Below are 57,023 nucleotides of genomic sequence, written 5' to 3'. Positions count from 1 at the left end.
GGCGATGGCGGTGCCGAAGTAGCGGCCTGATTGCGCGGCCGCTGCGCCCAGGGTGCCGGCTGCGGCGTTCGCGGCCGGCATCACCATGACGACACCCGCCGCCGCCACGGCGGCGACAGCGCTGGCGACCACTGCTTTGACCTTGAGAGATCTCGTCTGCCGGGTTCCGCCACGATGGACGAGAGGACTTGTCGTCACCATGGCCTCCTTTCCTGGCCTAAGCCCGAGCCGTCCCGGTGGACGACCGGGCGGCGTTCGACTCATTCATCAACGTCGATGCTGCCGGGCGGCTTGGCCGTGGGCAATAAGTTTCGAGAAATTTCCGATACAAGCTTGTCCAAATAGCACGCAAATGTACGCATTAGTTCCGCGCGGGCGCCGATCTTCACGATGGTGCGGCGCTCTGTTCGATGGAGTGAGCTACGAACGATCCCGAAAGTTCCGGGGCGTCTACCTGCCATTGGACGCTCTCAAGCCCGGATCAGCGGCCCGAAATTCGCGGGGCACTCGACGACTCGGCGCTCGCCAACAATTTCGCGAACGTAACCCGTGCAGCGGCCGCGGCAACCCCGCCCGGCTGCAACGCCGGCGCTTCCGGACCCTGCCCGGTCCGTACACTCGCTGCCATGTTGGACAGCCCCCGGCCCCGGCGCCGCCGGCGCGTCGGCGACCTGCCCGTGGCGGCGATCGCCGAGCTCGCGGGAGTCTCGCCGCCGACGGTGTCGAAGGTTCTCAACGGCCGGGCCGGCGTCGGCGACGAGACCCGCCGGCGAGTGGAGGCGCTGCTGCGCGACCACGGCTACCGCCGGTCCGCCCCGGCCCAGGCGGCCCGGCATCTCGAGGCCGTGTTCTCCGGCATGCTCAGCTCCATCGCGATGGAGATAATGCGTGGCGCCGAGGCGGTCGCCGGCACCCACGACATGACGTTCGGCTTCCTCGACGTGGGTCGGCGGCCCAAGACAAGTCCACTCTGGATGGATACGTTGCTACGCCGCCGGCCCGCCGCGGTGATCGCCGTCTCCTCCGCCATCACCCCCGAGCACCGCGAGACGCTGGAGGCCGGGGGAGTCGCGCTGGTCGCCCTGGACCCGACCCGCGACCTGGGCAGCACGCCCGCCATCGGCTCGACCAACTGGAGCGGCGCGCTCGACGCCACGCGGCACCTGCTCGACCTGGGCCATCGGCGCATCGCCGTGGTCGCCGGGCCGGCCAAGGACCTGTCGTCGCGGGCCCGGCTGGACGGCCTCCGGGCCGCCATGGACGCCGCGGGCGTGCCGTTCGACCGGCGCCTGTTGCGCTCCGGGGCGTTCCGCTTCGAACAGGGCCGTGACCTCGGGCTCGAGCTGCTGCGGCTGCCCGATCCGCCCACCGCGATCGTCTGCGGCGACGACCTGCAGGCGCTCGGCGTCTACGAGGCGGCCCGGATCGCCGGCCGGCGCATCCCCGACGACCTCAGCGTCGTCGGCTTCGACGACATCGAGCAAGCCGCCTGGTGTGCACCGTCGCTGACCACGGTGCGTCAGCCGTTCGCGGAGATGGGCGCCGCCGCCGCGAAGGTCGCCATCGCGCTCGCGGCCGGTGAGACACCGCGACGGACCCGCGTCGAGCTGGCCACGACGCTCGTCGTACGGGGCAGCACCGCGCCCCCGGCATGACGACCTCCGCAGCGGCACCATGAGATCGGGTCAGCCGCGAAGGCTCCACTGCTGGTTGGAGCCGCCGGTGCAGGACCAGAGCTGGACCTTGGTGCCGTTGGCGGTGCCGGCACCGTTGGCGTCGAGGCACAGTCCGGACTGCACACCGGTGAGGGAACCGTTGGCGTTGAGCGCCCACTGCTGGTTGGCCTGACCGTTGCAGTCCCAGATGACGACGGCGGTGCCGGGGCCGGTGCCCTGACCGCTGGCGTCCAGGCACTTGTTGCCGTACACCGTCAGCTGGCGGCCGGAGGTGTAGGTGAAGCGCTGGTTGGTGCCGCCGTGGCAGTCCCACAGCTGCACCTGCGTGCCGTTCGCCGTGGTGGAGTTGGGCACGTCGATGCAACGGCTCGAACCCGCGCCCACGATCATGACGTTCGTCTGGCCGGCCGGCGGGCTGCTCGGCGGTGTGCTCGGGGGCGTGCTCGGGGGCGTGCTCGGCGGCGTCGTGCCGGCGAAGGAAGAGATGAACTGCCACGCCTCTCCCTTGGTCCAGGTCCGGGCGCCGTCGTCGCAGCCGGAGCACCCGTCCACCGGGCCGGGCCCGTGGCCACCGTCGAAGGCGGCCCACTGCACCGGATATCCGGCCCGGCAGGAGTACGCGGTCGTGATGTGCCGACCGCTGCCCGGCGCCGGCTCCGGCGGGTTCTGCGGAGTGCAGCCGTTGTTGCGTACGTACGTGTCGCGCAGCGCCCGGCCCTGCGAGATGTTGAGGACGTTGTCGGAGACGCCGTGGATGCCGAAGTACCCGATCGGCTGGGTACCACCGCTGCAACCGGACAACTGTGCACCGGAGTAGACCACGACCGCCCGGAAGACGGTGGCCCGGGCGCACGCGATGGCGTAGCTCATCCCGCCGCCGTAACTGAACCCCATGGCGAACAACTGCGTGGTGTCGACGCAGAGATCATTCTCGATCATCCGGACCATGTCGTCGGTGAACGTGAGGTCCTGGCCGTTGCTGTTGGCCCAGCCGTTCCCGATCCCCTGCGGCGCGACGAGGATCGCGGTGTTGTTGGACTGCTGTTGCATGCCGTAGTAGGCCCACCCGGCTCCGCTGGTCCCGCCCGAGGCAACGTCGTTCATCGTGCCGCCCCGCCAGTGGTATCCGAAGATCAGACGGTACGGGTGCGTGTTGCTGTAGCCGTCGGGAATTCGCAGGATGAAGCTGCGGCTCTGGCCACCGCTCTGGATCGTGTAGGAGCCGCTGTGCAGCGTCGGGCCTTGGCCGCAACCCGCCGTCGTCGCCGCGGACGCGAAACGAGCGGTCGCCGTCATGACGGCGAGCGACCCCGCGGCGACCACGACGACGGCGCCGAGCACCGCGACCCAGCGCGGAAGGAAGCGTCGTCCTTGGACAGTTCTCACGGCTCTGACTCCTCGTTGGGGAAGCGAATGGACTCCTCGTTGGGGAAGCGAATGCCTGTCCGATGCGCGCACGCCGAAACATAAGTCGTATGACGTATGGCGTCAATAGATTTAGGAATTTCGATGTCTGGACATGCCGGCAGCGGCGGCACCTCGGTCCACGTATCGACATCGATCGCTTGACAGCCCGGCGTCGGCGCGGCTACATTCGGAAAACGATTTCCTATCACGAAGTCCGAGGTGAGGTGCTGCTTCGGGCCTATAGCGTGCACGAGGTTTCCGCCGGGCGCGCCACCGTCGCCAGGAAGAGAAGAATCTAGTGAACGGAGCGGGAGCAGAATGATCCGAGCCATCCGAACAGCCCGGCCCGGCCGAGCCCGCCGTTCCGCAGCAGCGGCAGTCGCTCTCGGCCTGCTCTGCCTGGGAATCGCGCCGGCACCGGCATCCGCGGCGGCGGCGTCGGCCACCCTCGTGGTGAACGCGAACCAGGCCTTACGACCGGTGACCCATGTCGCGACCGGCAGCCTGTACGGCCTGGCCAACGCGACCCAGCCGACCGTCGCGCTGGCCCAGGCGATCAAACCGAACACCTTCGTGCAGATGCCCGCGGGCGGCAGGCAACAGCCGACCGGCGACATCTCCGTGGTGGCGCCGACCGCGGTCAGCGTCGGCGCGAAGCTGGTCAACCGGCTGTCGGACTACTACGCGGGCTGGCCCTACCAGTTCAGCTGGAGCACCTGGACGCCGTTCATCACGTCGCAGATCAACACGATGAAGTCCTCGTCCTACTACAACAGCATTTCCGGGTACGAGCTGTGGAACGAGTCGGACAACACCTGGAACTCGGCCAACGGCACCTACGAAGCGTTCTGGACCACGACCTTCCGCCAAGTACGCTCGCTCGACGCCGCCAAACCCATTCAGGGCCCGAGCTTCTCGGACAACATCGGCGACATGGAGAACTTCCTCCGCAACGCGGTCGCGACCAACACCGTGCCCGACGTCCTCGCCTGGCACGAACTTTCGAGCTCCTCGAAGATCGCCGGTGACGTGGCCAAGGTCCAGGCCCTCGAGGATCAGCTCGGCATCAGCCGGCGACCGGTAGCGATCGAGGAATACGCGTCGCCCAGCGAGGTCGGCCTGCCCGGCCCGCTCGTCGGGTACATCTCGAAATTCGAGCGCCTCGGTATCCGCGATGCCGAGCTGGCCTTCTGGAACCAGTCCGGTGCGCTGGGCGATCTGCTGACCGCCCGAGGCGGCAGCCCCAACGCCGCCTACTGGCTCTACACCTGGTACGCGGCGATGAGCGGCACCATGGTGGTGACCACCCCGCCCGCGCAGACCGGCATCGACGGGTTCGCCTCGGTGCCGTCGGGCAACAACCAGGTGAGCATCGTCGTCGGCAACTGCAGCGGATCGTGTGCCGTCACGGTCAACGGGCTCAACCTCGGCAGCACCGTCAGTGTCAAGATCGAACAGACCGTGTCCCAGGGGCGCACCGTCGCGTCCGCCGGTCCCAGCACCATCTCGACCACGACCTACACCCCGTCCAACGGCACCATCAGCGTTCCGATCACGATGGCCACCAACAACGCGTACCGCATCACCATCACACCCGGCTCGACCGGCTCCAGCCTGGCCGGCACGTACCGAATCGCGAACGTCAACAGCGGCCTGCGCCTCGCCACTCTCAACGGGGGTACGGCCTGGGGCACGTCCGCGGTCCAGGAGACAGCCAGTAACAGCTCCTCCCAGATCTGGACCCTCACCGCGGACGGCGCCGGGCACTACAAGATCGTCAGCCAGGCCGCCAACGTCGTCCTCGGCATCCAGAACGCCTCCGCCAGCCAAGGCGCGCCCGCCCTGGTGTGGGGCGACACCGGAACGTCCGATCACCTGTGGACAGTGACGTCGGCCGGCAACGGTCAATACAAGATCTGGAACGTCAACAGCAACCTGTTGCTCGGTGTCACGAACATGGCCACCACCTCGGGCGCTCAGGTGCTCCAATGGGGCGATAACGGCACCGCCGACCATCTCTGGACGCTGACCAAGATCGGGTAGGACTCTCCCGAGGTGCCGTCCCGGTCGGCCGGGACGGCACCTCATGCGCTCCGGATCGGGGCCGGGTCAGCGGGCCGGTGCCGGCCCGGTGCTGTCCCGCAGCGAGATGGGCGGCGTGAGCAGCAGGTGACGCGGTGGCGTGGTGGGTGCCGCGATGCGTTCGAGCAGCAGTTCGACGGCGTGTGCGCCCATCTCCGGGGTGGGCACGTCGGCCGCGGTGAGCTGGGGACGGAAACCCTCGGCCCAGTGCCGGGCCGCCACCCCGGCGATCGACAGGTCGCGCGGGACCGAGATCTTTGCCCGCTCGATGCCGAGCTGGATGCCGGGCAGCGCGGCCTCATTGATCGTGGTGATCGCGGTGACCTCCGGGTGCCGCTCGCGGAGCTGCTCGAAGCATTCCTCACCGGCGCCGGGGTCGTCGGCGCACGGCACCTCGACGCCGCTCAGGCCGCGCTGGTGGACCGCCTCGGCGAAACCCGCCTGGGCGCGGTGCGCCGGGCCGTAACCCGAGGCGATCAGCTCGGCCGAGCGATTGATCAGCGCGATCGAACGATGCCCCAGGTCGGCAAGGTGGTGCACACAGCGCGCCATGAGCGTGGCGTAGTCGAGGTCCACCCAGCACGTGCCGTGCGGATGAGCGGTGTGACCGATCGTGACGAACGGCAGCCCGGCCTGCTGCAGGCGGGTGACGCGCTCGTCCTCGAGCCGGATCTCCATGAGGATGACGCCGTCGGCGCGGCTGCCGGAGATCAGGCGTTCGAAGGAGCGGTCGTGGTCGCCGCCGGACGGGGAAAGTAGCACGTCGAGGTCGGCGCGGGCGGCGGCCTCGACGACGCTGGCCACGAAACCGAGCTGCATGTCGGTCAGGCGTTGGCTGGCGGGCGGAATGACCAGTCCAAGGGTGCGGGTTCGCCCCTCCTTCAGGGCCCGGGCAGCGGCGTTGGGCCGGTAGCCGATCTCGTCGATGACCGCCTGGATCCGCTGCTTGGTCTCCGGGGTGACCGGTCGACGTCCGCTCAGCGCGTACGAGACGGTGCTGCGCGACACCCCGGCGCGCCGGGCGATCTCGCCGATGTTCATGGGTCTCTCCTGAGCTACGTCGGCCGATCGTCGAACCGGTTCGGCGTCGAGCCTGGCCATGACGGCGCTTGGTGTCAACCGACGACCCTACGTTGACCTCGCCCCGCCCGAGGCCTATGGTTCGGCGGACCGACTCGTCGAATCGATTCGCTATCTTGAGTCAAGGCCGATGACGAAAGGTACCCGTCTCCGTGGTCACCACTTTCTCGGTCCAGGATGTTCCGTTCAGCCACCCTGGGGCCTGGTTCGGCATTTCGCCGGTCGTCGCGGAGAAGACCTACGCCGATGATCTGCATCTGGTGTCCCATCAGACCGGAATGCACGCGGTCCTGCGCTTCGTCCCGACCCGGGGCGGCGGCCGCGTCGACGCGCGGGTCACGGCGACGCCGGCCCGGCTGGAGTGGGCGCACGGGGCCGGCGCCGTCGAGGTGGTTTTCGAGAACGCCGACACGGTCCGGCTGCGTGGCCGTGGCCTCGGCATGCGGGTCGCGGCGGCCGCGGCGGCGTTGACGCCGTTCTCCGGGGCATACCTTTACGGTGATCCGCGGGACGGCTCGTACGTGTTCACGTCGTACGAGACCGGCCGTCGGTACCGGGTCACGGTGCTGCCCGGGAGCCGCGGCACGGCGGCGGGCGCCGAGTTGCTGGGTTCCGGCGACCGGCATCTGGACCTGCCGGACGACTGTCCGTGGGAGGTGGCGATCGAGGAGTATGCGACCGGCCGGGACCCGTACCGGCCCGACGCGACCTTCGATCAGCTGGCTGACGCGGCGCGCAGCGGGTTTGACCGCTACCTCGACGCTGTCGCGCCGTGGCGCAGCACCCGGACGCCGGCCGCCGAACTGGCCGTCTATGTGCTCTGGTCGGCCACCGTGGCGCCGGCCGGCTTCCTCACCCGCCCTGCCGTGCTGATGTCGAAACACTGGATGGACAAGGTCTGGAGCTGGGACCACTGTTTCAACGCCCTGGCGCTGGCCGCCGGCGACCCGGACCTGGCCTGGCATCAGTTCCACGTGCCCTTCGACCACCAGGACCCGACCGGCGCTCTGCCCGACTCGGTGGCCCACTCCGAGGTGCTCTACAACTTCGTCAAGCCGCCCCTCCACGGCTGGGCCTTCGCGCGGCTGCGCCGGCTGCTGCCCGCCCCGCCGGCCCAGGATCGGCTCGCCGAGGTCTATCAGCGGCTGGGCCGATGGACCGAGTTCTGGCTCACCCAACGCCGCGCGCCCGGGCACGTCCTGGCCCACTACCACCACGGCAACGACAGCGGCTGGGACAACGCCACCACGTTCGACGCCGGAGGGGTGCTCGAGACGGCCGATCTCGCCACCGCGCTGATCATGCAGCTGCGTGAGCTCGGTCGGCTCGCCGCCGAGCTGGGCCACACCGCCGCGGCCGTACGCTGGACCGACACCGCCGAGCAGATGCAGGCCACACTCCTGTCGACGCTGTGGGACGGCAGCCGCTTCCGGGCCCGCAACACTCACACGGGGCAGCTGACCGACAGCACCAGTCTGCTTGCCCTCATGCCGATCGCGCTCGGATCCGAGCTGCCGGACGAGGTCCGGATCGCGCTGACCGCGAATCTCAAGGCCCACCTCACGCCACACGGACTGGCCACCGAACCGCCCGGCTCGCCGCACTACCTGGCCGACGGCTACTGGCGCGGTCCGATCTGGGCGCCGCCCACCCTGCTCGTGGAGGACCGCCTGCGGCGAGCCGGCCAGCGCCGGCTTGCCGACGACATCAGCGACCGTTTCCGCCGGCTCTGCGAGACCTCCGGCTTCGCCGAGAACTTCAACGCGGAAACCGGGGAGGGGCTGCGCGACCGCGCCTACACCTGGACAGCCGCCGGTTACCTCATCCTGGCGGCGGCCCATGAAGCGCGCACCAGTACATCGATGAACATCGCTTGACATCCATCATACGTATCACCTATGTTGCAGGCAAATGGCGGCGAGATACGTCCCGGACGCTCCTGCCGAGCCTCCGGCAGACGTCTGAGCAGACCCGCGCCGCCGGACCAGCCGTCCGGGCTCCCCACCGACGACTCCACCGCTCTCGAGGAGTCCCGATGCCCCTGCTCTCGTGTGCCCGGCGCCGACCACTGATCGCCGGGATCAGCCTGTCGGCCGCGGCCGCGGCGACCGTTGTCCTGGTCAGCGCGTCACCCGCGGCCGCGGCAACCACCACGCTCTACGCCGCCCCGGCCGGCAGCGGCGCCGCCTGCTCGAGCGCTCAGCCGTGCTCCCTGTCCGGGGCTCAGGCGGCGGTGCGGTCGGCGGCCGGCGGCATGACCGGCGACATCGTCGTCCAGTTGGCCGACGGGGCGTACCGGCTGTCCGCGCCGCTGCGCTTCACCGCGGCCGACTCGGGCACCAACGGCCACACGGTCGTCTGGCAGGCCGCGCCGTCCGCCCACCCGGTCATCACCGGCGCGCGACAGGTCACCGGCTGGCGGCAGACCGACGCCGGGCGAAACATCTGGCAGGCGAGCATCGGCAGCGGGCTCGACACCCGGCAGCTCTACGTCAACGGCAGCCCGGCCACTCGAGCCCGCACCCAGGTGAACCGCTCCGATTTCACCGCGAACGGCACCGGTCTGCGATTCACCAATTCGGCACTGAGCTACCTCAACTCGATCGCGAACCAGAGCCGGGTCGAGGTGGAGGCGATCAACTCCTTCACCGACCGCTACGCACCGGTGCAGAGCATCAGCAACAACCTGCTGACCATGCAACAGCCGGCGTGGAACAACAACGCCCTCGGGTACGACACGTTCACCAGCCCCTTCCGGGCCGGCCCGATGTACCTGGAGAACGCGTACGAATTCCTCGACGCGCCGGGGGAGTGGTACCTCGACCCGGCCACCGGCACGCTGTCCTACATTCCCCGTTCCGGGGAGTCGATGACCAATGCCGACGTGGAACTGCCCACCCTTGCCTCCTTGGTGGACGTGGGCGGCACGTACGACTCGCCGGCGCACGACCTGACCTTCTCCGGCATCGAGTTCACCGGCACCAGCTGGCTCGGTCCCAGCAGCAACCAGGGCTACGCCGACCAGCAGACCGGCGCCTACCTCGCCGGAACCCGGTCGTGGCCCGGCTTCGGCTCCTGCACGTCCGGCTGCACCCAGTTCGAGGCCACCCGTCCGGCGTGGAGTCAGATGCCCGCCGCGGTGCAGGTGTCCGCCGCCAGCACGATCACCTTCACCGGCGACCGGTTCGTCAACCTCGGGCAGACGGCCGTCGGCATCGGCAACGACGCCAACGCCCACGCGAGCGGTGTCGGTCTGGGGACCAGCTCGATCACCGTCACCGGGTCGGTGTTCACCGGGGTCGCGGCGGGCGGGATCGTCGCCGGCGGAGTCCAGGCCGACGCGCACCACCCCAGCGACAGCCGCATGGTCAACCGGAACCTCACGATCAGCAACAACCTCGTGCACGACCTCGGCGTGGACTACCGCGGCATCGTCTCCTTCCTCAGCACGTACGTCACGAACGCCGTCATCACGCACAACGAGGTCTACAACATGCCGTACTCCGGCATCGCTGTCGGCTACGGCTGGGGCGCGAACGATGCCGGTGGCAGCAACGACTACGCCAACCGCGGCCTCTACAACTACCAGCCCCGGTATTCCACCGCGACGACCGCGACCGGGAACCAGGTCACCGGCAACTACGTGCACGACGTCATGCAGCAGATGAACGACGGTGGCTGCATCTACACGCTCTCCGCCAACTCGGGCGGACTCGTGAACGGCAATTACTGCCTGCACACCCACGGGTATTTCGGCCTCTACTTCGACGAGGGCTCCCGATACTGGACCGCTAACGGCAACGTGTTCTCCGACGTCGGGGTCTGGTCGACCGCCAACGCCAATGCGAACAACAACACCGGCAACCTCACCGTGACCGGCAACTGGACCACCAACGGCACCACGTACATCGGCAACGGCGACCGTGGCAACAACGTGTCCGGCAACACGACGGTCACCGGCGGCAACTGGCCGGCCGGCGCCCAGGCGGTGATGTCGTCGGCGGGCATCGCCTCGGGCAACCCGCCGGCCCGGCAGAACGTGGAGATCGTCGGCGACGGCTCCGGCCGGTGCGTCGACGTACCGAACTCGAGCACGACCAACGGCATCCAGGTCCAGTTGTACGACTGCTCCGGCAACGCCAACCAGCGCTGGACGTACACCTCCGGCAAACAGCTGCAGGTGTATGGGAACAAGTGCCTGGACGCCTCCAACCAGGGCACCGCCAACGGCACCAACGTGATCATCTGGGACTGCAACGGCCAGGCCAACCAGCAGTGGAACATCACCACCACCGGCACCATCACCGGGGTCCAGTCCGGGCTGTGCCTGGACGCCAACGGCGCAGCCACCGCCAACGGCACGAAGGTGATCCTCTGGTCCTGCAACGGCGGATCCAATCAGCGATGGAGCACGCGCAACTGATCCCGCGACACCCGGGTCACCCGGCCGGCTCGATCGACCAGCAGGTCGAGCCGACCGGGCACAATCCCGCCTCCGGTGGCCGATGTGCCGGCCACCGGAGGCGTGTGTCCTTCTCAGGTGAGTCGTCCTTCCGAGGTCAGCGGGCCGACCATTGCTGGTTCGCACCGCCGTTGCAGGACCAGAGAATGATTTTTGTGCCGTTGGCGGTGGCCGCGCCGTTGGCGTCCAGGCACAGCCCGGACTGGACCCCGGTGATGGTGCCGGTGGTGGTGATGTTCCACTGCTGGTTGGCCTGGCCGTTGCAGTCCCAGATGATCACGTTGGTGCCGTTGGCGGTGCCCTGGTTGGAGGCGTCCAGGCACTTGTTCCCGTACACCTGCAGCTGTTTGCCGGAGGTGTACGTCCAGCGCTGGTTGGCGTTGCCGGAGCAGTCCCACAGTTGCGCCTGGGCGCCGTTGGCGGTGCTCTGGCCGGTGACGTCGAGGCATCGTCCGGACTGGCCGCCGACGAGCTCGGCGTTGTTCGGGCCGCTGCCGCCGCCGCTGCCGAAGGAGTACCCGGCCGCGGCGATGCTGGCCTGCACCGCGTTCTCGGTCGCGTCCGACGGGTAGCCGGAGATGACCGCGCCCTCGAAGAAGTAGCCGACGCCGGAGACGCTGTTGTCCCCGCCGGTGCCCAGCAGCAGGGAGCTGTCGGTCTTCATCGGGGAGTAGCCGTTGGGCAGCGGCCCCGAGAAGGTGGTGGTCAGCCCGCCGGTGGTGGCGTTGCCGTACTTGAGGGTGAAGTTGCTGGTGCCGTTGTTCTTCTCCCAGGCGCTGACGAAGGGGAAGTGCACGCCGGAGTTGTTCGGGTCTTTGTTGGAGCCGGTGTTGGTGTGGTACATCCCGTTCTCCAGGTCGGCCTCGACCCACGGGCCGGAGCCGACGCATCCGCCGAACCAGCAGGCGGTGCCCCATTCGATCGCGTTCATGGTGGCGTTGCCGGTGTCGGTGTGGGAGTTCTCGCCGCTGCCGTAGTCGAAGCAGCACCACTGGTTCACGTAGTTGGACGACGTCACCATGTAGACGCCCTCGGGATGCGGGCCGGTGGGGGCGTTGCGGGCGTTGTCGACCCGGTACCCGACGCCCTGAGTGACCTTGATGCCGTACGCCGGGTGACCGCCGACGGTCAGCGGCAGCGCCTTAGCGTCGGCGCCGACGTCGGCGCCGTTGGGGCCGGGACCTTTCCAGTAGCCGCCCCAGGAGATCGGCATGTCGTTGTGGTTGCTGGTCTGGTCGTAGATCTTGGTGATCGTGCACGAGGTGCCGGCGCAGAAGGCGTCCTGGGTCCCGGCGTTGGCGTAGCCGCCGGCCGCGAGCAGACCGACGTCGGAGTACGCCTTGTCGGACGACCGCTGGACCTGGTAGAGCGGGCCGTTGTAGGACCCGAACAGGGCGCGCGTGGTGCTGTGCGCGCCGATGCACGGCGTGCCGCCGGCGGCGTAGATGTCACACACCGCGGAGGTGGCGGCGACCGCGGGCGGTGACACGGCGACCATCGCCGCGGCGGCCGCCAGCACGGTGGCGAAGATGCCGGCCGCCACGCGAAGGCGGTTCCTTCTCGTTGTCATGACAGGGTCCTCCCGTTCAGACTTGGGACCAGCGCTGGTTCGCCGCCGCGGTGCAGGTCCACAGCAGCACGGCGGTGCCGTTCGCGGTCCGGTTGTGGTCGACGTCCAGGCACAACCCGGACGGCACGCCGCGGACGGTGCCGTCGGCGTTGTGGGTCCATTGCTGGTTGGCGCCGCCGTTGCAGTCCCACAGTTGGGCCTTTACGCCCGGGGTTGCGCCGGTCGGTGCGTCGAGGCATTTGCCGAGCGTCTGGATGGTCTGGCCGGTGAACGTCCATTGCTGGTTGGCGCCGCCGTTGCAGTCCCAGATGATCGGCTGGGTGCCGTTGGTGGTGTTGCCGCCCGGCACGTCGAGGCATCGCCCCGAGGCGGCGCTGACCAGGCTTCCGCCGGTTCCGCCGCCAGGGTCACCGATCGAGCCGGGCACCGAGCGCAGGGCCGCGTACCAGGTGGCGGCCATCTTGTCGTACCCGGTGGCGGTGGGATGGATGCCGTCGATGAGGTCCGCACTGGTCAACGCGGCGTGCATGTCGACCAGGTGGACGTGCTTGCCCGCGGCCACCTTGCTCTGCACGATGCCGGGAACGGCGGCGTTGAAGGTGCGTGCGGCGGCCTCCTGACCGGCCGACGCCAGCGGAATGATGGTCGCCACGAACACGTCCGCGGCGGGCGCGGCCGCGGTGATGTGGTCGATCAAGGTGGAGAGCCGCCCGGGCGCGCCGGCGAGGTTGTAGTTCTGCAGGACGTCGTTGGTGCCGATGTGCAGCAGAACGGTCCGGGCGCCGGCGGTGGCGAGCCACCCGGAGATGTTCGCGTCGATCTGGTCGATCCGCCACCCCGGGTGGCCCTCGTGGTCGTGATCGCCGAGGGTGGCCGGCCCGTTCGACTGGGTGCCCACGAAGTCGACGCGGTAGCCCGCTGTCGCCATCCGCTGCCAGAGGCCGATGCGGTACCCACCCGGCACCTGGGTGCCCTCGGTGATGGAGTCGCCGAGCGGCATGACGCGCACGCCACCGTTCGATTCGGCCGCCGCTGCGCCCGGCCGGGTCAATGGTGCGGTCAGGGCGAGCGCGGCCGCGAGCGCGACGGCGACGGCGCGATTGATTCGTAACCGGACGGCATGCCTCATGGGTTCTCCCGGCGATCAGGGCGGACGGGGTGGTGTCAACGCGACCTGTGACGCAGAGCGGCGATGCCGGGGAGGAGCCGCGCCGCCGGGATGAGAACGTTAACACCTCATTTCAGGAGGCTGCCAGAATGTTGCAGTACATTCAAGTACAAGAATTTGTACGAGGTGGACCCGGGGTCGTACTAGCAGCTCACCAGGGGTTTTTGTCGCTTCCCGAGCCGTCGGTGACCTTCGGACGGGTCCGGCATAACAGGTTTTCAGCCACGGCCTCGAAATTTTGCAGGGTCAATTCCAAAAAGAGCCTGCGGGCGCATTTCCGTGCGTATTACGCCGGCGCGGACGCATTGCGGATCGGCACCCGATCCGCTTTTCCCCCCGCTCTTGGTGACGATGGCCCAGGTGTGGCGCTGCCTTGATCCAGCCGTCCTCTCCGCCGCGTCCGGGCGCTCCAGAAGTCATACGTATGCCCTTATGGTTGGCGGCGATGACCGCTCCGTCAACACGGTGTCTTCGCAGAGCCCGCAACTTCCACCGCCGCGCAGCGCTGACGGCATCGTCGGTCGAATCGATTCGCCCAGGCCGCAGTGGCGACGTGCCGGGGCCGATCGGGAGTCGCCCGTGTGAACGGCGAGGTGGCGCGGTGTGCAGATCTCACCGGCAGCCGCCTTCGGGTGCGGGAACCAGCCAGAGATCCCAGGTAGGTGAGCGTTTGGCGATTGACTTGGCGGGGCACCAGACATCGGCGTCCATCGCTTGACATTCATCACCGTGCGACCTATGTTGCAGGCGCATTACGGGCAGCGTCGCCGTCGAATCGGTTCTCCAGCGCCGCCCGCGCACCGCTTCCCCGGTGCCTCACGAAGGCTCTCGTGGCCGCCGCCACCCGCGGCCCCAGCTCTCATCTGGAGGCATTCATGGTCAGAACGCACTCCGGCCTACGGCGTGCATTCGCGGCGACGATCGGTGTCGTCTTGGCGTTGCTGGGCGTGCCCCGCGCGGCGGAAGCCGCCACCGCGACGGTCGTCCCGGGCACCATGTGGACCGACACGGCCGGCAACCGGTTGCAGGCACACGGCGCCGGCATCTTCACCGTGGGTTCTACCTACTACATGGTCGGCGAGGACAAGGTGGCCGGTTCCACCTTCACGGCGGTGGCCTGCTATTCATCCACCGATCTCGGGCACTGGACCAGACAGGCCAACGCGCTCTCCAGGCAAGCCGGGGGCGACCTCGGGCCCGGCCGGATCGTGGAGCGGCCCAAGGTGATCTACAACAGCACCACCGGCAAGTACGTGTTGTGGATGCACATCGACAACACCGCGTACAACGACCAGCGCGCCGGTGTGGCGATCAGCGACACGCCCTGCGGGCCGTACACCTATCTGGGCGCGACTCGGCCGCTCGGCCACCCGAGCCGGGATCTTGGGTTGTTCAAGGACGACGACGGCACCGCGTACATGATCCACGAGGATCCGGCCGCCGGCATGCGTATCGAACGCCTTTCCGCCGACTACACCAGCGCGCAAAGCACCGTCGCCACCTTTCCTTCGCTGGAGGCTCCGACAATGGCGAAGGTGGGTGGTCGTTACTTCCTGCTCACATCGCATCTGACCGGTTGGGGCACCAACGACAACGTGTACGCCACGGCCACCTCGCCGGCGGGGCCGTGGAGCGCGTTCGCCAACTTCGCGCCGTCCGGCACCCGCACCTACGACTCGCAGACGTCGTTCCTGCTGCCGATCAGCGGTAGCGCCGGAACCAACTACGTCTTCGTCGGCGACCGCTGGAACTCCGGGGATCTGTACTCGTCGTTGCCGGTCTGGCTGCCCATTACGCTGACCAGCGGCGGCACCGCGGCCATGAGCTGGTTCCCGTCGTGGGGGCTGGACACCGCGACCGGTGCGTTCACGCTGCCGGCCTATTCCCGGCTCACCGGCAACCAGTCCGGTCGATGCCTGGACATCACCGGAGGCGTCTCGACGAACGGCACCCCCGCGGAGATCTGGGACTGCAACGGCAACGCGTGGCAGCGTTTCGCGCCGAGCCCGGCGAGCGAGCTCCGCGTCTTCGGCAACAAGTGCTTGCAGCCACGTGGCCAAGCAACGACGGCCGGCACCGTCGTGGAGATCGGGGATTGCACCGGGAGCGCCCACCAGAAGTGGATGTTGTCCTCCGACGGCGCCATCGTCGGCGTTGCCTCCGGCCTCTGCCTCGACGTCAACGGCAATGCCACCGCGAACGGCACCAAGGTCCAGCTCTGGACCTGCAACGGAGGCGCGAACCAGAAGTGGTCTCGACAATGACCGCTCTCCCGCCGACCCTCGACTCGCCACTGGAGACATCGATGCAGCAACGAAGAAAGCTCGGCCGACCTGTCGCAAGAGCCTCGATGGCGATCGGCATGGTCCTGGCGGCCGCCGTCCCGCTCACCGTGCCGGCCGAAAGCCAGGCGGCCGCCAATGCGGCACTGAGCGTCGACCTGGCCTCCGGCCGGGGGACGTCCACGCTGGTCGGTGCGGGTGTCCTGTACGGGATCAACCAGGACGCCACGCTGCCGGCCGACCAGTTCATCCAGCCTTTGAAGATCAACGCTTTCCGGGGTGGTGGATGGTTCTCCGGCGGCTGGATCAAGGACAACTACCAGTTCGGCTCCGCCACCCAGGCCGATATCACCTCGATCATCGCCCAGGGCCGGCGGTTGAACCAGGTCGGCGATCATCCGCAGTACCAGGTGCTGCTGAGCGACCTGTACGGGCTCAACGGCGGCCAACCGTCGAACACCGTGTACCCGTGCGACAACGGCAACTGCTCCAACTGGGCGACGTTCATCGATTCCACCGTCACCGCCCTGCAGGCCAGCGGTGTGGCATTCGCGTACGACATCGACAACGAGCCGGACATCTCGATCTTCTGGAAGGCCGGCGTGAACAGCACCCAGTACTTCCAGATGTGGGACACCGCCTACCAGGAGATCCGCAAGGTCGCTCCGAGCGCGAAGATCGTCGGCCCGTCGTTCGCGTACACCCCGCAAAGCAGGCCGGCGCAGTGGAGCACGTTCCTGAACCACGTCCGGTCTGCGGGAACCGTACCGGACTGGATCACCAACCACGACGAGGGCGACGTCGACGACCCGGTCACGGTGGCGCAGGCACTCAACAGCCAGCTGTCGTCCGCGGGCATCGCAGCCCGGCCGCTGTCGGCCAACGAATACCAGCCGGCCGATCGGCAGACGGCCGGCGTCACTGCCTGGTATCTGGCCCGGTTCGCGCAGTCCGGCTACGCCAACGCGATGCGGGGCAACTGGGTGTGCTGCATGACGCCCAACCTGACCGGAATCCTGACCCAGAGCAACGGCAGCTGGACCACCAGCGGCAACTGGTGGGCGATGCGGTCCTACGCCGACATGACCGGCACCCTGGTCAACACCTCCGGACAGGTCGGCAGCACCGCGATCTCCGCATCGATCGACAGCGCTAACCGCCGGGCGGTGGCCATCATCGGCGACAGCAACGGATTCACCGGCACCGCGTCGGTCACGTTCAACGGTGTCTCGTCCAGCAGCTGGCTGGCCGGCAACGGCAGCGTCAACGTCGTGGTCGACCGCATCCCGGACCAGGCAACGCTCGGCGCACCGCAGGTGGTCCTCAGCCAGACGATGACCGTCTCCGGCGGCGCCGTCACCGTGCCGGTCACGTTCCAGGCATCGCACGACGCCTTCGCCATCTACCTGACGCCCGCCACCTCCGGCGGTCAGCAGGGTGTGGAGCTGGTCGGCGGCCAGTCCGGACGATGCGTCGATGTGCCCAACGGCGCAACCACCAACGGTACGCAGACCCAGCTGTACGACTGCTCGGGCGGCACGTCGCAGCGGTGGACGTACACCTCGAGCAAGCAACTGCAGGTGTACGGCACCAAGTGCCTCGACGCCAACGGCAAGGGCACCACCAACGGCACCGCGGTGATCATCTGGGACTGCAACGGGCAGACCAACCAGCAGTGGAACCTCAACTCCAACGGCACGATCACCGGCGTGCAGTCGAGCCTGTGCCTCGACGCCAATGGCGCCGCGACGGCAAACGGCACCAAACTGATCCTCTGGACCTGCAACGGCGGTTCCAACCAGCAGTGGAGCACGCGGACCTGAGACGACGGGCCGGCCGCACGTTTCGTGCGACCGGCCCGCGGATCACTCAGCTACGGGTCCACTTCTGGTTGTTTCCTCCGTTGCAGGCCCACAGATCGATGAGCGTGCCGTTGGCTGTTCCGTTGCCGGTCGCGTCGAGGCACAGGTGGGACTGCACGCCGGTGACGGTGCCGTCGGAGTTGACGGTCCACTGCTGGTTGGCCTGGCCGTTGCAGTCCCAGATGACGACGGCCGTGCCGTTGGTGGTGCCCTGCCCGGAGGCGTCCAGGCACTTGGTGCCGTACACCTGCAGCTGGTTGGCCGAGGTCAGCGTCCATTGCTGGTGGGATCCGCCGTTGCAGTCCCACAGTTCCGTCCGGGTGCCGTTGGTCTGCGAGGCGTTCGGCACGTCCAGACACCGGCCGGCGTTGACGTTGCGCAGGGCCGACGCCGACCCGCCGGGGCCGCCGTTGCCGCTCAGGCCGATCGTCGCGCTGCCCAGTGCCCGGCTGGTCACGGCCGCGGTCCCGGTGACCTGGGCGAAGGGCAGTGACGCGGTCGGCGCCGACGGCTTTTGCACCAGGTACGACCGGCCGGCGGTCACCGGCACGCCGAGCGTCGAGGCGGTGGTCGGGGAGACCACCACGGCGCCGGTCGAGCCGTCGACCACCTCGGCCTGCTGGCCCGGCCACGGGTTGCGTACGGTCATCGTCTGGGTGGTGCCGGCCTCGATCGCCGCGGTGGCAAGGGTTCCGCCCTCCACCTGCACGTCGACCTTCGAGCCGCCCTGGATGTACACCGTGCCGGAGGCGTCCCAGGCTGACGGCCAGGCGGGAGCGAAGCGGAGCGTGCCGTCGTAGTCGGTCGCCAAGGCCTCGTTCAGCGTGGCGGCGACGTTGGAGACCTGTTCGATGTACGGCTCGTCCAGTGAGCCGGGGTTCCACGCGGCCAGGCCGGAGGGGTACAGCTGGTAGGTCTTCGTGCTGGCCACCAGATCGTTGGCGACCTCGGAGGGCAGGTCGAGGCGGGCCGCCTGGATCGAGTCGTACGTCCAGTCCGGGGTGTTGATGTATTGCCGGTGGGTGTACGTGCGTTGTGCGAGGGCGGTGAGGTTGTCCCCGTTGACCACGGTGTTGTCACCGATCACGCCGAACGGCCAGACCGGCTCGAGCCCGAGGTTCTCGGTGTTGTGGATCGCCGCCGTCGGTTGGTACGAGTTGCCGATCACGTCGGTGCCGGACGCGTCCGCGGACGGGCCGAGCAGTTGGGTGTGCGTCTGCTGGTCGGTGCGGGCGTACGGCCGGATCTGCCCGAGTGCGGTGTGCAGCCGGGAGGCCAGCGAGGAGTCGGTGCCGAGTTGCGTCGCCGCAGCCGCTGCGGCCGAGAACAGCGCCTGGTCAGCGGCGATGTCGGTGGTGGGATCCGGCACCGCCCACTGTGTCTCGTGCGCGTTGTCCACCGAGTGCAGGTAGCCGTCGGAGCCGACCGATTGCCACGCGAGCAGGAACGTCGCCGTCTGCTGCAGTACGGGGTAGTACTTCTGCAGGAAGGCGAGGCTGCCGGTGTCCTGGTACTGCTGCCAGATCCACAGAGCGATCTCGGCGCCGCTGGTGATGGTCTCGGCGTTGAAGCTCGGGCTGGAGGCCACGGCGCACGACGCGTTCGAGCTGATGCCCCCGCCGTTGTAGTAGCCGTTGCCGTTGAACCGCATGGTCTCCGGCACGCAGGCGCCTGCCTTGCCGTTCATGTTGGCGCCGGTCCACGATTCGATCGCGGGCAGGTCGTTGAGGTACATGTCGAAGATCGGCAGGTTCAGCGCGAAGTTGCCGGAGGCCAGGTTCGCCGAGATCTGCCCGCGGAGGTTCCACAGCCAGTATCCGGCCGGGTACCACGCCTGGTGGTCCTGGTTGAAGTTGTACAGGTCGGCGAGGCCCGCCTGGCTGCCCGGATACTGGCCGGTGTGCATGAGGCCGGCCTCGAAGTACAGGTAGAGGGTATTCAGGTTCTCCATGTACTGGGCGGTCCCGTCCGCGGAACTTGCCTCGATGAGGCCGCTTCTGGCCCAGTACTGGTTCCACCATGCGGACTGGGTCGCCAGCAGGGTGGACGTCGCGGAGGTGGCGTCACTGCCGATCACGGTCGAGGCGGTGGACGTCGCGTTACCACCGGTCCACGCGGGTGAGGCGACGACGATCCGGTACGAGCCGTCGCTGTTCGGGTTGACGCCGACCTGTACCTGCGTGGAGTTCACCACCGAGGCGGTGACGTTCTGCCCGCCCGCGGTGATCGCCGCCATCGCGCCGAAGGTCTGGTTCGAGTGACCCGACTGCGAGTTGTCGGACCAGGACTGGGCCAGCGCGCCGAGCGCACCCGAGGCCGAGGCGGTGGGGGAGCGGCCGCTCCACAGGGTCAGGCTCGCGACCACCCGGTTGCCGGGATTTGCCCCGGTCACGTCCACGACCAGTTCGTCCTTGCCGGCCGGTACCCAGGCCTGCAAGGTCATGCCGCCGCCGGACTCGTGCAGAACGCCGTTGTACAGGTCCAGGTAGCCGGCGAAGTTCGAGGCCGAGGTCATCGCCGTCAGGCCGCCGATGGTCACCCGTCCCGGCGACAGCCGGTCCGGCATGGTGTCGCTGCGATTGAGCTGCGCGGTGAAACCGTTCGCCGCCCACGTGGCCACCCCGAGCGAGCCGTTGCCCAACGGCAGGAACTGGGTGGCGGAGCTGTTGGGCCGGCCGAGCACCACATTGGAGCGGGAGACGATGCCGCCGACATTCCTCGAGAACGCCCCGCTCTGCCAGGCGGTCGTCACGGTGGCCGCATTCGCCGGTGTGCCCGGCCCGACGGCGACCGCGAGTACGGGGGCGACAGCGGCTGCGGCGGCACTGAACCGCCGCAAACTCGAACGACAGGACACGGTTCCTCCCTGAATGCGCACCGGATTGACGGAGATGTCACTCCGATCTCGGGCCCGGGGGAGCGGATCGACCGCCGGCGGGGCCAGGCCGCCACCATGGCCTGGCCCCTGGTCATCATCGACGGATATCGATTAATAGAACATCACACGTCCTACGGGAAGGCAAGATGAGATGGGATGACCGCTTCCATTCTTGCCGAGCGCACCCGCCAGAAAAGCCCATAAAACGCCCACAGCGTGGACAGTGGCGAGGGCGAGGCATATAAATACATCCCATGTAACGCCTGCGCGTCACTTGCGTTTCCGAACCTGGAACATCGCCCGTCCGTCTGGCAGCCCAGTAGGAGAGAGCAGCGATGAAACACATAACCGTCGTGCGGACCGTCGCCACCGTCGCGTCCGTGCTGATCCTGGTCAGCGCCTGTGACCGGGCTTCCGATACCGCCACGGCGGGCGGTAAGCCGGTGGTGGGTGTCGACTATCCGCGGTCGGACACCGACTTCTGGAACTCGTTCATCAAGTACACGCCTCAGTTCGGCGACCAGCTCGGGCTGACGCTGAAGACCACCAACTCGCAGAACGACGTGGCCAAGCTGACCGCCAACGTGCAGACGTTCATGAGTCAGGGGGTCAAGGGAGTGGTGATGGCGCCGCAGGACACCGCGGCGATCGCGCCGGCCCTCGACCAGCTCGCCGCGAAGAAGATCCCGGTCGTCACCGTGGACACCCGTCCCGACTCGGGCAGTGTCGCCATGGTGGTGCGCGCGGACAACCGGGCCTACGGCACCAAGGCGTGTCAGTTCCTCGGCGCCAAGCTCGGCGGCAAGGGCAAGGTCGTGATGCTCGAGGGCGGTCTCGACTCGATCAATGGCCGGGACCGGACCGAGGCGTTCAACGAGTGCATGAAGTCGAACTTCCCGCAGATCAAGGTCTTCGGGGAGGCATGCAACTGGGACGGCGCCGTCGCGGCGCAGAAGTTGCAGACCGACCTGACCGCCAACCCGGACATCAAGGGCGTCTACATGGAGTCCAGCTTCGCGTTGGCCGGCACGCTGCAACTGCTGAAGCAGAAGGGATTGCTGGTCGCTCCCGACGATCCGAAGCACGTCTTCGTGGTCTCCAACGACGGTATCCCGGAGGAGCTCAAGGACATCGCCGCGGGTCAGATCGACGCCACCGTGTCGCAGCCGGCCGACCTGTATGCCAAGTACGCCCTGTCCTACCTGAAGGCCGCGATCGACGGGCAGACCTTCAAGCCCGGCCCGACCGACCACGACAGCACGATCATTCAGGTCCGCGACGGGGTTCTCGAGGATCAGCTGTCGGCGCCCCTGGTCACGAAGGACGGCGCGTCGTACGGCGGCGTAACCAGTGTCAAGAGCGACGACACCTCGCTGTGGGGCAACAACCTGAAGTGAGGGTGGACGGGATGACCGACTCCATGGTGGAGCCGCCCGTCGTCGAGGTGACGGGCGTTACGAAGCGGTACGGGCCGACCGTCGCGCTGGACGGGGTGGACCTGGTGGTCGCGCCGGGTCAGACACACGCCCTGGTCGGCCGTAACGGGGCGGGCAAGTCGACGCTGGTGTCGATCCTGACCGGACTGCAAGCGCCGGACGCGGGCCGGGTGACCTTCGGGGGTCGGCCCGCGCCCCGCCTCGCCGACCGGGACGCCTGGCGGCAGCTTGTGGCCTGCGTCTACCAGAAGTCCACGATCAGCCCGGCCCTGACGGTCGCGGAGAACCTCTTCCTCAACCGGTACGACCGCGGGCGCACCGGGCTGATCAATTGGTCCGCGACCCGCCGCCGCGCGGGCGAGCTCCTGGCGGCGTGGTCGGTCGACGTCGACCCGCGGGCCCTCGCCGGGGACCTGTCCGTCGAGCAGCGGCAGTTCGTGGAGATCGCCCGTGCGCTCTCGTTCGGGGCCCGGTTCATCATTCTCGATGAGCCGACGGCGCAGCTGGACGGCGCCGCGATCAACCGGTTGTTCGAGCGCATCCGCCACCTGCAGAAGCAAGGCGTCACCTTCCTGTTCATCAGCCACCACCTGCAGGAGATCTACGAGATCTGCGACGTGGTGACGGTCTTCCGGGATGCCCGGCGCATCGTGACCGCGCCGGTGGCGGAACTGCCCCGCACGGATCTGGTCGCCGCGATGACCGGCGACGCCGCGTTCACCGAGCGCCAGGAGGACCTTCGCACCGTGGACGCCGCCGCGCCGGCGGCGTTGAGCGTGCGCGACCTGACCGGCGCCGACGGCGTCTACCGGGCGGTGAGCTTCCGCATCGCCGCGGGAGAGATCGTCGGTCTCGCGGGTGCCGCGGGCAGCGGGCGGACCGAGGTCGCGGAGACGGTCGTCGGATGGCGATCGGCCGTGGCGGGCCAGGTCGAGATCGTCGGTCGCCGCCCCCGGCCGGGCAGCGTTCCGGCCGCGTTGGCCGCCGGTGCGGGGTTCGTACCCCAGGACCGCCACCGCCAAGGATTCGTCCCCGGCATGTCGGTCGCCGACAACGGCACCCTGTCCGTGCCGGCTCGGCTGGGCCGGTTCGGCTTCATCAACACCGGACGCCGGGACGCGATCGCCTCCGGCCTGATCAAAAATTTGGCGATCAAGACGCCGAGTCCGCGCCTGGCCGTGTCCGGCCTGTCGGGCGGCAACCAGCAGAAGGTCGTGATGGCGCGGGCGCTGGCCGACGATCCCCGGCTGCTGGTGCTGATCAATCCAACGGCGGGCGTGGACGTGCGGTCCAAGGAATTTCTCCTCGACAAGGTGCAGCAGACCGCGGGGTCCGGGGCCGGCGTGCTCATCGCCTCCGACGAGCTCGACGACCTACGCGTCTGCGATCGCGTCCTGGTGATGTTCCGGGGCCGGGTGACCACCGAGTTCGGCCGCGGCTGGCACGACCACGAACTCGTGGCGGCCATGGAAGGAATGGACCTCGATGCCTGACACCGCCCTCGCGGGCACCTCCGCCTCGGACGAGACGGCCCCGGCCGGCCGGCGGCCCGGCCTGATCGGCGGCCGGGTCCCGATCGCCCGGCTACGCGACCTCGCACTGATCCCGGCGATCCTGATCATCGCCGTCGTCGGGCAGATCGTCAGCCCGGTGTTCCTGCAGCCGGACAACCTGCTCAACGTCCTGCAGACGATGTCCGAGATCGCCCTGCTGGTGCTGGCCGAGACGATGATCCTGATCGTCAAGAAGATGGACCTGTCGCTGGAGTCCACCATGGGCCTGGCCCCCGGGGTCGCGGCCTGGCTCGTGGTGCCGGTCGGGGCCGGACACGGGCTGGGCCTGCTGAGCGGGGGATGGGCGATCCCGATCACCCTGGCGGTGGGCGCGCTCGTCGGCGCGATCAACGCGGTTCTCATCATCCGCTTCGGGTTGAACGGGTTCATCGTCACCCTCGGCATGCTCATCGTCCTGCGCGGCGCGCTGACCGGCATCTCCGGCGGCCAGACCTTCTTCCACCTGCCACCGTCGATGCTCTATCTCGGCACGGCCGAATGGTTCGGTGTGCCGGCTTCGATCTGGATCTGCCTGACGCTGTTCGCGGTAGCCATCGTCGTGCTCGGCTGGACCAGCTTCGGCCGGTCGCTCTACGCGATCGGCGGCAATGTCGACGCCGCCAAGGCGGCCGGCATCCGCACCGACCGCGTGCTCTGGATCGTCATCGTCACCGGCAGCGTGCTCGCCGCCTTGGCCGGGCTCCTGCTGTCGGGAAGGCTCGCGTCGGTGGCCTCGGCGCAGGGCAGCGGCTACATCTTCACCGTCTTCGCGGCGGCCGTCATCGGCGGCATCAGCCTCAACGGTGGCAAGGGCACCGTTTTCGGCGCGTTCACCGGCATCCTGCTTCTGTTCATGATCCAGAACGTGCTCACCCTGGCCGGCGTGCCCGCACAGTGGATCGGTGCCCTCAACGGGCTGATCATCCTCGCCGCCCTGATCGTCTCGCGCATCACCAGCGGCAAGGTCCAGGACTGAAAAGACGTGGTCGCGTCGCACCTCACGGGAGTTCTCACCATGCCTGATTCCTCGCGCATCATCGCGCTGGACGTTCACGACGTGCGGTTCCCGACCTCCGAGCACCTCGACGGTTCGGACGCGATGAACCCGGAGCCGGACTACTCGGCCGCGTACGTGGTGCTCCGCACGGACGCGCCGGACGGTCTCGAAGGTCACGCCCTGGCATTCACGACCGGCCGCGGCAACGACGTGCAAGCCAACGCCATCGCCGCGCTCACCCCGTACGTGGTCGGGCGCGCGGTGGCGGAGGTGTGCGCCGATCTGGGCGGCTTCGCCCGATCGCTGGTTCACGATCCGCAACTGCGCTGGCTCGGCCCGGAGAAGGGGGTCATCCACATGGCTACCGGCGCGGTCGTCAACGCCGCGTGGGATCTGGCCGCCAAACGGGCCGGCAAACCGGTCTGGCGGTTCCTCGGCGAGATGTCGCCCGAGGAACTGGTCGGCCAGGTCGACTTCCGTTGGCTGAGCGACGCGCTCAGCGCCGACGATGCCCTCGACATCCTGCGCCGCGCGCAACCCGGGCGGCAGGAACGGATCGAGCTGCTGCTGGCGCGCGGCTACCCGGCCTACACGACGTCGCCGGGCTGGCTCGGCTACTCGGACGAGAAACTCACCCGGCTGGCGCGGGTAGCCGTCGCCGAGGGCTTCACGCAGATCAAACTGAAGGTCGGGGCGGCCCTGGAGGACGACGTGCGGCGAATGAAGACCGCCCGGGCCGCGGTCGGTGATGACGTCCGCATCGCCGTCGACGCCAATCAGCGCTGGGACGTGCAACCGGCCATCGACTGGATGCGGCAGCTGGCCTCGTACCACCCGTACTGGATCGAGGAACCGACCTCACCCGATGACATCATGGGGCACGCCGCCATCCGCCGTGCCGTACAGCCGATCAAGGTTGCCACCGGCGAGCACGTCGCCAACCGGGTGGTGTTCAAGCAGTTGCTGCAGACCCACGCGGTGGACATAGTCCAGATCGACGCGGCGCGGGTCGGCGGCATCAACGAGAACATCGCGATCCTGCTGCTCGCCGCGAAGTTCGGGGTGCCGGTCTGCCCGCACGCGGGCGGTGTCGGCCTGTGCGAGATGGTCCAGCACCTCGCGATGTTCGACTACGTCGCCGTCTCCGCCACGCTCCAGGACCGCGTCATCGAGTACGTCGACCACCTCCACGAACACTTCGTTGATCCGGTACGCATCCGCGACGGCCGGTACGCCGCACCCACCCTCCCCGGGCTGAGCGCACAGATGCGTCCGGCCTCCCTCGCCGAGTACGCCTATCCCGATGGACCGGCCTGGGCCGCACGGGGCTGATATCGTGGCTGGTCCGCGCGGTGCGGGCGGGCCGGAGGGGGTGCGTCATGTCGTTGACCGACCGGGCCATCGCCCGCATCCGGGAGCTCATCCAGTCCGGTGACCTGGCTCCCGGCTCCAAACTTCCGCCCGAGCAGCAGTTGGCCACCCAGCTCGGCCTGTCCCGCAACCTCATGCGCGAGGCCGTCAAGGTCCTCGTGGTGGCACGCGTCCTCGAGATCCGCCGCGGCGACGGCACCTACGTCACCAGCCTCCAGCCCGACCTGCTGCTCGGCGGCCTCACCGGCGCGGTCGAGCTGTTACAGGGTGACACCGGGGCGCTGTTCGACCTGATGGAGGTGCGGCGCCTGTTCGAGCCGGTGGCGGCGGCGCTGGCCGCCACTCGGATCGCCGAGTCCGGCCTGGCCGACGTCAAACGGCATCTCGACGCGATGACCGAGGCCCGCGACGACGTCGAGTTGCTCAACCAGCACGACGCCGCGTTCCACCGTGCCGTCATCGCGGCCACCGGCAACGACACCCTGGTCACTCTGCTGGACGGGATCTCCGGCCGGACCCTGCGCGCCCGCATCTGGCGCGGGCTCATCGACACCGACGCCGCCGGGCGCACCCTCGCCGAGCACGAGGCGATCTACCAGGCACTGGTCGCCCGCGACGGCCCGCTCGCCCAGGCGGCGGCACTTCTGCACGTCAGCAACACCGAGGGCTGGCTACGGGCACACCTGGGAGCCAACGGATCCGCGTCACCCGCCGACCCGCTCGGGCCTCGCGCGGAGGGCTGAGAGCGCTACCGTGGGCTAAGGGTTGTCTCCCGGTCAGCCATCCGTCAGCACGGCGGCGGATCGCCGGCCACGGCGTACAAGGCGTTCTCGTACGCGCCCCCGAAGTCGATCCTGGTGATCTTCCGTAGTCGCCACTTCGTGGGTCGAGGATCCCAGGTCGCCTGCGGGCTTACCTCCCGGATTCCGATGGCGCGCTTGCGAATGCCGACGAGACGGCCGATGAAACACGCATCCGGGGTGGACCTCTCCAGGTGCAGGGTAATCAACGAGAAGTGCTCGGCCACCGACGCGACGAGCTTTCGAATCTCAGTCAGATCCACGTTTGGTGGCGCGGTGGGTGGCCAGGTGCCTTGTAGGGCAAGCGCCTTGCCGACGAAGCCGCCCGTCGGACGCGACTTGACGGCAACGACGTCGGCGGACCGCAGCGCCGCGAAGCCGTTGAGCCGGATCCCGTCGTCCACGACGGCCATCAACAGCCACGAGTCAGCGAGCATCACGACATACCCATCGAGCGTGTCCGCCCGAGCGATCCCGCGCCGCAGTCGTACCAGCCGGCGCTCGCGCAGGGCCCGATCGAGCCGAAAATCCACCAGTGCTCTTGCCCGTACCTTCGATCTGCCCATCGTTCCATCGTTACTGACGCGACATCACGACGCTGACAATTTCCCGGCGAAGGAACGATCATGGGCCACTGACCTGCGCTTACGCCCGCGCTGAGCTCACCGGCGAGGCCGGCCCACGGGGCGGGGGACGGGCCAGTTCGCGATCATGACGGTGTCTGATCAGCAGCCTGTGTCGAGTCGAGTGCCGCGTCGACGCCGGCGGTCAGCTCGGCCGAGGTGAACGGCTTGGGCACCACTTGATCACCGTCGCGCAGGACCTCGGCCGCGGCGGCAGCGGGTAGCGAACCGGACGCGAGTACCACGGGAATGTCGGCGGTGTCGGGATCGTCGTGCAGCGCCTTTGTCGCTTCGAGCCCGGTCATGACCGGCATCTCGTTGTCGGTGACCACGGCATCGGGGTGGTGAGCGCAAGCCTCCTCGACCAGGGCCGCGCCGTCGTCATGCGTCGAGACATCGTGACCCGCCCTCGCGAGCACTCGTTTCACGAGTTCTTGAATCTCGACGTCGTCGTCAGCCGCTGCGATCTTGGCCATGGCCAGCCTCCGCATATCTTTCATTTCGACGATAACGGATATAATGTGCTATGGCAATAATTGTCGTTAGTCTGGCGACATGCCGGCTGAGCATCAGTGCGAGTCAGCGGACTGGGGCGACCGCGACGGAGCCGCCGGAACCCGTTCTCGTCTTGCGCGCTGGTAGGCATCCGCGCTCTGCGTTCCCGCGTAGCCCGCGAGCACGATCACGTGGAAGACGTACAGCCACAGGGCGACCGCCACCACGGCGCCGATGCCGGTGAACCCGCCGAACGGTACGCCGAGGTCCAGCGGCAGCGCGCAGAACAGGACGAAACCGTGCAGGAATCCGGAGAGGTTCGCCGCGGTGAACGAGCCCACCAGCACGGTCGGGAGCCACCGCGGCCGATCGGGCCCGATGCCGCGGTATACCCAGATCACCACGGGAGTCAGCACGAGCCAGGCGGCGAGGAAGGACAACGTCACCCCGGCTACGGCATACCAGCCACCGCGCGACCACAGCCCGCTCGTCACCGGTAGGGCCAGCAACATGGCCAGCAGCAGGGCCGGGGTCGCGGCCAGCAGCGGCAGCCAGAGCAGGCGGCCGCGCCAGCCGACCAGCGGCTCGCCGGGTTTCCGCAGCGAGACGAACGCGCGGCGCAGGCCCTCGCCGTAGAGCGTGGCGGGCAGCAGACTGGCCAAGGCCAGCATCGGGGTCAGATGAAGGCCCGCGTCAACCAGCGCGGAGAGCGCCCGCGGCGCCCCGATCTCGTCGGGCAGCGCCGCGACCGTGTGCCCGATGAGCCGCCGAACCCGGTCGGCACCCACCGCGAGACCGGTCAGCCAGATCGCGAGCAACGCGACCGGCACGACCGCGATGCCGCCGTAGAAAGTCACGGCGGCGGCGTGCAAGGCCAGGTCCCGGCCGTGAAGCGGTCCGGCCACGAACCGGCGTAGGGCCGTCGCCCGGTAGCGCATGCGTTCCCTCTACCCAGCCGTCACCATGCCATGCCGGGAGGGCCGGGGACGCCCCGACCACGACTTCCTGCACCGCGGCGCCGGTTGCGAGTGATCAAGGCGTTTGAGCAGCGGCCCGGAGCGTGGTGGCCGGCTGTCGGTGGCTTGCCGGGGATTGCGGCGCCCTGGATCGGGTATCGCGATGGTGTTGGCTGGCGATGAAGTGGAGGCCGTGATGGCGTTCGACGACAAGGTTGACAACAAGGCCGAGGAAGTGGGCGGCAAGGTCAAGGAGGGCGTCGGCAAGGCCACCGACGACGAGCGGCTGGAGGCTGAGGGCAAAGCCGATCAGAGCAGCTCGAAGCTCAAGCAGGCCGGGGAGAACGTCAAGGACGCGTTCAAGTCCTGACCGTCGGGTTCGGCTCGCTGTTGCAAGGGCGAGTGAACGCTTGCTTCGCGCAAAGCGATGCGGATGAGCATGGGAAGGGCTGAGACGACGATGTGGTCTCAGCCCTTCTGATGCGGGACGAAGTTGTCGGCCCGTCCAGGACGGCGAGCGGTGACCTGTCTATCTCGCTGGAGGAAATCATGTCGACCGACGCCATTGTCATCCTCAAGGACGATCACAAGAAGATCAAGAAACTGTTTCGTGAGTTCCAGAGCGCCGGTGAGAACGCCCAGGCGGCGAAGGGACGGGTGGTCAAGGAGATCATCGAGGAATTGACGGTGCACACGTACCTGGAGAACGAGGTCATGTATCCCGAGGTCCGGCGACTGCTGCCCGATCTCGAGGACGATGTGCTGGAGTCGTACGAAGAGCACCACGTCGCCGACGTCCTGTGCGCGGAGCTGGCCGCGATGGACGCGGGGGACGAGCGGTTCGACGCCAAGACGACCGTGCTCATCGAGAACGTCTCGCACCACATCGAGGAGGAGGAGCAGGACTGGTTTCCCCGGGTGCGCGACGGTCTGGGCCGCAAGCAGCTACAGGAGCTCGGCGGGCGGATGCAGCAGATGCGGGAGAAGGCGCCGCGCAGCCCGTCGCAACCGTCGGCGCTGAAAAAGGCCGTCGACGCGGTCATCGCCTAGCAGTCTGGGCGGCCGCGGAGCCGGAACGACGACCACGGCGTCGTGAGCGCGTGCCGCAGCAGCGCCCGGTAGACCCGTACCGAATCGGTGATGCCGGAGAAGTTCGACGCGGCGTTGCCGTCCAGGTAGCGGGTCGGGATCTCCACCTGGTCGATGCGCAGCCCGGTACGGGCGGCCTCGAGCAGCACGTTCATCTCGTAGTCGAAGTGCGCGCCCGGCACGGCGCCGAGCCGGCCGAGCAGCGGGCCGGGAAACACCCGCAGGCCGGTCTGGGTGTCGGCGACCCGGCGACCGGTGACGGCCCGGAACAGCACGCGGGTGACGGTGTTGCCCACGCGGCTGCGTAACGGCATCCGGTCAACGCGGCGCACGCCGAGCACCATCTGCCCGGGTGCGCCGCGGGTGACCACCCGGCGGATGTCCTCGGCCCGGTGCTGGCCGTCCGCGTCCGCGCAGACGACGGCGCGGCCGGGATAGGCCGACGCGGCATGACGCAGCCCGGTCTTGAGGGCGCTGCCCTTGCCCAGATTGCGGCGGTGGTGCAGCACCGTGCATCCGGCGGCGCGGACTCGCGCCAGGTGCGCGGCGGCTTCCGCGCCGCCGCCGTCGTCCACGACCACGATCCCGGCCCAGCCGTCGCTCAGCAGGTCGCCGACCAGGGCGGGCAGTTGCGGTCCCGGCCGGTACACCGGAAGCAGGACGACCGTCTCGGACAGGGCGTTGCGCACGTCACTCCTCGGTGGAATCGTCGGCGCTGCGGCGGGTGATCCGCCGGGCCAGCCGCAGCGCGGTGATCACGCGGCGTTCTCGGCGCAGCAGCACCTCGCCGCGGCGCGTACCGAGACAGCCCAGCCGGGCGGCCAGCAGCGCGATCCGGTCGTCGTGCCGCTCGCCTCCGTGTGCCGGCACATCGAGCAGCGCCGGTCCGCGCAGACCCAGGATCCGGCCGGCCAGCAGCCGTACCCGCGGCGCGTGCCACGGGTGGGTGACCAGGCCGAGCGGGTGCCGGGCGTCGAACCGGTAGCCGTCGAGCAGTCCGTCGCGCACCGTGTTCAGCAGGTTCTCCAAGGTGCTGCGCGAGCGGTTCTCCACTCGCAACTGTGCGTGGTGGTGCAGCCCGGCCCGGTACGCGAGGCCCAGCATCAGGTCACCCTCGTAGGCGCCGGCGGGCGGCGCCGCCACCCCGGTACTGGCCTCGGGCCAGCCGCCGGTGAACACGATCCGCGGCGCGGCGGCGGCCGCGTACGCCGCGGTGTGCGCCCGGACGTAGCCGATCGCGGCCGTTACCCGCGCGGTGCCCGCCTCGGTAAGGACAATTCCGTCCGGTGTGGCGACGACCCCGCGGCCGAAGACCAGTAGCACGGTGGCCGTCGCCTCGTCCTGGCCGCCGCTACTCGTCATGCGCAACCGGCGGTCCCGGTCCCGGCCGAACCGTGGACCGGGGGTCCGGTCCGGTCCCGGCCGAACCGTGGACCGGGCCGGGACCGCCGTCCTGAGTCGAACACCGCGGCGGGTTCAGCGGCGCAGGAACGCCGGCAGCCGGCGACCGCGGGCCGACCGCGCCTTCGCCGCCCGGCGGCCGAGGACCAGTCCCGTCACGGCGGCGGCCAGAGCCAGCGCGCCGGCCGCCACGGGCACGGGCCGGTTGCGCACGGCCCGCCCCACCCGCGGCGCCTGTGCCCGGACGCTCGCGACGCCCGACGCGGTCCGGCTGCGCACGCTGGACAGGGCGCCGCGCACCCGGGTCTGCGGGTCCACCTTGCCGGTGAGCGCCGTGACCGTGTCGCCGAGGTCGGCGCGGGACTGCTCGATGTCCGCCCGGATGTGTTCGGGGGCACCTGGAGTTGTGTAGTTGGTCGTCATGGTGGATCTCCTCGCCGTCGAGCCGGTCGGGCAATGCGGGCGTACTTGCCCGGATGACGCACGGAGCTAACGTGACTTCGGCGTTCATTCACTCGGGCGTGGCGGCATCGGCGGCCCCCGCCAAGGCTCGGGCGAGAGCGAACAGGCCGGCTGGTCCTCCGTGAGCACGCCCCGGGCGACCAGGCGTTTGCGTTTCACGTCCAGGCGGCCTCGGCGACCTCCCCGACCCGGATCAGCGCCCCGGCCCGCTCACGGCGTCGTCCCGGTCGGGGTGGTCGGCGTGGTGATCGCCAGGATCAGGGCGACGAACGACCAGAGGAAACCGAGGCCGCCGAGCGCGATCGCCCAGGTCGACGCGGCCCGGCTGTCGGTACGCCGGGCCCGTACGCCGAAGTAGATCGCGGCCGGACCGGCCAGGAGACCGCTCGGTGGCACGCAGAAGGCGATGATCCCGCAGAGCACGCCGATCGGCACGCTGAGGCGGTCCATGTTGGACCGTTTGCGGGCCACCTCGGCCTCCTCGGCCGCGATCCGGGCGCGCTCGGCCTGGGCCATCTGGTCGCTGGTCTGCAGCGCCGCGATCGGCGCGGTCAACATCAGGACCGCGTGCTGGGCCGCCTCGTACTCGGGTCCGGTCCGCTCGGTGGTCAGCCCCACGAACCACGGCTGGTGGCGGGCCTGGCCGTTCTGGGCCGCGTTCCTGGCAGGCTCGGCGAACGCGCCCTGCTGCCCCTCGTAGGAGGCGACGAGCAGCTGCAGCCGCATCGACTGCAAGTCGCTCGGCGACGGGTTGACGCCGACCTGGCGGATCTTGCGGTCCGCGGCCTCGACCGAGCTGTGCCACCGGTAGTCGACCATCGCGTACCCGACGCAGCCCGGCGCGTCGTCGCAGACGGTGAGGATGCCGTCCTCGTAGAGCTGGTCGATCAGCCGGCGCGCGCCCGTGTCGTTGTCGGTGGCCCGCCGGATCACCCCGCGCAGGTGCTCGTCGTCCAGCCGTTGGCCGTTGAACTCGGGCACCGCGTCCGGGTCCAGGGCCTTGATCACCTGCATCAGGCCGCGCTCGGGCCGTTCATCGACACCGTTGTCGAGGGCCTGGACCGCGGTCGTACGCCCGTGCGCGATCATCCATTCCTTGAGCGCGAGGTACTGCGGGGCCTTGAGCTGCCGCCCGGCCAGCAGCCGGCGGCCCTCGCCCCAGTTCGTGCGCAGCGCGGCCGCCAGGCGGACCGGGTCGTTGTAGCCGACCCCGGCGAAGACGTACGTCGCCTGGCTGGTGGTGTTTGGGCTGCCGGTGGCCGGTCCGGCGGGGGCGGGTTCCGGGTCGGCGACCGGGGGCCGGCGGCCGTTGCGCCACATCGCGATCTGCTGCGGCCCCCAGCGCTTCTCGGGCGCTCGGGTCAGCAGGCCGCGCAGCAGCAGCCGCCAGTGGTCGTCGGCGACCTCGGAGACGTCGATGTCCCGGCTGATCAGGAACGCGGTGATCATCCGGTCGTCCTGCCAGCTGCCGTCCGGCCGCTGGAACGGGTTCAGTCCGGTGAGCAGCTCCAGCAGGATGATCCCCAGCGACCACCAGTCGACCGAGCGGGACGCCTGCCCGCTGATCGCCTCGGGCGGGGCGTAGGCCGAGGTCCGCGAGGTGGTGCCCATCTGGTGGGTGGCGGCGATGAACTTGGTCAGCCCGAAGTCGGCCAGCACCAGATCGAGCGGTTGCAGCGAGCGGACCAGGATGTTGCCGGGCTTGATGTCGCGGTGCACCATGCCGAGCGAATTCGCGTACGTGACGGCGTTCGCGAGCTGATCGAAGACGTCCCGGACCCGGACCGCGGGCCACGGCGCCGGGGACCGGCGGATCATGTCCTCCAGCGAGCCCTCGCGGGCGTACTCGAGGATCTCCCACACGTAGCCGTCGCCGCGGCCGTACTCGATCAGGCCGATCAGGTGCCGGGGGTCGGCGGTCCGCAGGCGCGACAACTTGTCCTCGTCGAGCGGCAGGTCCTGGCGGCGGTAGAGGCGCACGACGCACTGCCCGCGGCCGGCCCGGTCGTTGACCAGCAGCAGGTCGGCCTCGCCGCCGGAGCCGAGCTCCCGGTCTATGGAGAATCGGGCGGCCAGGGTCGGCGGCAGGTTGACCCGGACAAATCGGTCACCGCCGCCGCTTAGGGAGCCGCCGCCGCTTAGGGAGCCGTCGCGGGGTGGGGAGCCGTCGCGGGTGGTGCCAGGAGCCGCGTCGCGGGTGGTCCCCGGAGCGGCGTCACGGGTCGTGCCGGGCGCCGCGTCACGGGTCGTGCCGGGCGCCGCGTCACGGGTCGTGCCGGGCGCCGCGTCGCGGGTGGTTCCGGGGCCGGCGTCGCGGATCGTGCCGGGGACCGAGGCCACCCCACGCGAGGTCGTCGGCCCCGGGTCACGGGTCGTGCCCGGGGGCGGGTACCGGTCGTCGGTCATCGTTCCTCCTCCACCGTCGCCAGCATGATCGACACGTTGTCGTGGCCTCCGGCGTCCAAGGTGGCCCGCAGCAGCTCGGCTACCGCCGCCGCCGGGTCCTCCGCACGGGCCAGCTCCTCGATGTGCTCCGGGGTCAGCTCGTCGGTGAGCCCGTCGCTGCACAGCAGGAACCGGTCGCCGGTGCGTACCTCGGCCTCCAGCACGTGCGGCTCGACACCGTCGCGGTCGGGCCGGCCGCCGAGGGTCTGGGTGACCACCGTCGCGATCGTGGCCTGGCCCGCCTCCGGGGCCGGCGAGTCGTCGATCGACAACTGCACCAGGTGGCCGTCGCGCAGCAGGAAGCACCGGCTGTCGCCGACGTTCGCGCAGATCATCCGGTCCTCGACGATGACCAGGACGACGATCGCGGACCCCATCCCGGTCCAGGCCCGGTCGTGGGCCATCTCGTCGTACACCGCGTCGTTGGCCGCCCGTACCGCCTTGACCAGGGCACCACTGTCGTGCAGCAGCGGCGCCGCGTCGGCGATCGTCGCGGCGGCCACCCGGCTGGCCCGTCCGCCCTCGGCGTGCCCGCCCAGCCCGTCGGCGACCAGGCAGGTCACCGGCCGTACGGTGTCGATCGCGAACCGGACCGGCTGGCCCTCGACCACGCCGGACTGGAACCCGGCGACCGACACGGTGTCCTCGTTGTGGTCGCGCTCGCGGCCCCGATGGGTCACCGCGACCACGTTGATACGCCTCACTCTGGGCCTCCTGTCACCGTTGCCTCCAGCCGGGCGGCGAAGCGGACCCGGTCGCCGGTCTTGAGCGGGGTGGCCCGGCCGGCGGGCAACCGTTCGTCGTTGAGGAAGGTGCCGTTCATCGAGCCGAGGTCGGTAACCGTGAGCGACGTGCCGTCGCTGCTGATCTCGGCGTGCCGGCGGGAAACGTTGCCGTAGCGGGCGGGATCGATCCGGTCGGCGATCGGCGACTGCTCCCGGCCGACCACCAGCGGCCGCCCCGGCGGCACCGGGACCGGACCCCACTCGAACCGCAGCGCGGTGCCGGCCGTCGCCCGGCCGCGCAGGCCGCAGTGCCGGCACCCGGGCTCCGGCGGGACACCAGCGTGCACGCAGTCCGGGTCGCCGCATCCGGACGGCCCGGCCGCCACGGCCGGCGTCGGCACCCCCGCCGGAGGCTCCACTTCGGCCGCCGGCTCGGTCGGGTCGGCGGCCGGCTTGGGAACCGGGGTGAGGAAGCAGGACGAGCAGTACTGCACGCCCTCCGGGATGTCGCTCTTGCACCCCGGGCACATCATCGGCTGCGCCACGACGCCTCCTCGTAGCCGAGGCCGCGCCGGGCCAGCGCGGCCTCCATCGCGGCCAGATCGCCCGGCGACGGGATGCCGATCTGGTAGACCCGGTCGCCGTCCGTGCCCAGCTGGATCCGGGTCCGCCCGGGCGGGCGGTCGATGTCGTCGTCGTACCGTTGGTGGCCGAGGGGCGTCAGCGGGATGAGCTCCTGGTTGGCCGAGCCGCGCCAACGGTTGCCGGGCGCCTGGGCAGCCACGAACGGCCCCGGGATCACCGCGTCGAGCCGGGCCAGGTGGTCACCGAACCGGGCCCGCAGCGCCGCCATGCTCCGCCCGCTGTACGCGAGCAGGTCGATCGGCCGGTCGCGGTCCGCCCGCCAGGCGTGCAGCCCGTCGAGCAGAGCCATCAGCGCCTCCGGCTGGTCGAACGGCTCGCCGCCGCTGATCGTCACCCCGTCAACGTCGCCGGGCAGCGACGCACACCAGTCGATCACCGCCGCCACCTCGACCTCGGTGGCCGGGTCGGCGTCCCAGGTGTCCCGGGACACGCAGCCCTCGCAGCCGATCCCGCAGCCCTGCACCCACAGGCCGGCCCGGCGGCCGTACCCGAGCACGACCACCGGGTAGTGCACGCGATTGATCCGGATCCTCATGCCAGGCTCACCCGGTGCATGCCGTCGGCCTCGCGGACGTCGGTGACCGTCACCGTCCGGCCGTTCAGGTCCTCGCGCCGGAACAGTTCCCGGGCGAGCGGGTTGACCAGCGCGCTCTCCAGGTGCGAGCCGATGCCGCGGCCGCCCATGGCCAGGTTGCGGGTCGCCCCGGCCAGCAGCTGCCGGCGCACGTCCTCGGTCAGCCGCAGGTCGACGCCGTGCTCGGCGCGCAGCCGCTCGTGCACGTGCGCCACCAGCACGTCGAAGATCTCGGCGGCGGTCTCGGCGTCGATGAAGTTGAACACCACGATGTTGTCGCCGAGCCGGTTGAGCAGCTCGGGCCGGTTCAGCACGGTGGTGAAATGATGCTCGACCGCCCGCCGGACCCGGACCTCCAGCTCGTCGCGGGTGAACGGCGCCTGCAGCGGGTCGGCCTCGCGCTGGATCGCGTACTCCTCGGCGGTCACCCCGAGGTTGGACGTGAACACCAGGACCGTCTCGGAGAAGTAGACCGTGGACCCGCTGGCATCGGTGAGCCGGCCGTCGTCCAGGATCTGCAGGAACTTGTCGAGGATCCGGGGGTTGGCCTTCTCCACCTCGTCGAACAGCAGGAGGCTGAACGGCCGCTGGCGTACGGCGTTGGTCAGCTCGCCGCCCGCGTCGTGGCCGACGTACCCCGGTGGCGCGCCGATCAGCCGGTCGGCCGAGTGCTCGGCCGAGAACTCACTCATGTCGAACCGGGTGTACGCCCGGGCGTCCCCGAAGATCTGCTGGGTCAGCTCCTTGGCCAGCTCGGTCTTGCCGACCCCGGTCGGGCCGGCGAAGAACAGCACGCCGCGCGGCCGGGAGACGTTGCCGCCGGCCTGCGCCCCGGAAAGCCCTAGGACCGCCCGGACCAGGATGTCGACCGAACGCTGCACCGCCTCCCGCTGGCCCTTGACCCGAGACGCGATGTTCTCGGCCGCGTGCTGCATCCGCCCTCGCAGGTGCGAGGCTCGCCACGGGTTGTCGTGGACGCCGACCCGGTAGCACCGGACGGCCTCGTCGATCTCGCCGATCGGGGTGCGCATCCGGGCTGCCAGCCGGGCGATCGCCATCATGCTGCGCAACGTCATGCCTTGGGTCTGCTCGGCCAGCCGCCGTTCCAGTTCGTGCCGGTCGTCCTCGCCGGCCTCGCGGTAGCCGGTCAGCGCGTTGGCGAGCCACCGGGCGGCGGTCTCCCGCACGCCGAACTCCGGCAGCGGCACCGCGATCTTGCGGACGTCGTCGTTGCCGGCGGTCAGCCAGACCGGCAGGTCCCGTTCGTTGTTGACCGCCCACACGATCGGGTTGTAGAGCGGCCGCGAGTCGGTCGGCACCGGCTTCGGGTACGCCACCCGCGAGAGCCGGTCGCTGCGGGCGAAGAACGCGTGCTCGGCCGGGTCGAGGCGGCCGGGGTCGAGGATCAGCCGGGACGCGAACTCGATCAGCACCGCGCTGCGTTGCCCGTCGGCGGTCGCCACTCGTTCGATCACGTCGCACAGCGCGCCGAGCGGGCCCTCCTTGTCCTTCCAGGGGCCCCACGGCGGCCGGTTGTCGCGCTGCACCACCTCGGCCGCCGCCTTGGCGGTGACCGGGTCGGCCGGCAGCACCCCGAGCCCGGCCACCGGGTCGGCCACCACCAGATGCTGGTAGCCCTCCTCGGCCAGCACCCGGTGCAGCCCGGTCTGCAGGTCGCAGGGTTCCCAGCCGTGCGGGGCGGGCAGCAGGAAGACGTCCCGGACGTTGCCGTACAGGACGATCTGCGAGTTGATCGACAGCGCGGTGCGTACCTCGCGCAGCCAGGCCGGGTATCCGTCGCTCATCGCGGCAGCTCCCGTTCCCGGCGCTGGAGGTCGGATCGCCGGCGGTCGTCGCGGCGACGGCGTTCGAACGGGAATCGGGCCGGGTCGACGGGTTGCACCTGGGCTTCGCCCTCCTCGCTGCGATGGGTGGTGGTGACCCGTACGCCGTGCGCGGCCAGCGCCGGCACGAGCCGGTCGACGGCCGAGCACCACTGCTGCTCGACCTCGGCCACGTCGCTGTCGTGCGCGTCGGCCGGGGCGACCATGTTGAAGTAGTAGGCGTTCTCCGGGCCGGGCCGGCTGCGGACCCGGACCGCCAGGTCGTCCCAGCCGTCGCGGTGCAGGTGGGCGAGGCCGTCGCGGCCCAGCGCGACGTCGAAGCCCTCCTCGACCGCGCAGCCGACCTCTTCCAGCGCGTCGCGCAGCGCCTGCCGCGTGTAGTCGCGGACCATCGGGGCCAGGGTCGCCGTGATCGCGGCCTCGACCGCCTGGGCCAAGCCGTCGAGGTCGGGGTCCGGGTCGGCCGCGGCGGCCAGGATCATCGCCTGGGCCTCCTCGACCGCCGGCCCGGTGAACCCGGCCAACCGGCCGGCCAGCTCGGTCAGGGCGGTCCGGCGGCGGCGTACGTCCTGGTTGGCCTGGTCGACCGAGTACCGCAGGTCGTCGAGCAGCCGCAACTGGTTGGTCTCGGTGCGGGCCTTGAGCGCGTCGGCGGCCCGTCGCTGCAGGGTGGCGGCCAGCTCGGGGGGCACCCCACCGTCCATCCGGGACAGCACCCGCTCGAGGGACTCGGCGACCTGGCGGCTGGGGGCCGGCGTTGCGGCCTGCTGCGGGCGGCCGGGGGTCGGGGTCGGCTTCGGCAGCCGGTCGAGCACGGCGGCCACGTCGGCCATGATCCGGCCGGCACGGGCCGCGGCCAGCTCCCGCCGGAACCGGGCGTCGGCGGCGGCCAGGATCTCGCTGACCTGCCCGGCCCACGCCTCGGCCCGGTCGAGGTGGGCGCCGACCGACGGCGCCTCGCCGAGCACCGGCGCGGCCGTGATCCGGTCGCCGAACTCGGCCCGCCCGCGTTCGATCTGGTCCTGCAGGATGCTGTACTCGCCGACCGCGCGGGCCAGCCGGTCGGCCGCCGCCCAGCCGCGGGACTGCCGCTCGGCCAGCCGGTCGCCGGCGGCGCCGGCCAGGGCACCGACGCCGCGGGCGAGGAGGAACCCGGCTCCGACGGTGAGGCCGACGGCGGCGACCGCCGGCAGCGCGAACACCACGCCGACTTCTGCACTCACAGGCCTTCTCGCTCCCTGCTGTTCGGGCGGGACGATGGGTTCTGACGGACAGGCCCGGCCATTTCGGTGATCAGCTCGATCGGCTGCCGCGTCCGGTGTTGCAGCGTCACGTCCGCGCCCATGGCGGCCTCCCCGTTTTCCGTCCCTCGTCTTCTGGCGGACCGGAACCTGGCGGACCTGAACCTGACGGGCCGGAACCTGACGGGCCGGAACCTGTCCGTCAGGCAGGTGCGTGGGATGGAGGACCGCTTGAACGATCAGGACGAGACAGCAGCGCGGTGCGCGGCCATCGTCGCCGCGGTGGCCGGCCACGGCGACCTCGACAACGCGGCGACCGGCTTCGGCCGCCTCCCGGACGACCTGCCGGGGCGTTCGCGGCTCGCGGCCGCTCTGGTCGAGGCGACATTCTGAACCGGACGGACGCCCGGCCCGGCCCTCACCCGAGCCCTGCCCGGCCTGATGGCGGCGGCCGAGGCCGACTCGCCGGGCACCCCTTCGTGGCGCGACACCCGGGCCCTGGCCGAGGTCTACCTGCTGGTGCAGCAGGCGGCCGAAAGCCGGGCGTTCGACTACACGGCCGCCCTGGCCCGGCTCGACGAGCTGGCCGCCGAGCACGCCGGCCACCCGGGCGTCACCACGATGATCAACTCGGGCCGGATGGCGTTGCGGTTCGGCCGTTCCGCGCTGACCGGCGACTCCGGCGCGATGTCCCGGATGCCCGGCGAGCTCGCCGACTTCATGAGCGAACTGCCGCCGCAGGCCGCCGGGCGGCCGGAGGGCGAACTGCTCACCCGGATCACCGGGCTGCTGGCTGCGCAGCACACCGACGCCGACCTGACCGGCAGCTTCCAAGAGCTGGCGGACCTGGTCGGGGAGTTCCCGGAGGACCACCCGGTCCGGGCGGCGTTCGCTGACGCCTCGGCCGACATCGCCGGGTTCGCCGCTCTGACCGGCGACGGCGGGCGGCCCGGCGACGAGCATCTGGACACGTTCGTCCGGCACGCCGCCCGGCCCGATCTCAGCCCGGCCGACCGGGCCCAGGCCCACGTCCAGGCCGGTATGGCGGCTCTGTGGGCGGGCCGGGAGACCGATCCTGGGCGCATCGCCCTCGGCATCGACCAGCTGCGGGCCGCGGTCGAGGCGGCCACCCCCGCCGACCCGGCCCGGCCGCTGTACCTGAGCACCCTGGCCACCGGCCTGCTGCGCCGGCACGAGCTGACCGGCCGGGTGGCCGACCTGACCGAGGCGGCCGGCCTGCTCGGCGAGGCCCGGACGCTGGCCGGCGGGCCCGACCACGCGCTGTGGCAGAAGATCAACGAGGTGCTCGCGCAGGTACGCCGCCTGCTCGGCGAACGGCCCGACTTCCACCGGGAGGCCGTTGAGGGGCTGCGCGGCACCGTCTGGCAGGCGCTGATCCAGCCCGATCTCACGTCAACCACCGCCGCCGTACGCGACGCCGCCGCCGAGGCGGTCGACGTGGCCCGTCAGTGCCTGATCGCCGGGGACCCGGCCGCGGCCATCACCGCGCTCGACGCCGGCCGCGGCCTGGCCCTGTTCGCCGCCACGCTCACCGCCGATACCGGGCCGCTGGCCCACCGGCTGGCCGAGGCGGGCGAGCCGGAACTGGCCGAACGCTGGCGCAACGCACCGGCCGACCTCCCGGCCGACCTGCGCCGGGAGGTGATGACCGCGCTGGCCCGGCACGACTCCGCCGTCGAGCTGCTCGACCCGCCCGGGTACGCCCAGATCCAGCGGGCGCTCACCGACCTCGACGCCGACGCGCTGGTCTACCTGATGCCGGGGCAGGGGCCCCAGCCCGGCTACGCCGTCATCGCGCCCGCCGCCGGACCGCCCAGCTACCTGGCGCTGACCTCGCTGAACCCGTCGTCGGTGCCCGAGTTCGACAACTACCTGTCGGCGCTGGCCCGCCGCGACTTCGACGCCGCCGACCGCGACTTCGACGCCGCCGACCGCGACTTCGACGCCGCCGACCGCGACCTCGGCGCCGTCGATGCCGAGCCGGCCGGGGATCTCGCGGCGCGGTTGGACGAGATCGGGCGCTGGGCCTGGGACGCCGCCATGCGCCAGCTCGTCGAGGTGTACCTCCCGCGCCTACCGTCCCACCCCGATCGGCCGCCCCGGATCGAACTGGTCCCGATGGGCGAGCTGGCCCGCGTCCCGTGGCAGGCCGCACGCCGCCCGGACGGGAAGTATGCCCTCGAACTGATCGCGCTGTCCCAGGTGGCGTCGGCCCGGATGCTGGTCCGCTCGGCCACCGAGCCCACCGTCGCGCTCACCCCGACCGGGCTGGTCGTCGGTGACCCGGACACCAGGATCGCCGGTTCTCTGCCGGCCGCGCGCCTGGAGGCGTACGCGATCCGGCAGAGCTTCTACCCCGGCGCCCGCTACCTCGGCCGGCGGCCCGACGATTCGGCGAGCCGTTCCGGGGCGGGTGCCGCCGACGAGGTACGGGCGTGGCTGACCAGCCCCGATCCGGCGGCCGGTTCGGTGCTGCACCTGGCCTGCCATGGGTTCGTCGAGACCGGCGGCGCCCGCGCCACGGCGTACCTGCTGCTGGCCGGCGGCGACCGGCTGACCGCCGAGGAGCTGGTCACCCTGCTCGCCGACGTGCCGGACCGGGCACTCGCGCTCGTCGTGCTGGCCGCCTGCCGGACCGGGCTGTCGCTCAACGGGTACGACGAGGCGTACAGCCTCGGCACCGCGTTCCTGGCCGGGGGTGTCCGCGCGGTCCTGTCCAGCCAGTGGAGCGTTCCGGACGACGAGACCTCGGCTCTGATGTTCATGGTCCACCGGGGCTTGCGGGTTCACGGCCGGCCGGCCTGGGCGGCCCTGCGCGACGCCCAGCTGTGGATGCTCGACCCGGGCCGGCAGGTCCCCGGCGACATGCCCGAGCCCCTGCGCGACCGGATTGCCCACTCGGACCTGCGCGCGGTGGTCGCGTGGGCCGCTTTCCTGCACTGGGGACAGTGACCGTGGCTGGGGGAGATGACGCGATGGCGGACGACGAGGACCTGCGGGAGATGCTCGAACGGGGCGCCATGCTGGCCGACCGGTTTCTGAGGGCGGGGCCCGGGTCGGCGGGCGCCCGGCCGTACCTGGACGAGGCGATCACCGTGCTGGACCGGGCGTACGCCCGCCTCGAACCGGGCGGCGCCCTGCGCGGTCAGGTCGCCGCCCAGCTCGGCTGGTTCCATGGCATCCGGCATCTGGCGCACGGTGGGTCCGCGCACGACCGTACGGCCGGGATGCACATGCTCGACGAGTCCCTCCGGTTCGCGAACCTGCCGCAGATCCAGCAGGCCGGGAACCGGATCATGCTGGGCCAGCTGCTGCTGGCCGGCGTCTGTACGCCGGAAGCCATGACGCGCGCCGTGACCGGTGGGGGAGCGGACGGGCCGGCGGAGGCCGACCGGGCCATATCGCTGTTCCGCGAGGTCGTCGACGGGCCGCCGGTCAGCGCCGAGATCACCGATGCGGCCGGGAAGCTGCTCACCATCGCCGAGGCGCTGCGAGGGATGTTGGGCGGCTTGGGCGGCATGGACCTGGGCAAGATGGGGGCAGCGCTGGCGCTCATGCAGAACCTTCAGCAAGGCGGGATGCCGGCGCCGGTCTTCTCCGCGCCGCCCAGCTTTCCTGCGCCCGCCTTCACCTCGGCGGCTTTCGCTGATCGCGATACACCGGGCATTCCGCACGAGCAGAGCCCGATAGCCGTCGTCGACGGGCCGATGCCGCAGACGCCGGCGCCGGCCCGGTCGAGGCCCCGCCCCTGGCCGGCACCGTCGGCCGGCGAGCTGCGCGACCTCGGGGCCGAAACGGTTGACGAGCGGGTGGCGGTGGCCGCCGCCGTCGTCGAGGCGGACGGCGCGCTCCCGTCCGACCGGCTGGTGCTGGCCGTCGCCCTGGCCGACCGGCACGACGCCGACGGCGGCAGCGGCTGGGGAGACGGCCGCGACGACCTTCGCGCCGCCGCCGAGAATCTCAACCGGGCGGCCCCGGCACTGCCCGCCGACGACGTCCCGGCCGCCGTACGCCTGGCCGAACGCATCGAGGCCGACCTGCCCGGAGCGACCCGGCTCGGCGACGGGTTCGCCGACGTGACCGCGGCCCTGCGCGACGCCGGGATCGACGCCGCGGTGTACCCCGGAGGGGTCGAACTGGACGCGACCAGCGGGCAACTGCGTCGGATCCCCGACGGCACGCGGCGAACGGGCCGGGTGGTCGCCATCGGCGGACCGGCCGAGGCCGCCGACTCCTTCGTGCGCACGGCGGCCGACCTGGTCGCCCTCATCCGCCGCGGACGCCGCCCGGTCACCGTGGCCCCGGTGTTCGTCGCCAACCCGCGGCACGACCGGGACCGGGCCACGATGGACGCCCTGCGCCTGCGGCGGACCTTCTACCCTCGGTCGATCGGCCTCGGGCACACCGTCGAGGACGTGACCGGCCCCGGAACCCCGGAGGATGTCCGCGCCCACCTCAACGCGTCGCTACTGCACCTGGGCTGCGGGATGACCTCGGCCGGCGCCCTCGAACTGGCCGGTCCGGCCGAACTGTCCGCCGCCGACATCGCCGCCGGACCCCGTACGCCCGGCGGGGTCGCGGTCCTCCCACCGTCCGCGGAGGGCGCGGCGGCTCTGGCCGACGCGCTGATGACCCGCGGCTACACGGCCGTGATCGGGTTCGCGGCGCCGGTCCCGGACGAGGTCGGTTCGATCGTCCATTGGCTGCTGCACGCGGCGATGGCGGACGACTCCCTCGACCCGGCCGCCGCGGTCGCGCGGGTGCGGTCGTGGCTGCGCGACCCGGACCGCGACCCGTTCGACCTGCCGCCCGCCGATCTGAAACTGGTCGACCCCGTCCACGCCGAGGCCCTGTTCTGCCAGGGCTACTGACCGCAGAGGCTCCCCAGTCCCAGCTCGCGCTACCGGGCCTCGGCCACCTCTCGTGGGCCAGGTATGCCTGCCCTGGCGACCGCCGCATCGTGGTATGTGTTGATGCAGCAGACCCGAGCGATGAGCGGTGAGCGGGATGGACGTTTCGGTCATCCAGCGTGGCGGCGCCGAACATTACGACGTCGAGAAGCTGCCACTGCTGCTCAAACGCGACGACGCCATCGTCTGGGTCGACATCCCGGGGTGCGATCTGGCGGCCGCCGAGGTGCTGTCGGAGGTCTTCGGGTTCCACTCGATCGCCATCCGCGACTGCGTGGAGCGCAACCACGTCTCAAAGTTCCACGTCTACGCCGACTATGTGTTCGCCGTTTTGCACGCGCCCGAGGTCGGGCGGCGGGGTCATGTGCACTACGTGGAGCTGGACCAGTTCGTCGGGCACAATTACCTGGTCACCGTGCATGGCCCGCTCAACCCGGCGGTGAACCCTGAGGTGGCCCTGCTTGACACCGAGGCGGTGCGCCACCGCATCGAGCGCGGTGTGCTGACCCCGGGCTCGCCGTTCGAGCTGTCCCACGCGATCGTCATGGCGATGACCCGCCGGGAGATCGACCTTATCGCGCGGTTGGCCAAGGAATCCGGCCGGCTCGAGCAGCGCGTCATGCTCGGAGAGGAGCGCGACGATCCGGAGGCTTTCCTGGAAGAACTGTTCCAGATCTGGTACGAGTTGCTGGCCGTCCGCACGATGGCCGTGCACAGCGGTGCCACGTACACCCGGATGACGAAGCAGGCCCGGGACCTTCCGGAGATCGCCCCGCCGCTGTTGTCCGACATCGCCGACCAGTTCGACCTGGTCAAAAGCATGGCCGATGGGCAGCGCGAGTTCCTGCATGGCGTGATCGAGTTCTACCAGACCCGTAGCTCGACGCAGACCACGGTCGCGGCGGAGAAGGTGGCGACGATCGGCGTGCAGCAGAACGACGACATGCGCCGGATCACCGCCTGGGTCGCCATCGTCGCCGTGCCGACCGCGGTGACCGGATTCTTCGGCCAGAACGTGCCGTACCCCGGCTTCGGGACTGAGGCCGGAGTGATCGTGTCGGTCTCGCTCATGCTGGTCATGGCTCTGGCGCTATACCTCATCTTCCGCCACAAGAGATGGCTGTGACCGTGACACTGCCCTGCTACGTTGCGTGGCGATGAGTCGGCGACGATACGTGGCCAGGGGCGTTCCCGGTGGCTACCGGATCTGGGACAACAAGGCGCGCACAACGCCTCGACCGGCCGCGGGATGCTCACGCCGCATGATCAGATCATGCGGACCACCGCAGCACCAGGCTCACCAGCAGCCCCGCGCGGTGATCAGGCCTGGCCGATCACCACGTCGTCGAACCAGACGGTGCCGGTGTTGGCGCCGGACTTCAGGTGGATCTGCATGCTGGCCGTGCCGGCCGGGGCGACGCTGTCGACGGTGAGCTTGGTCCAGTCGGTGGTGCCGGTCGGGAGCGCCGTCGAGTCGGCGCCGCCGAGCCACCTGTCGTTGATGTCGAACCAGCTGATCGCGATCTGCGTGGTGCCGGTGGTGGCGTTGCCCTTGGCCCACACCTCGCCGTGCCACTTCTGGCCGGGCTGGACGGGCTGGATCGGGGCGACCCGGTAGGACGGGGTGTCGGCCGAGGTCTTGCCGGTGTTGGAGAGGCTGACCGACCACGTGCCGGTGTGCGCCGCCGTCGTGGTCTTGGTGGCCATGCCGAGCTCGGGCGCGTACTGGCGCCACGGGGTCTGCCCGGTCGCGTTCTCGAAGCCGTTGTCGGTCAGCGAGGCGGGCATGGCCGTACCGGTGAATTCGGCCTTGACCACGGCCGCGGCCGGCTTCGCGACGCCGTTGGTGCGGTACAGGCCGTAGTTGTACTGCGTGTCGAGTCCAGCCACGATCGAGGCCGGGATCGCGTCGGTGGTGAAGTCGTTCAGCGTCCACGGGGAGACCGAGTTCACGCCGGCCGCCTTGGCTGCCTCGAAGACCCGGGCCAGGAACGCGGCCTGCTCGCCCTCGGTGTTCTCCAGCGTGTTCATGCCGGTCTCGCCGATCACGATCGGGGCCGGCGCGACCGCGGCCTGGGCCTGGCGGATCGTCGCGAGCGCCCGCTCGGCGTTGCCGTAGAAGTGGTAGTCGTAGTAGTCGAGCGAGACCGAGCCGAGCGCCGACTTGATCTTCGCAAGCCCGGCCGGGCCGTCCTCGCCCACCGCCGACAGGGTCAGCGGCATCGTCGGGAACGCCGTCCGCACGGCCGGGATCATCGCTCGCGCCCAGGTCATGGCGGCGGTGTCGGTCGGGATGATCTCGTTCTGGAGCTCGACGCCGGTGATCCGCGGATCGTCCTTGTACGGCTTGAGGAGCGAGGTGGCCCAGGCTTTGCTCTCGTCCAGCTCCGCATAGGCGTCCCACCAGTCGAAGAGGGTGAGGTTCACGGTCATGCCGTGCGTGTTGGCCAGCTTGACGAAGGTGTCGAGCTTGGCGGTGTAGGTCGGGTTCGGCGTCGGGTAGCCGAAGGTCGTCGGGAAGACGATCGCCCGGACGCTGGTGGCGCCGAGCGCCTGCGCCTTCGCGAAGTCGGCGTCGACCTTGGTGGCGTCGAAGCTGCTCCACATCTTCGACCAGCCGGCCGTGGACGGGTAGTAGTTGATCGCCTTCGCCGCTTTGACCGCGGCCAGTCGGCTCGACTTGGTCGGGATCGTGGTCTTCGCCGGCGCGGGCTTCGCGGAGGTGGTTCTCGCGGTCGTGGTCTTCGCGGTGGCTAACGCTGGGGTGGCCGGGAGCATGAGACCAGCCATGATCGTCGAGGCGATGAGGGCGGCGCTGCGGCGAGAGAACTTCACCTTGGGGTGGGCCTTTCGTCGAAAGTCAGGGCTGTCCGGCTCTCTCCCATCGGCGGCCTACCTTCGGGAATTCAGGGATCCCGATTGCATCGGCGGTGTCCTTGGGTAGCACGACGGTTATCGCCGCCGAACACTGCACGGGACGATCGATGGTGCCGCCGGCCGCAAGCACCGGCAGATCCGACGGCTCCTCGCTTCAGGCGGCGTTCTTGAGGGCCTGGTCGACGAGGGCGCGGACGGTCTCGGTGGTTGCGGCGGCGTCGGGCTCGCCGACCATGGTGACGTTGGACCGGGCGAATGCTTCCGCCAAATCGTGCTCGCGGCCGACGCGGAGCTGTGGTCCTGTGAGTACTTGGTGGCGTCGCTGCGCTCTGGTCACTCTGATGGTTTCGGGTTACCCATCAGCCGAGGACAGTCCAGCTTGGCTCGAGGTTGACCAGGTCGCCGGTGATGGCGTCGAGATCGACCTCCGGCCGCGCCGTCGCACGCAGTCGGTGGAAGCGTTCATCGAGGTAACGCTGGTGATCGGCGGGTGTTTCCCATGCCGACAGGACGAGGAACTCCGTCTCGGCGCCCTCCGCGAAGACGCCGCCGCGCATGCCGTGGGACGCTGCCATGCCCGGGTTCCACACCCGGGCCTGCGCCTGGATGAAGTGGTCGCGACGGTGTTCCGGCACGTGGCAATGCGCCAGCCGCAGCAGCGAGGCCCCGCCGAGGCCGGCGGGGAGGCCGTGGGCGATGCCGAGCCGCTGATCGAGGACGTGTACCCGAAGGTCGTCGAAGGTGCCCGTCTGCGCGGCGGCGATGAGATCGTGAGCGTCGTCCATGAAGGACTGGTAGCTGGGTTGATCGCTCCAGAATCCGAAGATCTGCGCCACGCCGGGCGTCTCTCTGCTCCAACCGCCGCCCTGGCCCAGGAACCCTGGAGTGCCGTGCAGCCGAGCCCACGCCTGCTGGCCGAGGCCGAATGCGGCACGGTCCGTCGGCCGACACGTGATCCATTTGACGAGCACGGAGTCACCGTAGCCGAGCAGTTTGCCTTTCGGATCTGTCGCTTATGCCGACCCGGAGGTTCCTGAGGTACGGGTAGCGAATCGTCAGTCGAGTGCGAGCGGAGCTTTCTAGCATCGGCGTCGATCGAATGACGGCCCGACATATGGGAGTGCACAGTTCGTGCGTAGCCAGTCTCGCATCGCGACGGCCTGCGGCCCGGACCCACTAGGGTGGGGGCTCGGCGGCTGGCGAAGCGGGGGCGCGTACAGCGTGGACGAGACCTTGGGCCAAGGCGGGTTCGGCGCGCTGCTGCGTACCTCCCGCCGTGCGGCGGGACTGAGCCAGCAACGCCTGGCCGATCGGGTCGGCATCAGCCTGGCGGCGATTCGCGACCTGGAGCAGGGCCGGACCAGGCGACCGCAGCGAGACTCGGTGGACGCGATCGTCGCCGCCCTGCGCCTGGCCGGCGAGACCGAGACGACGCTGCGTCGGGCCGCCGAGCAGAGCGGCACCGTCCATCCTGTACAAATACGCGTGCTGGGACCGCTGCGGGTGAGCCGCGGCGGGGCCGATGTGGCGGTGGGGCGCAGCATGCGCCGGGCCGTGCTGGGCCGGCTCGCGCTGTCGGCCAACACCCCGGTCTCCCCATCGGACCTGACCGACCTGCTGTGGGGTGGCCGGATCCCGCCCGACCCGAAACACGCGTTGCAGACGTACCTGTCGCGGCTGCGCACGGCGTTGCAGTCCGGGCCTGACGACATCATCAGCCGGACCTCCGGCGGGTACCGGCTCAACCTCGCCGACGGCCAGCTCGACCTGGCCGACTTCCGCCGGCGGATCGGCGAGGCGCGCGCCGCCGAGCCGGTCCGGGCCCTCGATCTGCTGGACGACGCGCTGGCACTCTGGGACGGCAGCCCGCTCTCCGATGTCCCACAGCTGCGCGACCATCCCCTCGTCACCGCCGTGCTCGAGGAGCGGATCGCGGCGACCCTGCGCTACGCCGACCTGGCTCTCGCGTCCGGGCATGCCGGCCGGTGCCTGCCGCGCCTGCGCGAGCTCGCCTCCGCGAGCCCGCTGCACGAACCGGTGCACGCCCGGCTCATCGCCGCCCTGGCCGCCGGCAGTCTGCAGGCCTCCGCGCTGCAGGCGTACGCCGAGATCCGTCGCCGGCTCGTCGAGGAGCTCGGGATCGAACCGGGTCCCGAGCTGGTGGAGGTGCATCGCCGGGTCCTGCGCCAGGAATCCTCGTCCCCGGGGCCGGCCGCCGACGATCCGCCGGCCCAGCTTCCCGCCGACATCGCCCGGTTCACCGGGCGGCGGGCCGCACTTGCCCGGCTCGACGGCATGCTCGACGCCGACCGGCACCCTCCGGCCATTGTGATCACCGCCGTGTCCGGTACGGCGGGGGTGGGAAAGACCGCGCTGGCGGTGCATTGGGCGCATCGCGTGCGGCACCGCTTCCCGGACGGCCAGCTGTACGTGAACCTGCGCGGCTACGACGACGGCGGACAGACGATGGACCCGGGCGAGGCGCTGCGCGGTTTCCTGCACGCGCTGGGCGTGGCCGCCGAGCGGATCCCGGAGGGCGTGCAGGCCCAGGCCGGGCTCTACCGCAGCGTGCTGGCCGGCCGGCGGATGCTGGTGGTGCTGGACAACGCCCGCGATGCCGAACAGGTACGCCCGCTGCTGCCGGGCGGCGCCGGCGTGGTGGTGGTGACCAGCCGCAGCCAGCTGACCGGCCTGATCGCCGTGGACGGCGCCCGCCCGCTCACCCTCGACGTGTTGTCCGCCGGCGAGGCTCGCGAACTGCTGACGGCCCGGCTGGGAGCCGCGGCCGCCGACACCGACCGGGCCGCGGTCGCCCGGATCGTCGGCGCCTGCGCCCGGCTGCCCCTCGCGCTGACCCTCGCGGCAGCCCGCGTACAGGTCACCGGCTTTCCCCTGGCCGCGGTCGCCGCCGAGCTCGCGGACGCGAGCCGCCTGCTGGACGTGCTGGACGCCGGCGACCGGATGGGTCAGATCCGCGCGGTGTTCTCCTGCTCGTACGCGGCGCTCAGCCCGGCGGCGGCGCGGATGTTCCTGCTGCTCGGCCTGCATCCCGGCCCGGAGATCTCGGCCGCCGCGGCAGCCAGCCTGGCCGCCCGGACGGCGCCCGAGGCCCTCGCGCTGCTGGCCGAGCTGACCCGCGCCAGCCTGCTCAGCGAGCCCTACCCCGGCCGGTTCGCCATCCACGACCTGCTGCGCGCGTACGCCCACGAGCAGGCCCGGGCCCGGCTCGCCGACGGCGACCGGAACGAGACCGTCCGCCGTCTGCTGGCGCATTACCTGCACACCGCGCACGCCGCGGACCGGCAGATCAACCCGTACCGGGATCCGCTCGTCCTGCCGGATCCGCCGCCGGGGGTGGTGACCGAGCAGCACGCCGATCCGGCGGCCGCGCTGGCCTGGTTCGGCCGGGAGCACGCCGGCCTGCTCGCCGCGATCCGGTACGCGGCCGCCGACGACCGGCCCACCGCCTGCTGGCAGCTCGCCTGGGCGATCGCCACCTATCTCGACCGGCGGGGGCACTGGCAGGACTGGACCGTTGTCGCGCGGCTGGCCGTCGACGCCGCCGGCGCGCACGGCGACCGGCTCGGGCGGGCACACGCGTCGGCCGGGCTGGGCCGCGCCCACGGATGGCTCGGCCGCCACGAGGACGCCATCGCCGAGCTCGAGCGCGCCCTGGCGGCCTTCACCGAGATCGGCGACCGGGTCGGTCAGGCCACCGTCCACGGCCACCTGGCCTGGCTGCTGGACCGATGGGACCGGCACCAGGAGGCGTACGACCACATCGGGCAGGCGCTGCACTGCTACGAGGAGGCCGGCGTCCGGCCCGGCGTGGCCGACGCGCTCGCCCGGCTGGGCTATCACGAGGCCAAGGTGGGCCGGCCGCGGGCGGCGCTCGACAAGTCCCTGCACGGGCTGGCGCTGCATCGGCTGCTGGGCAACCAGCGTGGGGAGGCCATCACGCTGGCCATCGTCGCCAACATCTACCAGTACCTCGACCAGGTCGAGAACGCCGTGTCCTACTACGAGCGCTCCGCCGACCTGCTGCATCGCGCCGGCGAGCGCTACTACGAGGGCAGGTGTCTCGCCGCGCTGGGCGACACCTACCGGGCCAGCGGCCGCCTGACCGAGGCCCGGACCGCCTGGCAACGGGCCCTGGACATCCTCACCGACCTACGCCATCCCGAAGCGGATGTCGTACGCGCCAAACTCCGGCACTCCCGCCACTCCATCCATCTCTGATCGGGGGAAGAAATGTCGCGTGTCATCCGCGGTCGCATGGTCAGGTTGCTGGCCGTCGTCCTCGCGCTCACCGGGCTAGCCGTGGTCCCGGCCACGGCGGCGCAGGCGGCTTCCAGCTGCAGCAGCTACGGCTCGTACTGGAACCGTGGCCCCTACTTCTACGCGGGTCTGTTGGCCAGCACCGACCAGCGGCGGACGGTGGTGATCGATCAGGCTTCTCCCTACCAGACCGTCGCACCCGGCTACGTCCACATGTGGCACTCCAACGGTCCGACGCAGAACCAGCTGTGGTGCCTCGGACGCCGCACGAACGGCGACGGCTCGTACTCGTATCAGGTGCGTAACCTCCAAACCGGACTGTGCCTGGACGTGCAGGACGACAGCCAGTACGCCGGCGACCCGGTGTGGATGTGGACGTGCAAGTCGCAGTCCGACTCGACCGTCTACAGCCAGTTGTGGGGAATCAAGAGCAACGGCAGCGCCGGTACGCCGGACGGCACCAAGACGGTCTACTACTTCCGCAGCTACAGTGACTTCTACTGCCTCGACGTGAAGGACAAGGCGACCGCCGACGGCGCCGAGCTGCAGATCTGGACCTGCTCGTACGCGGGCAACCAGCTGTTCTACTGATTGCCCGCGCGGTGCACGCCGTTGCTCCAGGAGCGGCGGCGTGCACACGCCGTGCGAAGGCCGCACGCTCGACGGTCACACCCGGGTCCCACCTCGACGATCTACCGGACGACGCGTTCGTCGTCGAGCTCGACCGCCGCGGCTGACGGTCACCCGAGTTCGCTGGGTCATCGTGTTGTCCAGCCGCCGTCGACGATGAGGTTGTGGCCGGTTATGTAGGAGGAGGCGTCGCTGGCGAGGAACAGCAGCGGGCCGTCGAGCTCGTCGGGGCGCGGTGGTCGCCCGATGGGCGCGCGGTTGCTGATCCAGGCGACCTGGTCGGGGTCGGTGAGCCAGCCGGTGGTGTTGCTCGGGAAGAAGCAGGGGGACAGGGCGTTGACCCGGACGCCTCGGCCGGCCCACTGGGCGGCCAGCTCGCGGGTCAGCCCGACGACCGCCGCCTTGCTGGCCGCGTAACCGGCCAGCGGGTACCGGTCGAGGCTGATCGTCGCCGACGGTGAGGCGATGTTGACGATGCTGCCGCTGCCGCGGTCGAGCATGTGCCGCCCGACCAGCTGGGTCAGCGCGAACAGGCCGACGGTGTTGGTGTCGAGCAGGTCGCGTACGGTGTCGAGGTTTTCGTCCTCGGCGGGTGCGGAGCCGGCGATGCCGGCGTTGTTGACCAGAACGTCGATCCGTCCATAGTGGTCCAGAGCGGCCGCGACCAGGGCGGCGCGGTCCTTCTCCGTGCGGACGTCGCAGGTGATCGGCAGGGCGTCGCGTAGCTCGGCGGCGAGCGCGGCGTTGGGTTCGGCGCGCCGGGCGGCGAGGACGACGGCTGCGCCGGCGGCGTCGAGCACCCGCGCGAACCGTTCGCCGAGGCCGGTCGACGTGCCGGTGACCAGGGCCACGCGGCCGTCGAGCCGGAAGGCGGGCGTGGTCACGGGACGAGCCGGTAGAAGCGCCAGAACGGGTGGTCGATGTCGAGCACCTCGCAGTCGCCGAAGCCGGCCCGGGCGGCGAACTCGCGCAGGGTGGTGGCGCGCATCAGCGGTCCGGCCGGCTCGGGGTCGGCGCCGACCATGCCCTGCGGGATGCACCAGAGGGTGCCGGCCGCGGCGAAGAATCGCTCGACCGGGTCGCCGGGGGCGGTGAAGGTGTCGGCGGTTCGTTCGTCCATCACGACGACCGTACCGCCGGGGGCGAGTGCCCGCCGTACGTGTGCCAGGGATTCGACCGGCCGGGGCACGTCGTGCAGGCACTCGAAGAGGAAGCTCACGTCGTGGCGAGGGGACCAGTCGGCGCCCTCGTCGGCCAGGTCGACGACTTCGAAGCCGACGCGGTCGGCAACGCCGTGCTCGGCGGCGTTGCGGCGGGCGGCCGCAATCGATGCCTCGTCGCTGTCGTAGCCCTCCAGCCGCAGGTGCGGGAAGGCCTTGGCCAGTTCGATGGTCGACCAGCCGGGGCCGCAGCCGAAGTCGCCGACCCGGGCCGGCCGGCCGGTGTCCGCGAGGCGGGCGTGGACGGCGGGAATCCGCGGCAGCCAGTCGGCGATCAGCAGGTTGACGTAGGCGGGCCGGTTGAGCGCGGACTGCGCGCTGAGGGCGTCCGGGCCGTACGCGGCATAGGGGACCGCGTCGCCGGTGCGGAACGCTCGGGCCAGGTCGGGCAGGACCCGGCCGACCGCGGCGACGGCGAACGGCAGGCCGCCGAGGTAGGCGGGGCCGGTGGGCTCGGTCAGCACCGCGGCGACGCCGTCGGCGAGCGTGTAGCGGGCCGCGGCCGGGTCATCCCCGTCGGGTACGAGCAGGCCGGCGACGGCCTGCTGCTGCAGCCATTCGCCCAGGTAGCGGCGGGCGAGGCCGGTACGGGCGGCCAGCTCGGCCGGCGTCGCGGGCCGGCCGTCGAGCGCGGCGTACAGACCGAGCTGGACGCCGAGGTAGACGTTGCACAGCTCCAGGGCCTCGACGCCGGCGGCGAACAGGCGGCCGGACAGCGCCTCGATGGGGTCGGTGGCGGTTTCGACGATGTCGGTGCTCATGGCGATCACTCCTCGGGACGAGAACGCACCTTCATCACCGAAGGCGTCAGCTCCGGGCTGACATCGTCAGGTCCGCCACACCACGTCGCTGTCAGGTTCGTACACGCAGGTCCGGCCGGTCCGGACCGCGTTGCGCAGGTGCCGGGCCAGGACGGGATCCGCCTGCGCCACCGTGCGCAGCGCCGCACGCAGGCGCATGGTCACCGCCTTGCGCGCCCGGTCGACCGGATCGCCCGCCGTGCGAGGCCGGCCGCCGAGGCCGATCGCGCCGGCCAGCTCGGCGCCGAGCATCGCCCGCTCGTCCCGCAACCGCTGGGCGCGCTCCAGGTCGGCGGCGGTCTCCGCGTCGGCGATCTCGGTGTCGAGCTCGACGACGCGGGCCCGGTACGCCGCTCGCGCCCGGGTGTCGAGAACGGGCCCCAGGTCGGCGCTGCGGGCGGACGCGGCCTCGACGAGATCGATCGCCGGAACGGGCTGGTGCGGCCGGGACAGCAGCACGGCGAGATCGCGGATGCCTTTGCTGTCGGGCACGGTGCTGACGTGCTCCCGCCAGGTGAACTGCCAGAACTGCCCGTCGCGGCGGATCCGGCCGGTCGACGTGGGTGTGGCCGGCGGCGCCGGCGAGCCGAGTCCGGCGAGCAGCTCCCGCACCTGTGCGGCCAGGTGGACGGCGCCCGCCTCGGCGTAGCCATGCTCGGCGTCGCGCAGGAACGACGCGGCCTCCCGGTTGCGGCCGAGCTGGACGGCGAGGGCGCCGAGCTGGTGCCAGATCTGGCCGAACACGGCGCCGCCGATGCCGTCGACGGCCCAGAGCTTTCCGTACGGGCGCAGCACCTCCAGCAGCCGGGCCGCAGCCGGGCGGTCCTCGAGCCGGATCGCCAGCTCCGCCAGCGCCCAATGACCCTCCAGCCATTCCGCGTCGCGTTCGATGTCCTCGGCGGCGGTCTTCCGGTAGCGCCCGAGCACGTCCTGAGCGAGCTCACGGTCACCGGCGGCCAGCAGCAACAGGGCCGGCGCGGCCAGATACGTCAGCGGCAGCCCCATCGGCTGCACCATCGCGAGCACCTCGCGGGTGGGCTCGACGTACTCCGCCGCGCTGCCCGCGGTCAGGTGCGCCTGCATGCGCAGCGTGAAGACGAGCAGGGCCGCGTTCGCGCTGCCGGCCCGTAGCCCGATCTGCTCGGCGGTGTCGGCGTGGGCGAAGGCGGCGGTCAGATCGCCACGGAGCAGGGCGCGCATGCCCCGCCAGATCTCGGGCAGCCATCGGTACAGCGCGACCCCGGCCGCCTCGGCCGCCCGGTGGTACGCGGCGATCTCGGCATCCGCGGCGGCCAGGTCGCCGCGCTCCAGATGGGCCAGCAGGGCGAGCCGCCGGGCCAGCAGCGTGGACGCCCGGTCGTGGGCCAGCGCCGACATCCGCTGCGCCGCGGCGAGCCGCTGATCGACGAAGTCGGGTCCGGCGGAGGCGTCGCAGAGCGCGGCCAGCGAGGCCGCCGTCACCGTGGCGTCACCGGACCGGTCGGCCAGCGCGACCGCCCGCTCGGCGAGCAGCCGCCGTTCGCGGAGCCCGGCCAGCCCGGTCAGGGCGACCGACAGCCGGGCCAGCACGGCCGCGCGCATCCGGTGATCGTCCGCCGGAAGCCGCGCCTCGGCCCGGCGCAGCAGAGCGACCTGATCCTCGTCGGCGATGGGCACCTCGAACCCGGTGATGCCGCCACCCAGACCGAGCGCGGCCGCCGCCAGGTCGGCCACCCGTCCGGCCCGCGCCGCGAGATCCGCCGCCGTCGTGAACGTCGCGTGGGCGGACGTAAGATCGCCGGACAGCCGCTGCGCCTCGCCGAGCCGAAGCAGCGCCGTCACCCGATCGACGCCCGGCGAGTCCGCGGCCTTCCGCAGATGGGCAGCGGCCGCCTCGAAGCCGAGTGTCCGAACGGCGGCGTCGGCGGCCGCGAGCTCCCACTGCCCGGCCCGCTCGGCGGCGTCCGGTCCCTCGGCCCGCGACCAGTGGTACGCCGCCCGTGCCGCCACCGCCTCCCGCGCCGCCGGATCGTCAGCGGCCAGCGCTTGCGCCACTCGGCGATGCAGCCGGCCGCGTTCGGTGAGTGAAGCCGCTTCCACCAGCGTCTCGCGCACCAGCGCGTGCGCGAACCGCAGGCCGCTGGGGTCTCCCGCGAGCAGGCCGCCGCGGTATGCGGGCTCGAGGCCGTCCAGCACCGCCGGCAGGTCGGTGCTCGTAACCACGGCGAGCAGCGCCGGATCCAGCTCGTCCGGCCCCAGTGGAGCCGACTCGGTGGCCACCGCGGCCGCGGTCAGCAAGGCGTGACAACCCTGCGGCAGCCGGGCGATACGGCGCTGCACCACCTCTCGCACGCCGGGCGGGACGACCACGGCCGCCGCCGTCCCGTGGATGGCCACCAGTCGCGCGACCTCGGTGATGAAGAACGGATTGCCACCGGTACGGCCGACCACGCCCGCTACCGTGCCGGCCGGCAGCGACTCTCCGCCGAACCGCCGGAACAACGTCGAGGCGGCGGCGGGTTCCAGCGGTGGCACCGGCAGCCGCCGCACGGCGGTCGGCAGCCCCGCGATCGCCTCCCGGGCGGCCGCGTCGACCAGAAGCGGATCGTCGCGAACCGTCACGACGACGGCCGCGGCCAGCGCCGGGACTGCGTCGACGACGGTCCGCAACAACAGCAGCGACGAGGGATCCGCCCAATGCACGTCGTCGATCGCGATCAGCAAGGGCCGCTCGCGCCCGGCCGCCTCGAGCGCGTCGACCACCGCCGCCAGCAGCACCGGTCGCTCGTCCGGCTGCACGGCCGCCCCGCCGAAGCTCAGCCCCGGCGCGAGCTGCGCGAACACCCGGCGCCACGGCCAGTACGCCGGCATCCCGGCCTCCGAGCACCAGCCGCGCCCGACGGCGAAGCCCGCGCCGGCCGCCCACGAACACACCGCCTCCAGCAGGCGCGACTTTCCGATGCCGGGCTCGCCGGACAGCACGATCGCCCGGCCCGGTCCGGCCCGCGCCTGCTCCAGCCAGCCACAGACGTCGGCCAGCAGGGCTGCTCTGCCGACCAGCTCGTCGCCGGCTGGGCCGTCCATCGGCTCAGCCAACCACACGCCACGGCAGCCGCCCAGGGTGAAACCGCGACAAGGCGTGTAACGCCCTGCGGGGTTGCCGGGACTACAGCACAACGACCGA

At 70.7% G+C, this 57,023-nt stretch carries 41 protein-coding genes; 19 read left to right on the top strand and 22 right to left on the bottom strand.

Annotation, left to right across the window (positions count from 1 at the left end; translation table 11 throughout):
• Positions 1-626 precede the first annotated feature (626 nt).
• On the top strand, positions 627-1,655 hold the full coding sequence (locus ODJ79_RS40725) for a LacI family DNA-binding transcriptional regulator (protein WP_263029058.1): 1,029 nt from the start codon (positions 627-629) through the stop codon (positions 1,653-1,655).
• A gap of 30 nt (positions 1,656-1,685) precedes the next feature.
• Here ODJ79_RS40725 and ODJ79_RS40720 read toward each other — a convergent pair whose 3' ends face one another.
• Positions 1,686-2,972 carry a ricin-type beta-trefoil lectin domain protein gene (locus ODJ79_RS40720; protein WP_263029060.1) on the bottom strand — a complete coding sequence of 429 codons (1,287 nt, stop codon included), beginning with the start codon at positions 2,970-2,972 and terminating at the stop codon, positions 1,686-1,688.
• A 591-nt stretch (positions 2,973-3,563) separates the two neighbouring features.
• On the opposite strand from ODJ79_RS40720, the gene ODJ79_RS40715 reads away from it, so the two are divergent.
• On the top strand, positions 3,564-5,126 hold the full coding sequence (locus tag ODJ79_RS40715) for an RICIN domain-containing protein (RefSeq protein WP_263029057.1): 1,563 nt from the start codon (positions 3,564-3,566) through the stop codon (positions 5,124-5,126).
• Between the two features lie 66 nt (positions 5,127-5,192).
• Here the strand turns inward: ODJ79_RS40715 and ODJ79_RS40710 are convergent, their stop codons facing one another.
• Entirely contained in the window at positions 5,193-6,206 is a 1,014-nt protein-coding gene (locus tag ODJ79_RS40710; RefSeq protein ID WP_263029056.1) for a LacI family DNA-binding transcriptional regulator, read from the bottom strand.
• 191 nt (positions 6,207-6,397) lie between these two features.
• Between ODJ79_RS40710 and ODJ79_RS40705 the strand changes: the two genes are divergently transcribed.
• Both ODJ79_RS40705 and ODJ79_RS40700 read left to right on the top strand, forming a co-directional pair.
• Entirely contained in the window at positions 6,398-8,122 is a 1,725-nt protein-coding gene (locus ODJ79_RS40705) for an amylo-alpha-1,6-glucosidase (RefSeq protein ID WP_263029055.1), read from the top strand.
• A 158-nt stretch (positions 8,123-8,280) separates the two neighbouring features.
• Complete coding sequence (locus tag ODJ79_RS40700) at positions 8,281-10,668, top strand: RICIN domain-containing protein (RefSeq protein WP_263029054.1); 2,388 nt, start codon at positions 8,281-8,283, stop codon at positions 10,666-10,668.
• 136 nt (positions 10,669-10,804) lie between these two features.
• Here ODJ79_RS40700 and ODJ79_RS40695 read toward each other — a convergent pair whose 3' ends face one another.
• Together ODJ79_RS40695 and ODJ79_RS40690 are read right to left on the bottom strand one after the other, a co-directional pair.
• Positions 10,805-12,277 carry an arabinofuranosidase catalytic domain-containing protein gene (locus ODJ79_RS40695; RefSeq protein WP_263029053.1) on the bottom strand — a complete coding sequence of 491 codons (1,473 nt, stop codon included), beginning with the start codon at positions 12,275-12,277 and terminating at the stop codon, positions 10,805-10,807.
• A gap of 16 nt (positions 12,278-12,293) precedes the next feature.
• The gene (locus ODJ79_RS40690) at positions 12,294-13,406 is read right to left on the bottom strand and encodes a ricin-type beta-trefoil lectin domain protein (RefSeq protein ID WP_263029052.1); all 1,113 of its coding nucleotides are present in this window, start codon (positions 13,404-13,406) and stop codon (positions 12,294-12,296) included.
• A gap of 914 nt (positions 13,407-14,320) precedes the next feature.
• Here ODJ79_RS40690 and ODJ79_RS40685 point away from each other — a divergent pair.
• Positions 14,321-15,709: a ricin-type beta-trefoil lectin domain protein gene (locus tag ODJ79_RS40685; RefSeq protein ID WP_263029051.1), complete on the top strand. Its 1,389-nt coding sequence runs from the start codon at positions 14,321-14,323 to the stop codon at positions 15,707-15,709.
• Positions 15,710-15,795: 86 nt separating this feature from the next.
• Positions 15,796-17,550 (top strand): ricin-type beta-trefoil lectin domain protein, encoded by a 1,755-nt coding sequence (locus ODJ79_RS40680; protein WP_263029050.1) that lies wholly within the window; start codon positions 15,796-15,798, stop codon positions 17,548-17,550.
• A gap of 46 nt (positions 17,551-17,596) precedes the next feature.
• On the opposite strand, the gene ODJ79_RS40675 is transcribed toward ODJ79_RS40680, so the two are convergent.
• Complete coding sequence (locus ODJ79_RS40675; protein WP_263029049.1) at positions 17,597-20,341, bottom strand: RICIN domain-containing protein; 2,745 nt, start codon at positions 20,339-20,341, stop codon at positions 17,597-17,599.
• Positions 20,342-20,802: 461 nt separating this feature from the next.
• Here ODJ79_RS40675 and ODJ79_RS40670 point away from each other — a divergent pair, with 461 nt between their 5' ends.
• Genes ODJ79_RS40670 through ODJ79_RS40650 form a run of 5 tightly spaced genes read left to right on the top strand, consistent with a single transcriptional unit; the run spans position 20,803 to position 26,567 of the window.
• Positions 20,803-21,864: a sugar ABC transporter substrate-binding protein gene (locus tag ODJ79_RS40670; protein ID WP_263029048.1), complete on the top strand. Its 1,062-nt coding sequence runs from the start codon at positions 20,803-20,805 to the stop codon at positions 21,862-21,864.
• 11 nt (positions 21,865-21,875) lie between these two features.
• Positions 21,876-23,396: a sugar ABC transporter ATP-binding protein gene (locus ODJ79_RS40665; RefSeq protein ID WP_263029047.1), complete on the top strand. Its 1,521-nt coding sequence runs from the start codon at positions 21,876-21,878 to the stop codon at positions 23,394-23,396.
• Positions 23,389-24,432, top strand: coding sequence for an ABC transporter permease (locus ODJ79_RS40660; RefSeq protein WP_263029046.1), 1,044 nt, complete (start codon positions 23,389-23,391; stop codon positions 24,430-24,432). Before ODJ79_RS40665 ends, ODJ79_RS40660 begins: the two co-directional genes overlap by 8 nt.
• A gap of 39 nt (positions 24,433-24,471) precedes the next feature.
• Positions 24,472-25,785, top strand: a complete 1,314-nt coding sequence (locus tag ODJ79_RS40655; protein ID WP_263029045.1) for an enolase C-terminal domain-like protein — start codon at positions 24,472-24,474, stop codon at positions 25,783-25,785.
• Between the two features lie 47 nt (positions 25,786-25,832).
• Positions 25,833-26,567, top strand: a complete 735-nt coding sequence (locus ODJ79_RS40650) for a FadR/GntR family transcriptional regulator (RefSeq protein ID WP_263029044.1) — start codon at positions 25,833-25,835, stop codon at positions 26,565-26,567.
• A 44-nt stretch (positions 26,568-26,611) separates the two neighbouring features.
• Here ODJ79_RS40650 and ODJ79_RS40645 read toward each other — a convergent pair whose 3' ends face one another.
• From ODJ79_RS40645 to ODJ79_RS40635, 3 genes are all read right to left on the bottom strand, one after another.
• Positions 26,612-27,064: a hypothetical protein gene (locus ODJ79_RS40645; RefSeq protein ID WP_263029043.1), complete on the bottom strand. Its 453-nt coding sequence runs from the start codon at positions 27,062-27,064 to the stop codon at positions 26,612-26,614.
• A gap of 269 nt (positions 27,065-27,333) precedes the next feature.
• Entirely contained in the window at positions 27,334-27,723 is a 390-nt protein-coding gene (locus tag ODJ79_RS40640; RefSeq protein WP_263029042.1) for a response regulator, read from the bottom strand.
• Positions 27,724-27,816: 93 nt separating this feature from the next.
• Positions 27,817-28,680: a YihY/virulence factor BrkB family protein gene (locus tag ODJ79_RS40635; RefSeq protein ID WP_263029041.1), complete on the bottom strand. Its 864-nt coding sequence runs from the start codon at positions 28,678-28,680 to the stop codon at positions 27,817-27,819.
• Between the two features lie 214 nt (positions 28,681-28,894).
• On the opposite strand from ODJ79_RS40635, the gene ODJ79_RS40630 reads away from it, so the two are divergent.
• On the top strand, positions 28,895-29,068 hold the full coding sequence (locus tag ODJ79_RS40630) for a CsbD family protein (RefSeq protein ID WP_263029059.1): 174 nt from the start codon (positions 28,895-28,897) through the stop codon (positions 29,066-29,068).
• A 179-nt stretch (positions 29,069-29,247) separates the two neighbouring features.
• On the top strand, positions 29,248-29,748 hold the full coding sequence (locus ODJ79_RS40625) for a hemerythrin domain-containing protein (protein ID WP_263029040.1): 501 nt from the start codon (positions 29,248-29,250) through the stop codon (positions 29,746-29,748).
• Here ODJ79_RS40625 and ODJ79_RS40620 read toward each other — a convergent pair.
• The 9 genes from ODJ79_RS40620 to ODJ79_RS40580 all read right to left on the bottom strand — a co-directional run bounded on the left by ODJ79_RS40620 (position 29,745) and on the right by ODJ79_RS40580 (position 39,106).
• The gene (locus ODJ79_RS40620; protein WP_263029039.1) at positions 29,745-30,476 is read right to left on the bottom strand and encodes a glycosyltransferase family 2 protein; all 732 of its coding nucleotides are present in this window, start codon (positions 30,474-30,476) and stop codon (positions 29,745-29,747) included. The two genes, ODJ79_RS40625 and ODJ79_RS40620, sit on opposite strands and share 4 nt — an antisense overlap.
• Before the next feature lies 1 nt (position 30,477).
• Positions 30,478-31,149 (bottom strand): ElyC/SanA/YdcF family protein, encoded by a 672-nt coding sequence (locus ODJ79_RS40615; RefSeq protein ID WP_263029038.1) that lies wholly within the window; start codon positions 31,147-31,149, stop codon positions 30,478-30,480.
• 114 nt (positions 31,150-31,263) lie between these two features.
• Entirely contained in the window at positions 31,264-31,611 is a 348-nt protein-coding gene (locus ODJ79_RS40610) for a DUF3618 domain-containing protein (RefSeq protein ID WP_263029037.1), read from the bottom strand.
• 249 nt (positions 31,612-31,860) lie between these two features.
• Positions 31,861-34,056 (bottom strand): protein kinase domain-containing protein, encoded by a 2,196-nt coding sequence (locus ODJ79_RS40605; RefSeq protein WP_263029036.1) that lies wholly within the window; start codon positions 34,054-34,056, stop codon positions 31,861-31,863.
• Positions 34,053-34,799, bottom strand: coding sequence for a PP2C family protein-serine/threonine phosphatase (locus ODJ79_RS40600; protein WP_263029035.1), 747 nt, complete (start codon positions 34,797-34,799; stop codon positions 34,053-34,055). The genes ODJ79_RS40605 and ODJ79_RS40600 overlap by 4 nt, the downstream gene beginning before the upstream one ends.
• Positions 34,796-35,365: an FHA domain-containing protein gene (locus ODJ79_RS40595; RefSeq protein ID WP_263029034.1), complete on the bottom strand. Its 570-nt coding sequence runs from the start codon at positions 35,363-35,365 to the stop codon at positions 34,796-34,798. The genes ODJ79_RS40600 and ODJ79_RS40595 overlap by 4 nt, the downstream gene beginning before the upstream one ends.
• A complete protein-coding gene (locus ODJ79_RS40590; protein ID WP_263029033.1) occupies positions 35,350-36,000 on the bottom strand; it encodes a 4Fe-4S single cluster domain-containing protein in 651 nt (216 codons plus the stop codon). The genes ODJ79_RS40595 and ODJ79_RS40590 overlap by 16 nt, the downstream gene beginning before the upstream one ends.
• Complete coding sequence (locus ODJ79_RS40585) at positions 35,997-37,844, bottom strand: AAA family ATPase (protein WP_263029032.1); 1,848 nt, start codon at positions 37,842-37,844, stop codon at positions 35,997-35,999. The genes ODJ79_RS40590 and ODJ79_RS40585 overlap by 4 nt, the downstream gene beginning before the upstream one ends.
• Positions 37,841-39,106 carry a hypothetical protein gene (locus ODJ79_RS40580; RefSeq protein WP_263029031.1) on the bottom strand — a complete coding sequence of 422 codons (1,266 nt, stop codon included), beginning with the start codon at positions 39,104-39,106 and terminating at the stop codon, positions 37,841-37,843. The genes ODJ79_RS40585 and ODJ79_RS40580 overlap by 4 nt, the downstream gene beginning before the upstream one ends.
• Positions 39,107-39,343: 237 nt before the next feature.
• Between ODJ79_RS40580 and ODJ79_RS40575 the strand changes: the two genes are divergently transcribed.
• The 4 genes from ODJ79_RS40575 (at position 39,344) to ODJ79_RS40560 (ending at position 45,181) form a co-directional block, all read left to right on the top strand.
• The gene (locus ODJ79_RS40575; RefSeq protein ID WP_263029030.1) at positions 39,344-39,517 is read left to right on the top strand and encodes a hypothetical protein; all 174 of its coding nucleotides are present in this window, start codon (positions 39,344-39,346) and stop codon (positions 39,515-39,517) included.
• Between the two features lie 48 nt (positions 39,518-39,565).
• Positions 39,566-42,097, top strand: a complete 2,532-nt coding sequence (locus ODJ79_RS40570) for a CHAT domain-containing protein (protein WP_263029029.1) — start codon at positions 39,566-39,568, stop codon at positions 42,095-42,097.
• Between the two features lie 23 nt (positions 42,098-42,120).
• A complete protein-coding gene (locus tag ODJ79_RS40565) occupies positions 42,121-44,016 on the top strand; it encodes a hypothetical protein (RefSeq protein ID WP_263029028.1) in 1,896 nt (631 codons plus the stop codon).
• A gap of 136 nt (positions 44,017-44,152) precedes the next feature.
• Positions 44,153-45,181 (top strand): magnesium transporter CorA family protein, encoded by a 1,029-nt coding sequence (locus ODJ79_RS40560; RefSeq protein ID WP_263029027.1) that lies wholly within the window; start codon positions 44,153-44,155, stop codon positions 45,179-45,181.
• 194 nt (positions 45,182-45,375) lie between these two features.
• Here the strand turns inward: ODJ79_RS40560 and ODJ79_RS40555 are convergent, their stop codons facing one another.
• Both ODJ79_RS40555 and ODJ79_RS40550 read right to left on the bottom strand, forming a co-directional pair.
• The gene (locus ODJ79_RS40555) at positions 45,376-46,845 is read right to left on the bottom strand and encodes a cellulase family glycosylhydrolase (protein WP_263029026.1); all 1,470 of its coding nucleotides are present in this window, start codon (positions 46,843-46,845) and stop codon (positions 45,376-45,378) included.
• Positions 46,846-47,291: 446 nt separating this feature from the next.
• Positions 47,292-47,903, bottom strand: coding sequence for a YdbC family protein (locus ODJ79_RS40550; RefSeq protein WP_263029025.1), 612 nt, complete (start codon positions 47,901-47,903; stop codon positions 47,292-47,294).
• Between the two features lie 250 nt (positions 47,904-48,153).
• Between ODJ79_RS40550 and ODJ79_RS40545 the strand changes: the two genes are divergently transcribed.
• Together ODJ79_RS40545 and ODJ79_RS40540 are read left to right on the top strand one after the other, a co-directional pair.
• On the top strand, positions 48,154-51,171 hold the full coding sequence (locus tag ODJ79_RS40545) for a BTAD domain-containing putative transcriptional regulator (protein WP_263029024.1): 3,018 nt from the start codon (positions 48,154-48,156) through the stop codon (positions 51,169-51,171).
• Between the two features lie 36 nt (positions 51,172-51,207).
• Complete coding sequence (locus tag ODJ79_RS40540) at positions 51,208-51,801, top strand: RICIN domain-containing protein (protein ID WP_263029023.1); 594 nt, start codon at positions 51,208-51,210, stop codon at positions 51,799-51,801.
• A 167-nt stretch (positions 51,802-51,968) separates the two neighbouring features.
• Here ODJ79_RS40540 and ODJ79_RS40535 read toward each other — a convergent pair whose 3' ends face one another.
• From ODJ79_RS40535 to ODJ79_RS40525, 3 genes are all read right to left on the bottom strand, one after another.
• The gene (locus ODJ79_RS40535) at positions 51,969-52,724 is read right to left on the bottom strand and encodes an SDR family NAD(P)-dependent oxidoreductase (protein WP_263029022.1); all 756 of its coding nucleotides are present in this window, start codon (positions 52,722-52,724) and stop codon (positions 51,969-51,971) included.
• The gene (locus tag ODJ79_RS40530; protein WP_263029021.1) at positions 52,721-53,821 is read right to left on the bottom strand and encodes a class I SAM-dependent methyltransferase; all 1,101 of its coding nucleotides are present in this window, start codon (positions 53,819-53,821) and stop codon (positions 52,721-52,723) included. The genes ODJ79_RS40535 and ODJ79_RS40530 overlap by 4 nt, the downstream gene beginning before the upstream one ends.
• 66 nt (positions 53,822-53,887) lie before the next feature.
• Positions 53,888-56,923, bottom strand: a complete 3,036-nt coding sequence (locus tag ODJ79_RS40525; protein ID WP_263029020.1) for an ATP-binding protein — start codon at positions 56,921-56,923, stop codon at positions 53,888-53,890.
• Positions 56,924-57,023: the final 100 nt, after the last annotated feature.

This window comes from Actinoplanes sp. KI2 (assembly GCF_025630775.1).
Classification (GTDB): domain Bacteria; phylum Actinomycetota; class Actinomycetes; order Mycobacteriales; family Micromonosporaceae; genus Actinoplanes.
This window is presented reverse-complemented; position numbering and strand designations above follow the sequence as displayed.

Bases quoted from the DNA above. Each gene is read 5' to 3' on its own strand.
- ODJ79_RS40685 (WP_263029051.1), top strand. From the start codon at position 14,321: ATGGTCAGAACGCACTCCGGCCTACGGCGTGCATTCGCGGCGACGATC.
- ODJ79_RS40710 (WP_263029056.1), bottom strand. From the start codon at position 6,206: ATGAACATCGGCGAGATCGCCCGGCGCGCCGGGGTGTCGCGCAGCACC.
- ODJ79_RS40605 (WP_263029036.1), bottom strand. From the start codon at position 34,056: ATGACCGACGACCGGTACCCGCCCCCGGGCACGACCCGTGACCCGGGG.
- ODJ79_RS40660 (WP_263029046.1), top strand. From the start codon at position 23,389: ATGCCTGACACCGCCCTCGCGGGCACCTCCGCCTCGGACGAGACGGCC.
- ODJ79_RS40695 (WP_263029053.1), bottom strand. From the start codon at position 12,277: ATGACAACGAGAAGGAACCGCCTTCGCGTGGCGGCCGGCATCTTCGCC.
- ODJ79_RS40650 (WP_263029044.1), top strand. From the start codon at position 25,833: ATGTCGTTGACCGACCGGGCCATCGCCCGCATCCGGGAGCTCATCCAG.
- ODJ79_RS40575 (WP_263029030.1), top strand. From the start codon at position 39,344: ATGGAGGACCGCTTGAACGATCAGGACGAGACAGCAGCGCGGTGCGCG.
- ODJ79_RS40665 (WP_263029047.1), top strand. From the start codon at position 21,876: ATGACCGACTCCATGGTGGAGCCGCCCGTCGTCGAGGTGACGGGCGTT.
- ODJ79_RS40640 (WP_263029042.1), bottom strand. From the start codon at position 27,723: ATGGCCAAGATCGCAGCGGCTGACGACGACGTCGAGATTCAAGAACTC.
- ODJ79_RS40615 (WP_263029038.1), bottom strand. From the start codon at position 31,149: ATGACGAGTAGCGGCGGCCAGGACGAGGCGACGGCCACCGTGCTACTG.
- ODJ79_RS40555 (WP_263029026.1), bottom strand. From the start codon at position 46,845: ATGGCTGGTCTCATGCTCCCGGCCACCCCAGCGTTAGCCACCGCGAAG.
- ODJ79_RS40680 (WP_263029050.1), top strand. From the start codon at position 15,796: ATGGCGATCGGCATGGTCCTGGCGGCCGCCGTCCCGCTCACCGTGCCG.
- ODJ79_RS40690 (WP_263029052.1), bottom strand. From the start codon at position 13,406: ATGAGGCATGCCGTCCGGTTACGAATCAATCGCGCCGTCGCCGTCGCG.
- ODJ79_RS40530 (WP_263029021.1), bottom strand. From the start codon at position 53,821: ATGAGCACCGACATCGTCGAAACCGCCACCGACCCCATCGAGGCGCTG.
- ODJ79_RS40700 (WP_263029054.1), top strand. From the start codon at position 8,281: ATGCCCCTGCTCTCGTGTGCCCGGCGCCGACCACTGATCGCCGGGATC.
- ODJ79_RS40525 (WP_263029020.1), bottom strand. From the start codon at position 56,923: ATGGACGGCCCAGCCGGCGACGAGCTGGTCGGCAGAGCAGCCCTGCTG.
- ODJ79_RS40725 (WP_263029058.1), top strand. From the start codon at position 627: ATGTTGGACAGCCCCCGGCCCCGGCGCCGCCGGCGCGTCGGCGACCTG.
- ODJ79_RS40630 (WP_263029059.1), top strand. From the start codon at position 28,895: ATGGCGTTCGACGACAAGGTTGACAACAAGGCCGAGGAAGTGGGCGGC.
- ODJ79_RS40720 (WP_263029060.1), bottom strand. From the start codon at position 2,972: ATGACGGCGACCGCTCGTTTCGCGTCCGCGGCGACGACGGCGGGTTGC.
- ODJ79_RS40590 (WP_263029033.1), bottom strand. From the start codon at position 36,000: ATGAGGATCCGGATCAATCGCGTGCACTACCCGGTGGTCGTGCTCGGG.
- ODJ79_RS40655 (WP_263029045.1), top strand. From the start codon at position 24,472: ATGCCTGATTCCTCGCGCATCATCGCGCTGGACGTTCACGACGTGCGG.
- ODJ79_RS40610 (WP_263029037.1), bottom strand. From the start codon at position 31,611: ATGACGACCAACTACACAACTCCAGGTGCCCCCGAACACATCCGGGCG.
- ODJ79_RS40560 (WP_263029027.1), top strand. From the start codon at position 44,153: ATGGACGTTTCGGTCATCCAGCGTGGCGGCGCCGAACATTACGACGTC.
- ODJ79_RS40670 (WP_263029048.1), top strand. From the start codon at position 20,803: ATGAAACACATAACCGTCGTGCGGACCGTCGCCACCGTCGCGTCCGTG.
- ODJ79_RS40635 (WP_263029041.1), bottom strand. From the start codon at position 28,680: ATGCGCTACCGGGCGACGGCCCTACGCCGGTTCGTGGCCGGACCGCTT.
- ODJ79_RS40585 (WP_263029032.1), bottom strand. From the start codon at position 37,844: ATGAGCGACGGATACCCGGCCTGGCTGCGCGAGGTACGCACCGCGCTG.
- ODJ79_RS40540 (WP_263029023.1), top strand. From the start codon at position 51,208: ATGGTCAGGTTGCTGGCCGTCGTCCTCGCGCTCACCGGGCTAGCCGTG.
- ODJ79_RS40570 (WP_263029029.1), top strand. From the start codon at position 39,566: ATGGCGGCGGCCGAGGCCGACTCGCCGGGCACCCCTTCGTGGCGCGAC.
- ODJ79_RS40565 (WP_263029028.1), top strand. From the start codon at position 42,121: ATGGCGGACGACGAGGACCTGCGGGAGATGCTCGAACGGGGCGCCATG.
- ODJ79_RS40625 (WP_263029040.1), top strand. From the start codon at position 29,248: ATGTCGACCGACGCCATTGTCATCCTCAAGGACGATCACAAGAAGATC.